53 protein-coding genes (1 of these 53 running past the window's edge) are annotated in these 57,671 nt (G+C 71.8%); 24 read left to right on the top strand and 29 right to left on the bottom strand.

Going from position 1 to position 57,671, the window contains the following annotated elements:
* Positions 1-272: 272 nt before the first annotated feature.
* The 3 genes from OG598_RS30000 to OG598_RS29990 all read right to left on the bottom strand — a co-directional run bounded on the left by OG598_RS30000 (position 273) and on the right by OG598_RS29990 (position 1,907).
* Positions 273-527, bottom strand: a complete 255-nt coding sequence (locus OG598_RS30000; RefSeq protein WP_007465523.1) for a Smr/MutS family protein — start codon at positions 525-527, stop codon at positions 273-275.
* A 121-nt stretch (positions 528-648) separates the two neighbouring features.
* On the bottom strand, positions 649-1,017 hold the full coding sequence (locus tag OG598_RS29995; protein WP_112584722.1) for a tetratricopeptide repeat protein: 369 nt from the start codon (positions 1,015-1,017) through the stop codon (positions 649-651).
* Positions 1,018-1,136: 119 nt separating this feature from the next.
* On the bottom strand, positions 1,137-1,907 hold the full coding sequence (locus OG598_RS29990) for an ROK family protein (RefSeq protein WP_266304372.1): 771 nt from the start codon (positions 1,905-1,907) through the stop codon (positions 1,137-1,139).
* Positions 1,908-1,969: 62 nt separating this feature from the next.
* Here OG598_RS29990 and OG598_RS29985 point away from each other — a divergent pair, with 62 nt between their 5' ends.
* From OG598_RS29985 to OG598_RS29975, 3 genes are all read left to right on the top strand, one after another.
* On the top strand, positions 1,970-3,607 hold the full coding sequence (locus OG598_RS29985; RefSeq protein ID WP_210785526.1) for an ABC-F family ATP-binding cassette domain-containing protein: 1,638 nt from the start codon (positions 1,970-1,972) through the stop codon (positions 3,605-3,607).
* 38 nt (positions 3,608-3,645) lie between these two features.
* On the top strand, positions 3,646-3,954 hold the full coding sequence (locus tag OG598_RS29980) for a hypothetical protein (protein ID WP_124822832.1): 309 nt from the start codon (positions 3,646-3,648) through the stop codon (positions 3,952-3,954).
* Between the two features lie 262 nt (positions 3,955-4,216).
* On the top strand, positions 4,217-4,942 hold the full coding sequence (locus OG598_RS29975; protein ID WP_328652047.1) for a methyltransferase domain-containing protein: 726 nt from the start codon (positions 4,217-4,219) through the stop codon (positions 4,940-4,942).
* Positions 4,943-4,956: 14 nt separating this feature from the next.
* Here OG598_RS29975 and OG598_RS29970 read toward each other — a convergent pair whose 3' ends face one another.
* The gene (locus tag OG598_RS29970) at positions 4,957-5,988 is read right to left on the bottom strand and encodes a LacI family DNA-binding transcriptional regulator (protein ID WP_328652046.1); all 1,032 of its coding nucleotides are present in this window, start codon (positions 5,986-5,988) and stop codon (positions 4,957-4,959) included.
* Between the two features lie 146 nt (positions 5,989-6,134).
* Between OG598_RS29970 and arfA the strand changes: the two genes are divergently transcribed.
* The 5 genes from arfA (at position 6,135) to OG598_RS29945 (ending at position 11,907) form a co-directional block, all read left to right on the top strand.
* Complete coding sequence (gene arfA, locus OG598_RS29965) at positions 6,135-7,649, top strand: arabinosylfuranosidase ArfA (protein ID WP_328652045.1); 1,515 nt, start codon at positions 6,135-6,137, stop codon at positions 7,647-7,649.
* Between the two features lie 61 nt (positions 7,650-7,710).
* Entirely contained in the window at positions 7,711-9,042 is a 1,332-nt protein-coding gene (locus OG598_RS29960) for an ABC transporter substrate-binding protein (protein WP_328652044.1), read from the top strand.
* Between the two features lie 6 nt (positions 9,043-9,048).
* Positions 9,049-10,014, top strand: a complete 966-nt coding sequence (locus OG598_RS29955) for a carbohydrate ABC transporter permease (RefSeq protein ID WP_328652043.1) — start codon at positions 9,049-9,051, stop codon at positions 10,012-10,014.
* A 10-nt stretch (positions 10,015-10,024) separates the two neighbouring features.
* A complete protein-coding gene (locus OG598_RS29950) occupies positions 10,025-10,882 on the top strand; it encodes a carbohydrate ABC transporter permease (protein WP_328652042.1) in 858 nt (285 codons plus the stop codon).
* A complete protein-coding gene (locus OG598_RS29945; protein WP_328652041.1) occupies positions 10,879-11,907 on the top strand; it encodes a glycoside hydrolase family 43 protein in 1,029 nt (342 codons plus the stop codon). The genes OG598_RS29950 and OG598_RS29945 overlap by 4 nt, the downstream gene beginning before the upstream one ends.
* A gap of 49 nt (positions 11,908-11,956) precedes the next feature.
* On the opposite strand, the gene OG598_RS29940 is transcribed toward OG598_RS29945, so the two are convergent.
* Positions 11,957-13,420, bottom strand: a complete 1,464-nt coding sequence (locus OG598_RS29940) for an amino acid permease (RefSeq protein ID WP_442931409.1) — start codon at positions 13,418-13,420, stop codon at positions 11,957-11,959.
* A 235-nt stretch (positions 13,421-13,655) separates the two neighbouring features.
* Between OG598_RS29940 and OG598_RS29935 the strand changes: the two genes are divergently transcribed.
* Positions 13,656-15,311 (top strand): glycoside hydrolase family 10 protein, encoded by a 1,656-nt coding sequence (locus OG598_RS29935; protein ID WP_328652040.1) that lies wholly within the window; start codon positions 13,656-13,658, stop codon positions 15,309-15,311.
* A gap of 180 nt (positions 15,312-15,491) precedes the next feature.
* Positions 15,492-16,028 carry a phospholipase gene (locus OG598_RS29930; protein ID WP_328652039.1) on the top strand — a complete coding sequence of 179 codons (537 nt, stop codon included), beginning with the start codon at positions 15,492-15,494 and terminating at the stop codon, positions 16,026-16,028.
* Positions 16,029-16,187: 159 nt separating this feature from the next.
* On the opposite strand, the gene OG598_RS29925 is transcribed toward OG598_RS29930, so the two are convergent.
* Together OG598_RS29925 and OG598_RS29920 are read right to left on the bottom strand one after the other, a co-directional pair.
* The gene (locus OG598_RS29925) at positions 16,188-19,028 is read right to left on the bottom strand and encodes an ATP-binding protein (protein WP_328652038.1); all 2,841 of its coding nucleotides are present in this window, start codon (positions 19,026-19,028) and stop codon (positions 16,188-16,190) included.
* Positions 19,029-19,180: 152 nt separating this feature from the next.
* A complete protein-coding gene (locus OG598_RS29920; protein ID WP_238666924.1) occupies positions 19,181-19,396 on the bottom strand; it encodes an FmdB family zinc ribbon protein in 216 nt (71 codons plus the stop codon).
* Positions 19,397-19,433: 37 nt separating this feature from the next.
* Between OG598_RS29920 and OG598_RS29915 the strand changes: the two genes are divergently transcribed.
* The 5 genes from OG598_RS29915 to OG598_RS29895 all read left to right on the top strand — a co-directional run bounded on the left by OG598_RS29915 (position 19,434) and on the right by OG598_RS29895 (position 27,133).
* Complete coding sequence (locus OG598_RS29915) at positions 19,434-20,987, top strand: lytic murein transglycosylase (RefSeq protein ID WP_328652037.1); 1,554 nt, start codon at positions 19,434-19,436, stop codon at positions 20,985-20,987.
* A gap of 72 nt (positions 20,988-21,059) precedes the next feature.
* Complete coding sequence (locus tag OG598_RS29910; RefSeq protein WP_328655478.1) at positions 21,060-22,076, top strand: GNAT family N-acetyltransferase; 1,017 nt, start codon at positions 21,060-21,062, stop codon at positions 22,074-22,076.
* A 92-nt stretch (positions 22,077-22,168) separates the two neighbouring features.
* Positions 22,169-25,447, top strand: a complete 3,279-nt coding sequence (locus OG598_RS29905) for a lamin tail domain-containing protein (protein ID WP_328652036.1) — start codon at positions 22,169-22,171, stop codon at positions 25,445-25,447.
* A 169-nt stretch (positions 25,448-25,616) separates the two neighbouring features.
* The gene (locus OG598_RS29900) at positions 25,617-26,186 is read left to right on the top strand and encodes an RNA polymerase sigma factor (protein ID WP_328652035.1); all 570 of its coding nucleotides are present in this window, start codon (positions 25,617-25,619) and stop codon (positions 26,184-26,186) included.
* 17 nt (positions 26,187-26,203) lie between these two features.
* Positions 26,204-27,133 carry a CU044_5270 family protein gene (locus OG598_RS29895; protein WP_328652034.1) on the top strand — a complete coding sequence of 310 codons (930 nt, stop codon included), beginning with the start codon at positions 26,204-26,206 and terminating at the stop codon, positions 27,131-27,133.
* 17 nt (positions 27,134-27,150) lie between these two features.
* On the opposite strand, the gene hemB is transcribed toward OG598_RS29895, so the two are convergent.
* From hemB to OG598_RS29870, 5 genes are read right to left on the bottom strand one after another with little or no spacing between them, the layout of a single operon-like run.
* Positions 27,151-28,134, bottom strand: coding sequence for a porphobilinogen synthase (hemB, locus tag OG598_RS29890; protein WP_328652033.1), 984 nt, complete (start codon positions 28,132-28,134; stop codon positions 27,151-27,153).
* 20 nt (positions 28,135-28,154) lie between these two features.
* Complete coding sequence (locus OG598_RS29885) at positions 28,155-29,735, bottom strand: uroporphyrinogen-III synthase (RefSeq protein WP_112584249.1); 1,581 nt, start codon at positions 29,733-29,735, stop codon at positions 28,155-28,157.
* Positions 29,732-30,700 (bottom strand): hydroxymethylbilane synthase, encoded by a 969-nt coding sequence (gene hemC / locus OG598_RS29880; RefSeq protein WP_328652032.1) that lies wholly within the window; start codon positions 30,698-30,700, stop codon positions 29,732-29,734. Before hemC ends, OG598_RS29885 begins: the two co-directional genes overlap by 4 nt.
* A complete protein-coding gene (locus tag OG598_RS29875; RefSeq protein WP_328652031.1) occupies positions 30,697-32,094 on the bottom strand; it encodes a glutamyl-tRNA reductase in 1,398 nt (465 codons plus the stop codon). Before OG598_RS29875 ends, hemC begins: the two co-directional genes overlap by 4 nt.
* Complete coding sequence (locus OG598_RS29870; protein WP_091402715.1) at positions 32,091-32,861, bottom strand: redox-sensing transcriptional repressor Rex; 771 nt, start codon at positions 32,859-32,861, stop codon at positions 32,091-32,093. Before OG598_RS29870 ends, OG598_RS29875 begins: the two co-directional genes overlap by 4 nt.
* A 474-nt stretch (positions 32,862-33,335) precedes the next feature.
* Between OG598_RS29870 and OG598_RS29865 the strand changes: the two genes are divergently transcribed.
* Positions 33,336-34,640 carry a sensor histidine kinase gene (locus tag OG598_RS29865; RefSeq protein ID WP_328652030.1) on the top strand — a complete coding sequence of 435 codons (1,305 nt, stop codon included), beginning with the start codon at positions 33,336-33,338 and terminating at the stop codon, positions 34,638-34,640.
* A 117-nt stretch (positions 34,641-34,757) separates the two neighbouring features.
* On the top strand, positions 34,758-35,411 hold the full coding sequence (locus OG598_RS29860) for a response regulator transcription factor (RefSeq protein ID WP_030329744.1): 654 nt from the start codon (positions 34,758-34,760) through the stop codon (positions 35,409-35,411).
* Here OG598_RS29860 and OG598_RS29855 read toward each other — a convergent pair.
* Genes OG598_RS29855 through OG598_RS29845 form a run of 3 tightly spaced genes read right to left on the bottom strand, consistent with a single transcriptional unit; the run spans position 35,392 to position 37,926 of the window.
* Complete coding sequence (locus OG598_RS29855; RefSeq protein ID WP_328652029.1) at positions 35,392-36,054, bottom strand: HAD family hydrolase; 663 nt, start codon at positions 36,052-36,054, stop codon at positions 35,392-35,394. The two genes, OG598_RS29860 and OG598_RS29855, sit on opposite strands and share 20 nt — an antisense overlap.
* Before the next feature lie 20 nt (positions 36,055-36,074).
* Complete coding sequence (locus tag OG598_RS29850; RefSeq protein WP_030490173.1) at positions 36,075-36,329, bottom strand: glutaredoxin family protein; 255 nt, start codon at positions 36,327-36,329, stop codon at positions 36,075-36,077.
* On the bottom strand, positions 36,319-37,926 hold the full coding sequence (locus OG598_RS29845; RefSeq protein WP_328652028.1) for an AMP-binding protein: 1,608 nt from the start codon (positions 37,924-37,926) through the stop codon (positions 36,319-36,321). The genes OG598_RS29850 and OG598_RS29845 overlap by 11 nt, the downstream gene beginning before the upstream one ends.
* Before the next feature lie 586 nt (positions 37,927-38,512).
* On the opposite strand from OG598_RS29845, the gene OG598_RS29840 reads away from it, so the two are divergent.
* From OG598_RS29840 to OG598_RS29830, 3 genes are all read left to right on the top strand, one after another.
* Positions 38,513-39,469: an ECF subfamily RNA polymerase sigma factor, BldN family gene (locus OG598_RS29840; protein ID WP_328652027.1), complete on the top strand. Its 957-nt coding sequence runs from the start codon at positions 38,513-38,515 to the stop codon at positions 39,467-39,469.
* A 289-nt stretch (positions 39,470-39,758) separates the two neighbouring features.
* Complete coding sequence (locus OG598_RS29835; RefSeq protein WP_328652026.1) at positions 39,759-40,628, top strand: DUF5667 domain-containing protein; 870 nt, start codon at positions 39,759-39,761, stop codon at positions 40,626-40,628.
* A 126-nt stretch (positions 40,629-40,754) separates the two neighbouring features.
* Complete coding sequence (locus OG598_RS29830; RefSeq protein WP_328652025.1) at positions 40,755-41,624, top strand: HAD family hydrolase; 870 nt, start codon at positions 40,755-40,757, stop codon at positions 41,622-41,624.
* A gap of 48 nt (positions 41,625-41,672) precedes the next feature.
* Here the strand turns inward: OG598_RS29830 and OG598_RS29825 are convergent, their stop codons facing one another.
* The 11 genes from OG598_RS29825 to OG598_RS29775 form a co-directional block, all read right to left on the bottom strand.
* A complete protein-coding gene (locus tag OG598_RS29825) occupies positions 41,673-42,740 on the bottom strand; it encodes a lysophospholipid acyltransferase family protein (RefSeq protein ID WP_328652024.1) in 1,068 nt (355 codons plus the stop codon).
* Positions 42,737-43,813, bottom strand: a complete 1,077-nt coding sequence (locus OG598_RS29820; protein ID WP_328652023.1) for an NAD-dependent epimerase/dehydratase family protein — start codon at positions 43,811-43,813, stop codon at positions 42,737-42,739. Before OG598_RS29820 ends, OG598_RS29825 begins: the two co-directional genes overlap by 4 nt.
* 122 nt (positions 43,814-43,935) lie before the next feature.
* Entirely contained in the window at positions 43,936-44,037 is a 102-nt protein-coding gene (locus tag OG598_RS29815; RefSeq protein ID WP_007465623.1) for a 30S ribosomal protein bS22, read from the bottom strand.
* A 270-nt stretch (positions 44,038-44,307) separates the two neighbouring features.
* Positions 44,308-44,517, bottom strand: coding sequence for a helix-turn-helix domain-containing protein (locus OG598_RS29810; protein WP_007465625.1), 210 nt, complete (start codon positions 44,515-44,517; stop codon positions 44,308-44,310).
* 212 nt (positions 44,518-44,729) lie between these two features.
* Positions 44,730-45,914, bottom strand: a complete 1,185-nt coding sequence (locus OG598_RS29805; protein WP_328652022.1) for an ABC transporter permease — start codon at positions 45,912-45,914, stop codon at positions 44,730-44,732.
* The gene (locus tag OG598_RS29800) at positions 45,911-46,906 is read right to left on the bottom strand and encodes an ABC transporter ATP-binding protein (RefSeq protein ID WP_328652021.1); all 996 of its coding nucleotides are present in this window, start codon (positions 46,904-46,906) and stop codon (positions 45,911-45,913) included. The genes OG598_RS29805 and OG598_RS29800 overlap by 4 nt, the downstream gene beginning before the upstream one ends.
* A complete protein-coding gene (locus OG598_RS29795) occupies positions 46,903-48,249 on the bottom strand; it encodes an efflux RND transporter periplasmic adaptor subunit (RefSeq protein ID WP_328655477.1) in 1,347 nt (448 codons plus the stop codon). The genes OG598_RS29800 and OG598_RS29795 overlap by 4 nt, the downstream gene beginning before the upstream one ends.
* Positions 48,250-48,328: 79 nt before the next feature.
* Positions 48,329-49,618 carry a hypothetical protein gene (locus OG598_RS29790; RefSeq protein ID WP_328652020.1) on the bottom strand — a complete coding sequence of 430 codons (1,290 nt, stop codon included), beginning with the start codon at positions 49,616-49,618 and terminating at the stop codon, positions 48,329-48,331.
* A gap of 69 nt (positions 49,619-49,687) precedes the next feature.
* A complete protein-coding gene (locus OG598_RS29785; RefSeq protein WP_328652019.1) occupies positions 49,688-50,263 on the bottom strand; it encodes a TetR/AcrR family transcriptional regulator in 576 nt (191 codons plus the stop codon).
* On the bottom strand, positions 50,256-51,056 hold the full coding sequence (locus tag OG598_RS29780; RefSeq protein ID WP_328652018.1) for an alpha/beta fold hydrolase: 801 nt from the start codon (positions 51,054-51,056) through the stop codon (positions 50,256-50,258). Before OG598_RS29780 ends, OG598_RS29785 begins: the two co-directional genes overlap by 8 nt.
* Before the next feature lie 106 nt (positions 51,057-51,162).
* On the bottom strand, positions 51,163-52,083 hold the full coding sequence (locus tag OG598_RS29775; protein WP_238684524.1) for a proline dehydrogenase family protein: 921 nt from the start codon (positions 52,081-52,083) through the stop codon (positions 51,163-51,165).
* Between the two features lie 106 nt (positions 52,084-52,189).
* Here OG598_RS29775 and OG598_RS29770 point away from each other — a divergent pair, with 106 nt between their 5' ends.
* Genes OG598_RS29770 through OG598_RS29760 form a run of 3 tightly spaced genes read left to right on the top strand, consistent with a single transcriptional unit; the run spans position 52,190 to position 54,236 of the window.
* Positions 52,190-52,462 (top strand): hypothetical protein, encoded by a 273-nt coding sequence (locus OG598_RS29770; RefSeq protein WP_328652017.1) that lies wholly within the window; start codon positions 52,190-52,192, stop codon positions 52,460-52,462.
* A 1-nt stretch (position 52,463) separates the two neighbouring features.
* Positions 52,464-53,630 (top strand): glutathionylspermidine synthase family protein, encoded by a 1,167-nt coding sequence (locus OG598_RS29765; RefSeq protein WP_328652016.1) that lies wholly within the window; start codon positions 52,464-52,466, stop codon positions 53,628-53,630.
* Positions 53,631-53,648: 18 nt separating this feature from the next.
* Complete coding sequence (locus OG598_RS29760) at positions 53,649-54,236, top strand: CGNR zinc finger domain-containing protein (protein ID WP_328652015.1); 588 nt, start codon at positions 53,649-53,651, stop codon at positions 54,234-54,236.
* 31 nt (positions 54,237-54,267) lie between these two features.
* On the opposite strand, the gene OG598_RS29755 is transcribed toward OG598_RS29760, so the two are convergent.
* Together OG598_RS29755 and OG598_RS29750 are read right to left on the bottom strand one after the other, a co-directional pair.
* A complete protein-coding gene (locus OG598_RS29755; protein ID WP_328652014.1) occupies positions 54,268-55,074 on the bottom strand; it encodes a sugar phosphate isomerase/epimerase family protein in 807 nt (268 codons plus the stop codon).
* A 75-nt stretch (positions 55,075-55,149) separates the two neighbouring features.
* Positions 55,150-56,094, bottom strand: coding sequence for a Ppx/GppA phosphatase family protein (locus tag OG598_RS29750; RefSeq protein WP_328652013.1), 945 nt, complete (start codon positions 56,092-56,094; stop codon positions 55,150-55,152).
* A gap of 80 nt (positions 56,095-56,174) precedes the next feature.
* On the opposite strand from OG598_RS29750, the gene OG598_RS29745 reads away from it, so the two are divergent.
* Positions 56,175-56,972, top strand: a complete 798-nt coding sequence (locus tag OG598_RS29745; protein WP_328655476.1) for a hypothetical protein — start codon at positions 56,175-56,177, stop codon at positions 56,970-56,972.
* A gap of 465 nt (positions 56,973-57,437) precedes the next feature.
* Here OG598_RS29745 and OG598_RS29740 read toward each other — a convergent pair whose 3' ends face one another.
* A protein-coding gene (locus OG598_RS29740) for a response regulator transcription factor (RefSeq protein ID WP_030329696.1) crosses the window boundary here: on the bottom strand, positions 57,438-57,671 show its final stretch. It continues 450 nt past the right edge of the window; only the last 234 of its 684 coding nucleotides appear in the window; its start codon lies off the right edge, out of view — the gene reads right to left on this strand; its stop codon occupies positions 57,438-57,440.

Genomic DNA, 57,671 nt, shown 5'->3' with positions numbered 1-57,671 from the left:
GCACTGCTCGTGTCTCGACCAAATCGATGCCCCGGAACCGCCATCGACCACGGCGGTTCCGGGGCTTCTTCGTACGTCGCGCCGCCGGCGGGCTATCAACGACGCGCTGGCGGCCGAAGGCCAAAGGCGCGGCGGCGGGCCATCGGCCCGGCCCAGGTTCGGCGGCGCGAGCGGCCTGCGAAGCGGGCCGCCTTGACGGCCTGAACACGGCATGATCATGGATTACCGGCCCTGCCAGCGACCTGCTACGCAGCTCAGAGGCCGTGTGGACTCTACTTCCAGCGGAAGTGGACGAAGAGGCGGCCGAAGTTCTTCGAGTCCTTCTCCACGCGGTGGTAGAGCTGCTTGACGTCCTTCTGGTCGAGGAACCGCAGCACCCGCTTCTTGAGCTGGCCGGACCCCTTGCCGGGAATGATCTCGACGAGGGTGGCCTTCTTCGCCACCGCCTCGTCCATGATCCCGCGCAACGCCCGGTCGATGTCCTGGCCCTTGTTGAAGATCTCGTGCAGGTCCAGCTTGAGCTTCATGCCGCAGCCCCCGGCCGGTCAGGTCCCATGTCCGCCATCCTAGGCACGTCCGGCAGGTCGCCCGCCAGACGACGAAGGGGCGGCCCCGAAGGGCCGCCCCGCACGCGTCACCGGGTCAGGCTCAGCGCCTGCCGCCGAGGCGGGTCTCCACCCGCTCCAGCGCGGTCCGGTAGTCGTCGTTGGCCGCGTACATCGCGGCGGCGATCCGCAGGTGCCGCAGCGCGTCGGTGTGTCGGTTCAGCCGCTCAAGCGTCCGGCCGAGCACGTGGTGCGCGTAGTGGTCGCTCGGGTCCCGCTCGACCAGCTCGCGCAGATGCTCCTCGGCCCGGTTGAGCTGGGCCGACTGGAAGTACGCCCGGGCCAGCAGTTGCCGGACCGCCGCGTTGCCGGGTTCGGCGTCGATGATCGGCTCCAGCAGTCGTGCTGCCCCGCTGGGGTCACCGGTTTCGAAGAACATGGTCGCCCGCCGGTAGTCCGCCAGAAGATCCATCTGCCACCTCCTCGGGTCGCACCGTCACCTGTTCCGACGCTGGCACAACACCGGGAGTTTGGCGACTGTTCCCGGGGTCGAGATCAGGTCAGTTCGGGCCGCTGACGGCCGCCGAAGGGTCAGGTGCGGGCGTCCCGGCGTCCGGCGGAAAGTTCCCAGGCGCGGACACCGCCGACGATTCCGGCGGTGTTCGGCACCACCACCACGTCGTCGCCCATCCGGGCCAGTTGCTCGGGGCGGATCAGCCGGGAGTTGCCCCCGCCCAGGTAGAGCCGGTCCCAGCGGAACACCGGGCGCAGCCCGTCCACCACCTGGCGGATCCGGCGGGACCAGAAGGCGTCGCCGAGCCGCCGCCGTTCCGGCTCGCCGACGTACGTGTCGTAGGTGGTGCCCCAGCGCACCGGCGCGTGCGACAGCTCCAGGTGCGGTGCGAGCACCCCGCCGTCGAAGAGTGCGCTGCCCAGCCCCGTCCCCAGGGTCAGCACCAGCTCGCAGCCGGTGCCGGCGACCACTCCGGCGCCGTGCACCTCGGCGTCGTTGAGCACCAGCGCCGGCACCCCGAACGCGTCGGCCAGCGCGCCGCGCGCGTCCCAGCCGGACCACTCGGCGAGCAGGTCCGGGTCGACCCGCGTGCGGGGGCCGTTGCGGGTCACGTAGTGCGGGGTGCTCACCACCACTCCGTGCCGGATCATCCCGGGTACGCCGACAGTGATCCGGTCCGCCGTCGGCAGGCGCCCGCCGAGATCCAGCAGGGTCCGGACGAACAGCGCGGGCGGCAACGGGTACGGGGTGGGCACCCGCAACGGCCGGGCCCGCATCGTTCCCGCCTCGTCGAGCACGGACGCCTTGATGCCCCCGCCGCCACAGTCGATCGCCAGTGTGGTCACCACGTCGTTGAGTCTGCCCGCTGCCGGCCGGTCGTATGCGGGCGGCCGGATAGGCTGCCGTCCTGATGAGCGCCACGATGATCGTCAAGGACCTGGCCGCCGGGCACGGCGACCGCCCGCTCTTCGCCGGATTGGACCTGGTGGTCGCCCCCGGCGACGTGGTCGGGCTGGTCGGGCCGAACGGGGCCGGCAAGTCGACGCTGCTGCGTACCCTCGCCGGGTTGTTGCCGGTCGAGGCAGGCAGTGTGCGGCTCAGCCCGCCCACCGCGAGCGTCGGACACCTGCCGCAGGAGCCGGAACGGCGGCCGGGCGAGACGGTACGGGACTTCCTGGCCCGCCGGACCGGGGTGACCGCCGCGCAGGCGGCGTTGGACGCGGCGACCGAGGCGCTGACCGCCGGGGCGGCCGGGGCCGACGACGCGTACGGCGACGCGCTGGAGCGCTGGCTCGCCCTCGGCGGCGCGGACCTGGACGAACGCGCCGAGCAGGTGAGCGCCGACCTGGGGCTCGCTGTCGACCTGGACCACCCGACGACAGGGCTCTCCGGCGGTCAGGCGGCCCGGGCCGGGCTCGCGTCGCTGCTGCTCAGCCGGTACGACGTGTTCCTGCTCGACGAGCCGACGAACGACCTGGACCTGGCCGGGTTGGAGCGGCTGGAGGAGTTCGTCACCGGTCTGCGGGCCGGCACGGTGCTGGTCAGCCACGATCGGGAGTTCCTCACCCGCACTGTGACCCGGGTCGTGGAGCTGGACCTGGCGCAGCAGCAGGTGAACCACTACGGCGGCGGCTACGCGGCCTACCTGGAGGAGCGCGAGGTGGCCCGGCGGCACGCCCGCGCGGACTTCGAGGAGTACGCCGACACCAAGGCTGGGCTGGAGGCTCGGGCCCGCACCCAGCGTGGGTGGATGGAGAAGGGCGTGCGGAACGCCCGCCGCAAGGCCACCGACAACGACAAGATCGGCCGCAAGTTCCGCAGCGAGTCGAGCGAGAAGCAGGCCGCGAAGGCCAAGCAGACCGAACGGCTGATCGAACGGCTCGACGTGGTCGAGGAGCCCCGCAAGGAGTGGGAGCTGCGGATGGAGATCGCCGCCGCGCCCCGCGCCGGCGCCGTCGTGGCCACGCTGCGCGGAGCCGTGGTACGCCGTGGTGGCTTCACCCTCGGCCCGGTCGACCTTCAGATCGACTGGGCGGACCGGGTCGCGGTGACCGGGGCGAACGGCTCGGGCAAGTCCACCCTGTTGGCAGCGCTGCTGGGCCGGCTACCGCTGGACGCCGGCACCGCCTCGCTCGGGCCCGGCGTGGTGGTCGGCGAGGTGGACCAGGCCCGTGGGCTGTTCCTCGGCGACGTGCCGCTGATCGACGCGTTCGAGGCGGCCGTACCCCACCTGTCGCCTGCGGACGCGCGGACCCTGCTGGCCAAGTTCGGCCTGCGGGCGGCGCACGTGCCCCGACCGGCGGCCACCCTCTCACCCGGTGAGCGGACCCGCGCCGCGCTGGCCCTGCTCCAGGGCCGTGGGGTCAACCTGCTGGTGCTGGACGAGCCCACCAACCACCTGGATCTGCCCGCCATCGAGCAGCTCGAATCGGCGCTGGCCAGCTACCCTGGGACGCTGTTGCTGGTCACCCACGACCGGCGGATGCTGGCCGCCATCGAGACCAACAGGCGACTGCGGGTCGACGCCGGGCGGATCGCCGAGGATTGATCCGTGCCCGCGGGTCGGCGCGGGGTGAGAATGACGCCATGCTGAAGTGGGAGTACGCCCTGCTGGTCCGCCGCCGTCAGGCTGCGACGAACGACCTCGGCTGGGAGGTCGTCTTCGTCTGGTACGGGCCGGACGGCTCGATGGTCGACGTGACGCCGTACGGCGACACCTCGCTGGCCCACCTGAACCGGGCCGGCGACCAGGGCTGGGAGTTGGTCGCGATGAGCGAGGACCCGTCCCTGCCCGGCAACCACGAACTGCACCGCTACCACCTCAAGCGGCCGAAGCCTGCCGACCCGCCGCCTCGCCAGCGGATGCGCGGCGGCCGCCGCACCCTTTCCGGCTGACCCGACCGCGCCGGGCCGACTGCTGTGGCAGGGGCCGAGTTGGTCGTTGGCGGCTCGCACCGTGCCCGGGCGGAGCCGATGTCTCCGTTGAGGGTGATGCCCCAGAGTCATCGTGATGCCTGTGTGGCATCAAAGTGACTGTGGTCCTGCCCCGCATCCTGCGACACGCCCACCGCACGGTTGCGCGGGCCACGCCGACCAGGCGGACGAGCGGGGCATACCGGGCGCGATTGCGGGTATCGCGCGGCGGGAGGTGGCCCGAATGGTCGCTTTGGCACAGACTCCGCCCTCGGCCGACCGGCTGCGGGCGATAGACGATTTCCTCGCACAGGCGTGGGCGGACCAGGTCCGCCACGATGATCGGTTGCGGGACCTGGCGGTCGAGGTGCGGTTCGACCGGGGGGTGGCCCATCTGAGCGGCGACGTGGCCGATCCCGCCCAGTTACGGCTGGTGCGGGGCCTGGTGGGGCGGCTGGCCGGTGTCTACGGCGTCTGGTGCCGGGTCGGCATCGGCGGGCGGGCGCCGGTGGTGGTGGACCTCGGTTGTGGGCCGACCAAGCAGTGGTCGAGCAACCTGGGGCTGGACATCTACCCGGCGCCCGGCGTGGATGCCGTGGCGGACCTGTCCGGCTCGCTCCCGCTCGCCGACAACTCGGTGGACGTCCTCTTCGCGGTGCACATCCTGGAGCACCTGATCGACTTCCTGCCGCTGGTCGACGAGTGTCATAGGGTGCTCCGCCCCGGTGGGGTGCTGCACGTGATGAGCCCCTGGTGGGGGCATGTGAACGCGGTGGCCGACCCGACCCACGTCCGGCTGATGGACGTGCAGACGTTCAAGGGGATCTGCCAGCTCCGGCCACCGGGCACGCCGCGCTGGTACCCACTGCACGCGGGCTGCGACGGCGCCTCGATCTTCGCCGACCTGACGCCCCTCCCCCCGGACGCCGACCCGGCACCCCAGTCCCACCTGGCCCGCTTCTTCGACTGACCGCCGAGCCACCCTTACTGCTGACTGGCGGACCGGAGGGGTCGGGGTTGGGATGATTCGCGAAGTTCCAGGTGGTACGGGGCTTTGAGTTCCTTGGCAGGGGCGGCACGATCGCCGTCCAGACGGTTGGCCAGGAGTTCGACGGCCAGGCGGGCGATCTGCTCCTTGTCGGGGGCGACGGTGGTCAGGGTCGGAATCGAGAAGCGGCCGTCCTCGATGTCGTCGAAGCCGACCACCGCAACGTCCTCCGGCACCCGCAGGCCGGCCTCGTGCAGAGCGCGCAGGGCACCCAGGGCAAGCGTGTCGTTGAAGCAGAAGACGGCGTCGAGGCGTACGCCGGAGGTGAGCAGGCCGCGCATCGCGGCCGCGCCGTCGGCGCGGTGCCAGGCCGACGCGGGCGCCACCATCGTCTCGTCGTAGGCGAGCCCGGCGGCGAGCAGCGCGTCGCGGTAACCGGCCAGGCGCAGCCGGGCGCTGGCACCCTCGTCGGTGCGCTGCGAGCCGATGGCCGCGATCCGGCGATGGCCGAGCTGAATCAGTTGACTGGTGATCTCCCGGGCCGCTGTCACGTTGTCGATCACCACTCGATCCGCCGGGCCGTGATCGACCCGCTCGCCGAGCAGCACCATGGGAGTGCCGTCCAGGCCGGCCAGATCCTCTGCGGTGAGCGCCAACGGGCTGAAGATGAGCCCGTCGATCAGGTGGTCGGTGATGCCGGAGGCGACCACCCGCTCCTGCTCACGCCGACCGCCGGTCTGGTCGATCAGCACCGTCCAGCCGTACTGGGCGGCGGCGGTGACCACATGGCGGGCCAGCTCGGCGAAGTACGGGATGTCCAGTTCCGGAACGGCCAGCGCGATCACGCCCGTGCGGCCCTTGCGGAGGTGACGGGCGGAGAGGTTGGGCCGGTAGTTGAGCTCCGCGATCGCCTCTTCGACTCGGGCGCGGGTGTCCGGCCGAACGTGCACGTAACCGTTGACCACGTTGGAGACGGTCTTCACCGACACCCCGGCCCGTTCGGCCACGTCTTTGAGCCTTTGCCGCACTCCGAAACCTCCCCGATGTAACACTCCGCACCCTACCGCCTCAGCAGCCCTTTACAACGTTGCCTACAACGTTGTAAAACGGTGGACACCAGGTGAACGGTGACCGCGCTCACCTGAGCATCGGCACGAGGAAAGGTGGCACCCCCTTGCGGACCGCGCAGCTGACGATCGACCCGGCCTTCTCCATCGGCCCGGCCGACCGACGCCTCTTCGGCTCCTTCGTCGAGCACATGGGGCGGTGCGTCTACGGCGGCATCTACGAGCCCGGCCACCCCACCGCCGACTTCCGCGGCCTACGCCGTGACGTGCTCGATCTGACCCGCGAGTTGGGCGTCTCGGTCGTCCGCTACCCGGGCGGCAACTTCGTCTCCGGCTACCGCTGGGAGGACGGGGTCGGCCCGGTCGGTGACCGGCCGCGTCGGCTCGACCTGGCCTGGAAGACGATCGAGACCAACGCCTTCGGGCTCGACGAGTTCATGACGTGGGCCGCCGAGGCCGGCGTCGAGCCGATGATGGCGGTCAACCTCGGCACGCGGGGCGTCCAGGAGGCGCTGGACCTGTTGGAGTACGCCAACCACCCGGGCGGCACCGAACTCTCCGACCTGCGGCGCAAGCACGGCGCCGAGAACCCTTACGGCGTGCGGCTGTGGTGCCTGGGCAACGAGATGGACGGCCCGTGGCAGGTCGGCCACAAGACCGCCGACGAGTACGGCCGCGTCGCCGCCGAGGCCGCCCGCGCGATGAAGATGATCGACCCGTCGATCAGCCTGATCGCCTGCGGCAGCTCCAACCGGCGGATGCCCACCTTCGCCTCCTGGGAGGCGACGGTGCTGGAGCACACCTACGAGCACGTCGACTACATCTCGGCGCACACCTACTACGACCCGTCCGACGGCGACCAGGCCAGCATCCTGGCCTCGGCCGTCGACATGGACAACTTCATCACCGAGGTCGTCGCGACCGCCGACCACGTGGCCGCCAAGCAGCGGCACAAGCGCAAGCTGAAGATCTCCTTCGACGAGTGGAACGTCTGGTACGAGTCCCGCCTCCAGGCCGACCTGGACCGGCGCGGCTGGGTCGAGGCCCCGGCGCTGATCGAGGACGACTTCACCGCCGTCGACGCGGTGGTCGTCGGCGACCTGCTGATCACCCTGCTCCGGCACGCGGACCGGGTCGGCGTGGCGGCGCAGGCCCAGCTGGCCAACGTGATCGCGCCGATCCGCACCCGCAACGGCGGCCCGGCCTGGCGGCAGAGCATCTTCCACCCGTTCGCGCTGACCGCCCGGTACGCCCGGGGCACCGTGCTGCGCACCGACCCGGTGTCGCCGCGCTACGACACCAAGAAGTACGGGGACGTGCCGGTGCTCGACACCGTCGCCGTGCACGACGAGGAGACCGGCGAGCTGACCGTCTTCGCGGTCAACCGGGACTCCACCGATCTCCCGCTGGAGATCGATCTGCGCGGCCTGCCGGGTATGTCCGGCCTGTCGTTCCAGAGCATCGCTGCCGGGTCCGACCCGACGGCGACGAACACCGAGGCCGAGCCCGACCGGGTGACGCCTCGGGACCTGCCCACCCCCACCCCCGACGGCGGCCGGTGCACAGTGCGCCTGCCCGCCGTGTCCTGGAGCGTGCTCCGCTTCGGCCCGGCCAACGCGTAGGTGTCACACCGGTTCTGAGCAGGCACAATTCATTCCGTTCCCCCTCAAGGAGAGATAAAGCATGATCCAGAACGACATGAGCCGGCGTCGCCTGCTCGGCCTCGGTCTCGGACTCGGCGCCGCAGCCTCGCTGACCCTCGCGGGCTGCGGCGGCGGCAATGACAGCGCCTCCGGGCCTGCCGCCGGCAACGGGGGCAAGGAGTACACCGGCCCCAAGGTGGACCTGAAGCTGTGGAACGGCTTCACCGGCGGCGACGGCGAGATCTTCAAGACGCTGGTGAACCAGTTCAACACCGAGCACAAGAACATCGCCGTGTCGGTGGCCACGTACCAGTGGGAGGACTACTACAACAAGCTCCCCGGCGCGGCCTCCAGCGGCAACGGCCCGGACATCGCCGTCATGCACATGGACCAGCTCGCCACCTTCGCGGCCCGCGGCGTGATCACCGAGCTGGACGACGTGGCCAAGAACCTGGAGCTCGCCGAGGGCGACTTCGCCCCCACCGTGTGGAAGGGCGGGCTCTACAACAACAAGCGGTACGGCATCCCGCTCGACATGCACCCGCTGGGCTTCTACTACAACAAGAGCGTCATGCAGAAGGCCGGCCTGGACCCGAACAAGCCGCCGACGACAAAGGACGACTACGTCGCCGCGCTGACCGAACTGAAGAAGGCCGGCATCCAGGGCTTCTGGGTCAGCCCGTTCCAGTTCACCGGCGGCATGACCTTCTACTCGCTGCTCAACCAGTGGGGCGCCACCCTGTTCGACGCGGACGTGGCCAAGGCCACCTTCAACTCGGACCCGGCGGTCGAGGCGTGCACCTGGCTGGTCGACATGATCAAGCAGGGCTTCTCGCCGGCCAACGTCGGCCAGGACGCCGACTACCTGTCGTTCAAGAGCGGCAAGAACGCCTTCACCTGGAACGGCATCTGGCAGATCAACGATCTGAAGAAGAGCCCCGAGGTGCAGTGGGGCGTCGCTCCGCTCCCGCAGATCGGCAGCAAGCCGGCCGCGTGGGCCAACTCGCACAACTTCACCATCGTCAAGCAGCGGGCCAACGACGCCAACAAGGTGTCCGGCGCCAAGGTCTTCATCAACTGGCTCAGCGAGCACTCGCTGGACTGGGCGAAGGGCGGCCAGGTGCCGGCCCGTAAGGCCGTCCGCGAGGGCGCCGAGTTCAAGGCGCTGCCGGAGATCTCGTCGCTCGCCCCCGAGCTGGAGTACGCGGCGTTCCCGCCGGCGGCCCCGGGTCTCGGCGAGGTCATGACCACCTTCTACAACTCCTTCAACGAGGCCGCGCTGGGCAAGAAGTCGCCCAAGCAGGCGCTGGACGACGGTGTGGCGAAGGCCAACAAGCAGCTCGAGGACAACCGCAAGAAGTACGGGAGCTGATACCCCGTGGCGGACGTGATCGAGGTCGGGGCGGCGCGCGGTGACGCGCCGCCCCCGGCGGCCAACGCAGCCCGCCGGGCCGCCTCGGCGGGTCGGACCAGACGGGCGACGCCATATCTGTTCCTCGCCCCCTACCTGGTCCTGTTCGGGGTGTTCGGCCTGCTGCCGATCGTCCTCGGCCTCTGGCTGAGCGTGCACCAGTGGGACTTCCAGCTGCCCAACCGTCCGTTCGTCGGGTTGGACAACTACAAGCAGCTCTTCTCCAGCGACTCCGCCGTCTACGGCGACTGGTGGCAGAGCATCCGGGCCACCGCGATCTTCACGGTGCTGTCGGTGCCGCTGCTGGTGGTCGTACCGCTCGGGTTGGCGCTGCTACTCAACCGCTCCTTCCCGGGCCGGACGTTCTTCCGGGCGATCTACTTCGCGCCGTACGTGCTGGGTGTCGCGGTGATCGGCCTGCTCTGGCGGTTCCTGCTCGACGCCAACCTGGGCCTGGTCAACCGGCTCCTCGGAGCGGTCGGGTTGCCGTCGGACACCCCCTGGGTGACGAACATGCCGTGGGCGTGGATCTCGCTGGTCGGGGTGACCGTCTGGTGGACGTCCGGCTTCAACGCGGTGATCTACCTGGCCGGTCTCCAGGACATCTCGCCGGAGCTGTACGAGGCGGCCCGGATGGACGGCGCGAACGCGTGGCAGCGGTTCCGCAACGTCACGCTGCCCGGGCTGCGGCCGGTGCTGCTCTTCGTGATCACGACGACCGTGCTCGCCTCGGCGAACATGTTCGGCCAGTCGTTCCTGATCACTCAGGGGACGCCCGGCACGGAGACCCGCACCGTGGTGTGGTTCATCGTCGAGGAGGGCCTGCGGAACAACAACGCCGGTCGCGCCGCCGCGATGAGCATCGTGTTCGCCCTGCTGCTGGCGGTCGTGAGCATCGCCAACTTCCGCCTCTTCCGCTACAAGGAAGACTGAGGGGACCGCCATGACGACGCCCACGCCGACCACCGACGGCTCCGCACCGGGGCTGCGCCGGGTCGGGCTCTACGCCACCCTGGTCGCCCTGGCCCTGATCTTCCTGGTCCCGCTGGTGTGGATGGTCATCACCTCGCTGAAGACCTACACCGCCGCCCAGCAGATCCCACCGAGCTGGCTGCCGAACCCGCTCGCCGGTTACGGCTACGAGCAGATCCTCAACAACTCGGCGAACCCGGTGCTGCGTTGGTTCCTCAACAGCATGCTGGCCGCCACGCTGCACTCGGCGTTGGTGCTGGTGACCGCCTCGATGGCCGCGTACTCCCTGGCCCGGTTGAAGTTCCGGGGGCGCGGGGTGACCTTCGCACTGATCGTCGGGACGCTGTTCATCCCGCCGACCTCGCTGATCATCCCGAACTTCCTGATCGTCGACCAGCTCAACTGGATCGACACCCTCGCCGTGGTCGTGGTGCCCGGCGCGGCCAGCGCGTTCGGCGTGTTCTTCCTGCGGCAGTTCTTCCTGTCCCTGCCGAACGAGCTGGAGGAGGCAGCCACGCTCGACGGCGCCAACCAGTGGCAGATCTTCTACAAGGTGGTGCTGCCGCTGTCCAGGCCGGCGCTGGCCACCCTGGCCGTGCTGTCGTTCCTCACCAACTGGAACGACTTCCTCTGGCCGATCTTCGTGCTGTTCAGCCCGGAGAAGCTCACCCTGCCGCCGGGCCTGGGCCTGCTCCAGGGCTCGTACGTCACCGACTACCCGGTGATCATGGCGGGCGCGGTGCTGGCCAGCCTGCCGGTACTGATCCTCTTCGTGCTGGCTCAGCGGCACATCATCCAGGGTGTCTCCCGCAGCGGTTTGAAGGGATGACGCGTACGACCGCCCGGCGACGTGGCGCGGCGGCGATCGTTCTCGCCGCCGCGTTGCTCGTTGCGGGCTGCTCCGACGACACCGAACCCACCCCCACCACGAGCAGCGGGAGCGACTCGAGCGTGTTCACCAACCCGGTCGTGAAGACCGACGCCCCGGACCCCCAGGCGATCCAGGTGGGCGACACCTGGTACCTGTTCCACACCAACTCCGGCGGCCGCAACGTCCCGGTGCTCACCTCGACCGACCTGGTCGACTGGGCCGAGGCCGGGGACGCCCTGCCGACGCTGCCGGACTGGGCGGACGCCGGCAAGACCTGGGCGCCCGAGGCGATCCAGCTCGCACCGGACAGGTTCCTGCTCTACTACACGGTCGCCGGCCGGGAGTCGGGGCGGCAGTGCGTCGGGCGGGCGGTGGCCAGCGCGCCGCAGGGGCCGTACTCCGACGATGCGGCCGGCCCGCTGATCTGCCAGGCCGACCTGGGCGGGGCGATCGACGCCAGCCCGTACCGGGACACCGACGGCAGCCTGTGGTTGCTGTGGAAGAACGACGGCAACGCGATCGGGGTGGACACCTGGCTCTGGTCGCAGCGCCTTGCCGACGACGGCCTGACCCTCATCGGCGAGCCGACGAAGCTGCTGAGGCAGACCGAGCCGTGGGAGGGCACCCTGATCGAGGGGCCGTTCTTCCACCGTCAGGACGGTCGGCTGCTGCTCTTCTTCGCCGCCAACGCGTACGACCGGGCGGAGTACGCCGAGGGCTACGCGGTCTGCGAGAGCCCGACCGGCCCGTGTGTGAAGGCAGGCGAGAACCCGATCCTGAAGGGCAACGAGGCCGCCTCGGGCCCCGGCCACGCGTCGATGGTGGTCAAGGACGGACGGACCTGGCTGCTGTACCACGCCTGGCCGCCCGGCCAGGAGGGCAGCACCGACCCGGGTCGGCAGGTGTGGCTCGACGAGGTGACCTGGGTCGACGGCAAGCCGGTCGTCAAGGGCCCGACGGCCGCACCGCAGCCGCGGCCCTGAGCTGGTCGTGCGGAAGGGCCCCTAGGTTGGGCCCTTCCGCACGCGTCGTTCAGGCGGTCGGCTCGCGGGGCGCCGGGGCGACCGCGGGCTCGTGCTGGGCCAGCCGGTTGCGGCGGTGGCCGTAGCCGAAGTAGATCACCGCGCCGAGCAGCATCCAGGCCAGGAACCGCAGCCAGGTCTCCACCGACAGGTTGAGCATCAGGTAGAAGCAGGCCAACGCCGAGACGATCGGCAGCACCGGTGAGAACGGCACCCGGAACGGCCGCTCCAGGTCGGGCCGCTTGCGGCGCAGGATCGGCACCGCCACCGACACGAGGACGAACGCGCAGAGCGCGCCGATGCTGACCAGGTCGGCCAGCGCGGACAGCGGCAGGAAGCCGGCCAGCAGCGCGACCGCCACCGTCATGATCGCCGAGATCCGGTACGGGGTGCCCCAGCGCGGGTGCACCTTGGCGATCGAGGGCGGGATCAACCCGTCCCGGGCGATGGCGAAGCCGATCCGGCCCATCGCCACCAGGTCGACCAGGATGACGCTGGTCAGGCCCGCAACCGCGGCGATGGAGACCAGCACTGCCGCCCAGCCCGCGCCGACCGACTCGAAGGCCGACGCGATCGGGGCGCCCCTGTCGATCTCGGTGTACGGCACCATCCCGACCACCACCAGCGAGACGCCGATGTAGAGCACCGTGGAGATCAGCAGCGTGCCGAGCAGACCCAGGGTGAGGTCCCGCTTGGGCTTCCTCGTCTCCTCGCCCAGGTTGGCCACGGCCTCGAAGCCGGTGTACGCGAAGAAGACCACGGCGGCGGCGCTGAGCACCCCGACGAAGCCGAAGACCGACGGCTCCAGCCCGAAGAGCGCCTGCGTGACCGGCTGCTTGATGCCGTCGTCGCCGCTTCCGGCGGGCTCGGCCGGCGGGATGAACGGGGTGAGGTTGGCGGCCTTGACGAAGAACAGCCCGGCTACCACCACGAAGACGCAGATGGCCACCTTGACCAGCACCAGCAGGTTGGTGATCCGGGCGGACTCCCGGATGCCGACGATCGCCACGATGCCGAGGATCAGCACGATGGCGATGGCGCCCACGTTGACGGTGCTGCCCTCCTCGCCGAACCAGCGGGTCGGCAGGTCGAGCAGTTCGGCGAGGTAGCCGGACCAGCCTCGGGCCACCACTGCGGCGCCGAGCGCGAACTCCAGCAGCAGGTCCCAGCCGATGATCCAGGCGACGATCTCGCCCATCGTGGCGTACGCGTAGGTGTAGGCGCTGCCGGCGGTCGGCACGCTGGAGGCCAACTCGGCGTAGCAGAGGGCGGCGAGCAGGGCCACCACGCCGGCGATGGCGAAGGAGATCACCACGCCCGGCCCGGCGCTGTCCCGGGCCTCGATCCCGGTGAGCGTGAAGATGCCGGTGCCGATCACGATGCCGATGCCGAAGCCGGTGAGGTCGACCGCGCCGAGCCGTCGCTTCAGCCCCAACTGGCCGTCGCTGCCGTCCGCCTCACCTTGGGCTATCACGTCCTTGATTGGTTTTGTGCGCAGCACGGACACCCGGTCACCCCTCCCACCGTGCGACCACCTCCGTGGCGGCCGGTGACCGCCGTTGCTACCCACCGGCGCGATTGGTCAACCACGAACTCTTGCGGCGGTGGCCAGATTGTGAAAATTTCCTACCAGCAACGCGGACATCAACGGCGAATCTTGCCGCGCACCGCGCGAAACATCCGGGAGCCCCAACGAAGGGACACACCGCATGAAAGCCACCCGACTCGGAGTCGCCGGGCTGGTCGCAGCCCTGCTCGGCACGTTCGTCACCGCCACCCCCGTGAGCGCCGCACCCAACGCGGCCGACACCACCACCACCTGCGCCACCGACCCGGCCACCCCGAAACGGCAGTTCCGGGCCATGTGGATCTCCTCGGTGGTCAACATCGACTGGCCCAGCAAGGCGTCCCAGACCAACCCGGACCGGATCGCGGCCCAGCAGGCCGAGTACCGCGAGCTGCTCGACCTGGCCGGGCGACTGCACCACAACGCCGTAGTGGTGCAGGTCCGGCCCACCGCCGACGCGCTCTGGCCCTCGCCGTACGAGCCCTGGTCGGAGTACCTGACCGGGGTACGCGGCCAGGACCCGGGCTGGGACCCGCTGGCCTTCCTGGTCGACGAGTCGCACAAGCGGAACCTGGAGTTCCACGCCTGGTTCAACCCGTACCGCGTCTCCATGCCCGCCCCCGGTGGCGCCGGCGCCGACCTGAGCCAGCTCGCCCCCGGCCACCCGGCCCAACAGCACCCCGACTGGACCTTCGCCTACCCACCGGCCGGCGTGGCCGGTAGCCGGCTCTACTACAACCCCGGAGTCCCCGAGGTCCGCGAGTTCGTCCAGACCGCCATGATGGACGCCGTCAAGCGGTACGACATCGACGGCGTCCACTTCGACGACTACTTCTACCCCTACCCCAGCGGCACCTACCAGGTGCCGGACGAGGCGACCTTCGCGGCCCACAACCGGGGCTTCACCGACCGGGCCGACTGGCGGCGGGACAACATCAACCTGCTGATCCAGGAGATGAACGGCAAGATCAAGGCGGCGAAGCCGTGGGTGAAGTTCGGCGTCAGCCCGTTCGGCATCTGGCGCAACAAGACCGCCGACCCGCTCGGTTCGGACACCACCGGCAGCCAGTCGTACGACATCATCTCCGCCGACACCCGCAAGTGGATCAAGCAGGAATGGATCGACTATGTGGTGCCGCAGCTCTACTGGTACATCGGCCAGTACCCGGCCGCCGACTACGCGCGCCTCGTGCCGTGGTGGGCCGAGACGGTGCGCGGCACCCGCGTGCAGCTCTACATCGGCCAGGCCGACTACAAGAGCGGCGACCCGGCGTACGGGCCGTACTGGCAGAACCCGCGTGAGCTGTCCGACCACCTGACGCTCAACCGGTCGTACCCGGAGGTGCAGGGCAACGTGCACTTCTCCGCGGTGCAGGTGCGGGCCAACCGCCTCGGCGCCACCGACATCTACGCGGCCGAGCACTACTCCCGCCCGGCGCTGGTGCCGGCCATGCCCCACCTGCCGGCCCGGCCGCTGCTCTTCCCGGTGGTCAGCAAGGCGACCCGGCAGGCCGACGGGGTCCGGCTCACCTGGCGGCAGCCCGCCGACGGCGTCGGCCCGCTCGGCACCGCCACCTCGTACGCGATCTACCGGTTCGACGGCACCACACTGCCCGGCCGGTGCGCCACCGCCGACGCCGCGCACCTGGTCGACACCGTCCGGGCCACGCCCGGCAACGTCCAGTCCTGGGTGGACGTCTCGGCCGAGCCCGGTCGGCGCTACACCTACCAGCTGACAGCGTTGGACCGGTCGGCCAACGAGAGCCCCGTCAGCCCGCCGGCATTCGTCCTGCGCTGACCCGCCTTTCTGAATGCCCCGGACGCCTCGCGCGTCCGGGGCATTCGTCTGTTTCAACGTATGTCACCAATAGTTGGCGACGCGCATACCGCCTAGTTGATCAGCTGATCGACACTCATCGACATCCGGTAACCCGCCGGTAACATCCGTCCCACCCGCTCACCCCCGCGGAGGTAACCCGTGCCCCGACGTCTCGCCACCCTGCTCGCCTCGGGCGCGTTAGCGCTGCTCGCCACCCTCACCATCGCCTCCCCCGCCGCCGCCGTCACCCCCGCCCAACGACTCTCCGTGCTGTCCAGCTGGACCCAGACCAGCGCGTCCAGCTACAACTCGTGGAACAGCGCCCGGGTCAACCGGGCACCCTGGGCCGACTACAACTTCAACTGGTCCACCGACTACTGCTCGTCCAGCCCGGACAACCCGCTCGGCTTCACCTTCAACCTGGGCTGCTACCGGCACGACTTCGGCTACCGCAACTACAAGGCGGTCGGCCAGTTCTCCGCCAACAAGTCCCGCCTCGACAGCGCCTTCTACGAGGACCTGAAGCGCGTCTGCGCCACGTACAACTCGGTCGTCCGGCCGGCCTGCTACAGCCTGGCCTGGACCTACTACCAGGCGGTCAGCATCTTCGGTTCGGTAGCGGCCGTCCAGCAGGCCGACATCGACCGCGCCGCCCGAATGAAGGCCCAAGCCGAAGCCAACGCCGCACTCCGCTAACCCCCACCCCCACCCACCCCACCCCCACCCCCCACCCACCCGCACCCGCACCACCCGCGTTGATCAAGAGGTTTCGGTCATCGGAAGCGCGTTTCCTGACGCAAACCTCTTGATCAACAAGGGTGGGGGGTGGGGGTGGGGGGAGGGCGGGGTGGAGGGTTAGGCGCGTTCGGTTCGGGTGGCTGGGTGGCGGTCGGGGTTGGCGGGACGGCGGGGAGTTGGTTGGGACAGGCCGGTGCTGAAGCGGGTCGAGTCCGCCGCCAGGTCCGGGTGTTCCACGTCGAGTGCCAGCGCTGCGGCCTCGTCCAGCCCCAGCTCCGCACCCTCGCCGTACGCGTCGTCGAAGGCCGCGTCGCCCAGCACCGCGCGCAACTCCCCCTGCTGCTCGGCCCAGTAACCGCCGAAGATGCCGGGGGTGGCGCGCATGCTCGCCCGGGTGGCCTGCGCGGCCCCGAACAGGCGGGCGGCGGTCAACCGCTCCCCGCCGATCGCGCAGCGCACCGCTACCGCGTTCAAGGTGTCGCACGCCCGCCCGTGGTAGCCGTGGCCCATCCGGGAGCGCAGCGCCACCAGCAGATGCTCGTGTGCGGCGATCACGTCGCCGCGGGCCAGCGCGACCATGCCGAGCAGCATGTCCACCGAACGCCGGCCCCGCTCCACGGGCCGGGCCGCCTCCACCGGACGCACCGCGCCCAGCAGCTCCGCAGCCTCCTCCAGGGCGCCCCGCCGCCAGAGCAGCTCGGCCAGGCTGAAGACGGCGAACAGCGCCTCGCCGACCACGTCCTGCCCGTGCGCCCAGTCGATGACCTCCCGGCACACCCGCTCGGCCTCGACGAACTGCCCCATGTCGACAAGCGGCGCGGCCCTGCCGGCGAGCACCCGAGCCAGCAACCCGGCGTCGCCGGCCTGCCGGGCCGCCGCCTCCGCCCGCTGGGAGTAGCGCAGCTCCTCGGCGAACTCGCCGTCGGCGCTGGCATGCAACGAATGCATGTGGTACGCCGCCGCCAGCTCCGCCTCCGGGATCCGCTCCCCCGTCTCCGCGATCCGTCCGTACAGCCGGAACAGCCACAGCCGCCCCTCGCGGGCCAGGCCCCGCTCCAGCCACCACTGGTCCAGCCCACCCGCCAGACCGAGACCGGCACGGGCGCTGCCTCCGGTGGCACACCATCGCAGCGCGGCGCGCAGCTCACCGGCCAGCGGATCGAGGGCATACAACGACAGCGTCACCGGCCGGCCGTCCTGGCCCAGGTGGGCCCGGTCCAACGCGTGCGCCGACCAGGCCACGTGCCGGTCCCGAGCGGCCTGCTCCTCGCCCGCCTCGCCCAACCGTCGCGCCGCGTACGCCCGGATGGGGTCGAGCATCCGGTAGGTGCTGCCGGCGGCACGCGGCTCGGCCAACACCATCGACTTGTCCACCAGGACCGAGAGCGGGTCCAGTGGATCGTCACCCAGCAGCCACTCCACCGTTTCCAGATCCACCGGGCCGGCGAAGACGGCCAGCCACCGGAGCAGGCGGGCGGCCCGGGGCCCCAACGTCCGGTAGGACCAGGTGACTGTGGCCTGCATGGTCAGATGCCGTTCGGTGGCCGAGCGTTGCACGGCCCGGCTCGCCGGGGTGGGCGGTGACGCTCCGGCCGCCGCGGCGACCAGGTCCACGGTGTCCTGCTGGTTGCCGGACCAGCCCCGCTCCACCGGCGGCGGATCCGGGTCCTCCCGGCCGGCGTCAAGGGTGCCGAGGACGTCGTCCAGCCGCTCGGCGAGCTGGCCGACGGAGAGCACCCGCAGCCGGGCGGCGGCCAACTCGATGGCGAGCGGCAGGCCGTCCAACCGCTGCACCACCCGACGCAGGTCGGCGGACTCGGCCGGGTCGGGCTGCCGACCACCACGCGCCGCCGCCGTACGGTCCAACAGCAACGCCACCGCATCGCTCTCCGCGCCGTCCGCGCGCGGGTCCACCGAGAGCGGCGGAATCCGCCACACCACCTCGCCGGGCAGGCTGAACGACTCGCGACTGGTCGCCAGCACCCGTACGCCGCCCCCGCCGGACAGCAGCCGCGCGATCACCTCGGCGCAGGCGGCCGGTTGGGTGTCGCAGGTGTCCAGTACGACAAGCATCCGGCGGCCGGCCGCGTACTCGACGAGGGTGTCCAGCATCGGCCGGCCTGGCTCGGGACGCAGGCCGAGCACGGCGGCGATGGCGAACGCCACCAGCCCCGGGTCGGTCACCGAGGCGATGTCGACGAACCAGACCCCGTCCGGGTACGCCTCGACGACTCCGCTGGCCAACTCCACAGCGAGTCGGGTCTTGCCCGCGCCGCCGGCACCCAGCACGGTGACCAGGCGGTGCTGACGCACCAGCAGGCCCAGCTCGATGCGCTCGGCCTGCCGGCCGACGAACGAGGTCACCTGGGTGGGCAGGTTGTGCGCCACCGCGTCGGCGGTGCGGGGCCGGGGGAACTGCCGCTCCAGACCCGGGGCGACCAGTTGGAACAGTCGTTCCCGGTCGTCGAAGCCGCGCAGTCGGTGCAGGCCCAGGTCGAGCAGGGTCGCACCCGGCGGCATCGGCTCGGCCCGACGTGCGGTGGACGCCGTGCAGAGCACCTGCCCGCCGTGCGCGGCGGCGGCCACCCGGGCGGCCCGGTGCACCTCGGGGCTGGCGTACTCGCCGTCGCGTGGCTCGGCATAGCCGGTGTGCAGGCCCATCCGCACCCGGGGCGCGGCCTCGGCGGTGGGCCAGTCGTGGCTGGACAGTGCGCGCTGGGCGGTCAGGCACGCGGTCATCGCCGCTGTCGCTTCCTCGAAGGCCAGGAAGAACGAGTCGCCCTCGGTCAGCAGCTCCGCGCCACCCGTGCTGGCCAGCGTGCGGCGCAGCAGCCGTCGATGTTCGGCGAGCACCGGGCGGTAGTCCGGGCCGAGCAGTTGAGCCAGCCGGGTCGAGCCCTCGATATCGGTAAATACGAAGGTCACCCAACCGCTCGGGAGCTGGATCCGTGGCGACATGCGAGGAACCTCCGCCCGTGACGTCGGGTTCATGCTGCCTGAGTCCGAACGATCACACATCGTGAGAACGGCCGGGCAAGTGCCGCCTCAACGTGCCACTCGGACCCGCTCCCGGCAAGGCTGGCCCACCAGGCGGCGGCGAATTGGCCCGATCAGCAGCCGCAGGCGCCGCCGCAGCAACCGCCAGCGGCAGGTGCCGGGGCGCCACCGGCACCGCCACTGCGACCGGTGACCGCGACCGCGGAAAGAAGCTTGACGGTGTCGGCGTGTCCCTGAGGGCAGCTGGCAGGCTCACCGGCCGCCGCCATCGAACGGTTGACCTCGAAGGTGTCGCCGCAGGCGCGGCAGCGGAACTCGTACCGGGGCATGCCACCCAGGGTACGTGGATCTGACGGTTCGCGGAGCATGGGTGATACTCGACAGGTGGTGGACGGCGAGGACGACACGCGTGTGCAACCGTTACGACCGGCCGCGCCGCTGGACGGGCCGCTCGAAGGCTCCGGGGCCGCGCCCGACCTGGTGCGCAAGGTGCCCCGCCCCCGCCGCCCCTGGCTGAGCGGGCGTTCCGCGGGCGCGCCTGCCACGCCACCGGCCACCACAGCACCAGCCACCGCGCCGACCACGCCAGCGGTCAAGCCCACCGCGGCCGACTCCGCCGGGTCCGAACCGGACGCGAGCGCCACCGGCACGAAGGTTCCGGCCGAATCCGTCCCGACCGCCAGCCCAGCGACCGCCGCCCAGACCGAGGCACCCAAGGCCGAGGACCTGAAGGCTGACGCTGCGAAGATCGAAGACCAGAAAACCGACACCCCCAAGACCGACGGCGCGAAGGCCGACGACGCGAAGGCCGAGGACGCGAAAGCCGACGGTGCCAAGGCCGAGGACGCGAAAGCCGAGGACGCGAAGGGGGCCGGCGCGTCGAGCGGCGACACGCCCGCTGACGACGCGAAGACCGGTGCCGCGGATCCGGCGAAGACCACTGTGGATGAGATCCCGGTCGTGCCGGCGTCCGACCCGGCCCGTCGGCGACGGGTGCAGTTCGCCCACGCGGTACGTATGCCGCCCCGCCGGGCAGCGGCCGCCGCGGCCCAGGCGACCCGCGCCTGGGCACGCCGGCCGAGTGGTCGGCTGACCCTGCCCGGCGTCTTCCTGCTGGCGTTGGTGGCCGCGACCGCCGCGGCGGGAGCGCTGCTCGTACCTGCCGCGATCCGCTCACCCCGCCCGGTCGCTGTCGACGCCTCGGCGACGCCGAGCGGGGTCGCGGCGCCGGGGATGCCGTCCGGCCTGCCGACCAGCCCGCTGCCCACCGGGCCGCTGCCGACCCTTCCGCTGCCCTCCGGCGGGTTGCCCGGCAACGGGCTGCCGACCGGGTCGGTGATCGGTGGCCGACCGTCGGACGCCCTGGCCGGCTGGGCGCAGCAGGTCGGCGCCAAGGTCGGCGTCCCGGCGGTCGCCATGCAGGCGTACGGCTACGCCGAGCTGGTGCTCGCCCAGTCCAACCGCAGCTGTGCGCTGAGCTGGACCACGTTGGCCGCGATCGGGCAGGTCGAATCGGGACACGGTTCGGCCAACGGCGCGCGGTTGGGGCAGGACGGCAAGGCGGTACCCAACATCATCGGGCTGCCGCTGGACGGGAAGGAGGGTCGGATGCGGATCATCGACACCGACCGTGGGGCGCTCGACGGGGACGCGACCCTCGACCGCGCCATCGGCCCGATGCAGTTCATCCCGACCACCTGGCAGGAGATCGGCGCGGACGCGGACAACGACGGCCGCAAGGACCCGCACGACCTGGACGACGCCGCCCTGGCAGCTGGCAATTACCTCTGCAAGGGTGGTCGAAACCTGAGCATCGCGGGCGACTGGTGGAACGCGATCCTCTCCTACAACGACGTACGGCGGTACGCCCAGGACGTCTACGACACCGCGAACCGGTACGGACGGGCCAGTCGGTCGTGAAGTGATCGTCTCGATACGTTGGAGAACTGGACACTTCCCCCGGGCCTCTGTTAGCGGCAAGCTAGACGGGTGATGGTGCGCGAGTGGGACCCCAGGACCGCGTCGTCCGCCGAGATCGCGTCGCTGTTGGCCACGCTGAACGCGGTCCTGGCGGCCGATCTTCCGCAGGATCCGCCCTGGCGGGAGGCTTCGCTGCGGGAGTACCTCGCCGAGGTGATGCCCGGCGAGCGGCGGATCTCCTGGATCGCCCAGGCCGAGCCGACCGCTCCGGGCGACACGGGCGCGGTGCTCGGCCAGGTGCACGTACTCCTTCTGGGTGACATCGGCGTGCTCGAGGTGCTGGTGCACCCGTCCGCGCGGCGCACCGGCCTCGGTCGTGACCTGGTGTTACGTGCCGCGCGCCGGGTCTACCAGGAGGGCTTCCGGTCGATCGGGGTCGAGGTTGTCGGCGACACGCCGGCGGTCGGGTTCTACGAGTCGCTCGGCTTCACCCGGGAGTACGTGGAGACGCGCAGCGTGCTCGACCTGACCGCTGTGGACTGGGCCGAGCTGGCCGAGATGGCCACCGGCATCGGGGCGGGCTACCAGTTGGAGTTCTTCCCGGGCGGGCCGCCGGACGACCTGATCGAGGCGTACGCGCGGGCCAAGGCCGAGGTGCGCGACGTCGACGACGGTGAGCTGCGCCCCAGCTCGTACGACCCGGAGCGGCTGCGGGACAGCCTCGACACGCTGCACCGGCGGGGCATGAAGCCGTACATCGTGCTCGCCCGGCACGAGCAGAGCGGAGAGGTTGCCGGTCTGACCGAGGTGGTGGTGCCGGCGCAGCACCCGACCCGCGCCGACCAGTACGACACGATCGTCGCGCAGGATCACCGGGGCTACGGCATCGATCGGGCGATCAAGGCCCGGATGCTGCTGGAGTTGCGCTCCGCCGAGCCGGAGCTGATCGAGGTGCAGACCTGGAACGCGCAGGCCAACGAGGCGATGTTGAAGGTCAACGCGGAGTTGGGCTACCGCCCCGACCGGGACTGGTGCGAATACAGCGTCGACGTCGCTGAGCTGGTGCACCGCCTCGACCCGCCGCGCTGAGGAATTCACGAAACTGTCCATTAGGGGATGGACGGTGGACAGTCGCGCACCTTAACGTGCGTTGACCCCCATCCACCCATCGTGGAGGCCCTATGCGCCCGCGCCGCTCAATCGCCGCGCTCGCGACCGCCACCGCCGCCGTGACAGTCACGGCGCTCGGCGTCGCACCCACCGCGGCCAGCGCCGCGCCCACCGACCTGTTCATCTCGGAGTACGTCGAGGGTTCGTCGAACAACAAGGCGATCGAGCTGTTCAACGGCACGGGCGCCGCCGTCGACCTGGCGGCCGGTGGCTACCAGTTGCAGCTCTACTTCAACGGCGCCACCACGGCCACCACCATCGCCCTGACCGGCAGCGTGGCGGCCGGCGACGCGTTCGTGTTCGCCAGCGCCTCGGCCGGGGCCGCCATCCTCGCCCAGGCCGACCAGACCACCGGGGCGAGCCTCTTCAACGGTGACGACGCGATAGTGCTGCGCCGGGGCACCACGGTGCTCGACTCGATCGGCCAGGTGGGCGTCGACCCGGGCACCGAGTGGGGTGCCGGCGTCACCAGCACGGCCGACAACACGGTGCGCCGACTGCCGAGCGTGGCCGCCGGTGACACCGACCCGTCGGACGCGTTCGACCCCGCCGCACAGTGGGCCGGTTTCCCCGTCGACACGTTCGACGGGCTGGGCGCGCACACGGTGGACGGCGGTGGCCCGGTCGACGTGCCGGCCACGCTGACCTGCGGCGGGCCGCTGGTCACCGCCGCGGGCACGGCTGCGAGCCGCGAGGTGACCGCCGCCGACGCCGACGACACGATCGTCGACCTGGCGGTGACCGCTGTCAGCCCGAGCCCGACGTCCGGCTCGATCACCCGTACCGCGTTCACCCCCGCCGACGGGGTGGGCGGCACCGCCCGCGCCACTGTCGGTGTGAGCGCCGACCTCGCCGCCGGGGCGTACACCGCCACCCTCACCACCACCGACGCGGGCGGTGGCACCGCGAGCTGCGCGCTGGCCGTGCAGGTGACCCGGGAGCTGACAGTCGGCGAGGTGCAGGGTCCGACCACCGACGCCGAGTCCGGTCCGAGCGACAGGTCACCGCTCGCACCGGCGAGCGGCAACGGCACGAGCAGCACCATGTACGACGTACGCGGCGTGATCACCCAGTTGACCCTGGCCCGCACCTCGGCCGGGGCGGAGCAGCACGGCTTCTTCCTGCAGAGCCGTGTCGGTGACACCGACGGCGACCCGACCAGCTCCGACGGCATCTTCGTCTTCATGGGCACGTTCACGTCGCTGATCGGCGGTTACGTGCCGACTGTCGGCGACGAGGTGGTGCTGCGGGCCCGGGTGTCGGAGTACTACAACTTCACCCAGCTCTCCGGTGCGTCGCTGGTCCGCCGGATCGGTGGCGGCCTGGCAGTGGACACCGCTGTCGCGGTGGCCGACGCGGTGCCGCCGGCAGTGCTGACCGACGCGCAGCGCTTCTGGGAGCGGCACGAGGGTTCCCGGATGCGGGTACGCGCGGGCAGCGGCGCGGTGAGCGGCCGGGACGTCTTCTCCTCCACCGCCGACGCGGAGCTGTGGGTGGTCGACCGCGACGACCCGCTGCTGGACCGCGCCGACCCGTACTCCCGGCGGGTCTTCCGTGATTCGCACCCGCTGGACAACGACCCGACCCGCCTCTTCGACGACGGCAACGGCCAGCGGACGCTGCTCGGCAGCATGGGCGTGAAGGCCACCGCCGGGGACAGCGCCACGCTGCTCCCGCCGGCGCACACCTTCGACACGCTGCGGGCGGACGCGGTGGGCGGGGTCTACTACTCGTTCGAGAAGTACGGCGTCCAGGTCGAGCGGGCGGAGTTCGCCGCCGGGGCCGACCCGTCGAAGAACAACCCGCCCAAGCCGGCCGACAGGTCGCAGGAGGTGGCAGTGGCCACCTACAACGTGGAGAACCTGTACGACTACCGCGACGACCCGTTCGACGGCTGCGACTTCGCCGGTAACGCCGGCTGCGTGGGCGTCGCCCCGCCGTTCGACTACGTCCCGGGCAGCGAGGCGGAGTACCGCGAGCAGTTGGCCGCGCTCGCCGACCAGATCGTCACCGACCTGCACGCACCGGATTTGATCCTGGTGCAGGAGGCCGAGGACCAGGACATCTGCACGGTCTCCGGGGCGGCGCTGAGCTGCGGCGACACCAACGACGCCGATGGCGCTCCGGACAGCATCCAGGAGTTGGCGCTCACTGTCGCGGCGGCCGGTGGGCCCGCGTACGCGGCCGCCTATGACCGGACCGGCGCGGACGCCCGCGGTATCACCGCAGCCTTCCTGTACCGCACGGACCGGGTGTCGCTGGCGGCCGCGACGGCGGCGGACCCGCTGTTGGGGTCGGCACCGACCGTTCAGTACCGGGCTGCGGGGCTGCCGCCCAACGCCGACGTGCAGAACCCGAAGGCCCTCAACGCGGTGTTGCCGGCGGATGTGGACACCTCGACCGGTCGGGACGGGAGCAACGTCTTCACCCGCGCCCCGCAGTTGGGCAAGTTCAGCGTGGCCGCGGCGCCCGGCTCGGCCGAGCGGTTCACCCTGTACGCCCTCAGCAACCACTACTCCTCCGGCCCGGACAGCCGGGTCGGGCAGCGGCGAGAGCAGGCGCGTTACGGCGCGGCGATCGTCACCGCGATCGAGGCGGCCGACCAGACCGCACGGGTGGTCTACGGCGGGGACCTGAACGTGTTCCCCCGTCCGGACGATCCGATCGCCACCGGTGACCAGCCCACGCCGTCGGACCAGCTCGCACCGCTCTACGAGGCGGGCCTGCACAACCTGTGGGACAACCTGGTCGCGGACGTGCCGGCGTCGGCCTACTCGTACAGCTTCGAGGGGCATGCGCAGACTCTCGACCACCTGTTCGTCAACGACGCGTTCTACGGCGACCTGGTGCAGGTGCGGGCGGCGCACATCAACGCCGACTGGCCGGCGGAGTTCGCCGGTGACGGGTCGCGGGGTTCCAGTGACCACGACCCGCAGGTGGCCCGGTTCCGGTCGCGGGCGTCGTTGACGGTGGCCGACACGGCGGTGGCCGAGGGTGACCAGGGCGTCCGGCAGCTCACCTTCACCGCCACCGTGTCTCGGCCGCTGTCCCAGTCGGTGCTGCTCTGCGCCGCCACCGTGGGCCTCACGGCGCAGGTGGGCTCGGACTTCGACCCGTACGCCGGCTGCAAGGTGTTGGCCGCCGGGCAGACGTCGGTGGCGTTCCCGGTGTCGGTGCGCGGTGACCGCAAGCGGGAGGCCGACGAGAAGTTGACGCTGCTGGTGGCCGGGGTGCCCGGCCTGCGGCTGGCCGATCCACTCGCTACCGGAACGATCACCAACGACGACTGACGGTTCGCGCTCAGCCGCGCGTGATCGCGCTCGATCCAGGATGTAGTGGCCTCCGCCGACCAGGAGGCCACTACATCCGCTTTTCAGCATGACCTTGCCCCGGGACGTAACACAGTGCCGCCGCCGAGCCAATGAAGGGGTGTAAGGACGGCCAACGAGAGGACGGCCTGTGACTATCCCGAGCCCAGGCGGGGACGGCCTGGCGGCCATCGGCGCGGACCCCGAGGCGTTCGAGCGGTTCTACCGGCGGCACGTCGAGACGATCAGCCGGTTCGTCGCCCGTCGTGTTGACGACCCCCACACTGCCGCCGATCTCACGGCAGAGGTGTTCCTCGCGGTGATCGACAGCGCGACCAGTTACCGGCCGGAGCGGGGCAGCGAGGTGGGCTGGCTCTTCGGCGTGGCTCGCAACGTCATCGCGGCCGAACATCGGCGGGCGACCCGACTCCTGCGAGCCAGCGGTCGCATAGCGGGACGACGGCTGCTCGACGCCGACGACATCGCCCGGATCGAGGAACGCATCGACGCCGAGGCGCTGGCCCGCCGCACCTACCAGGCGCTGCGCGGCCTGCCGGAGCGCACCCGCGCCCTGTTGGAACTCGTCGCCGTCGACGGCCTGTCCGTGGCGGACGCCGCCGACGCGCTCGGCATCTCCCCGGTCGCCGCCCGGGTCCGCGTGCACCGGGCTCGCCGCGCGGTACGCCTCGCGCTCGCACAGTCCGAATCCGCACTCGTCTGATCGGAGGGATGATCACCATGACCCACACCCCACTGGGCAACTTCGAGGAACGACTCCTCGGCGAGTTGCGGGACCACGTCACGAACCAGACCTCCGACCCGGCACCGACCGCGCCTCCCGTTCGTGCAGCCCGCCGGGGCCAGCGGTGGCGTACGCCGGGCTGGCGCCTGGCCGGGGTCGCTGGGCTGGTCGCCCTGCTGACCATCGGCGGGTTGGTGGTGCAGACGGTGGACGACGCGCCACCGACGGCGAGCGCGGCCGAGATCCTGACCGAGGCCGCGGATACGGCCCGGCAGCAGCCCGACCTGGTGGCACGCCCCGGCCAGTTCCTCTTCGTCGAACTGCGACTCACCTGGCGGGACCGGCCGGATGCCGGCCCGTACACCGAGGAGCGGCTCCAGCGCTGGGTGCCGGTCGGCGACGACCCCACCTGGCAGCAGCGGCGGAGGTTGGAGAGCCGCCCCGACGAGTGGCGGACCGACAGCGTCTCGCACCTGGCGCCGCCGCCCGGCTACTTCCAGGGCCTGCCCACCGAGCCGGAGCAGATGGTGCAGTACCTGCGGGATCACCCGATCGACTTCGGCCTGCCCGCCGGCGCGGACCTGGAGGCCATCCGGAACGACCCTACGACGATCTTCGGCGACGGAATGTGGATGCTCGAGGGGTACGTGCCGCCGCAGTCGCTCGGTGCGCTGTTCCAGGCCATGGCCCAGGTGCCCGGGGCCACCGTGTTGCCCGACGAGATTCGGGACGCGGCCGGCCGGCGGGGGGTGGCACTGCGGACGCCTGGCGTGTTCGGTGCCCACATCGACCTGATCTTCGACCGGGAGACACACGCCTACCTCGGCACCCGCCGTCTCATCGTGCGGGATGGCAAGGAGTCGCCCTACACGAGCACCGCCGTCACCCGACTGGCGATCGTCGACCGTGCCGGGCAGCTGCCCTGATCGTCAGGGCGGGCCGCTCAGTAGCGCTGACGGAGCAGGTTGGCGGCCTCGACGGCCCAGTAGGTCAGGATGACCTGCGCGCCGGCCCGCTTGATCGAGGTGAGCGTCTCCAGCATCACCCGCTCGCGGTCGATCCAGCCGTTCGCGGCGGCCGCCTCGACCATCGCGTACTCCCCGGAGACCTGGTAGGCGGCGACCGGGACGTCCACAGCGGCCCGCACCGCCGACACCACGTCGAGGTAGGGCAGCGCCGGCTTGACCATCACCAGATCGGCGCCCTCGGCCACGTCCAACGCGACCTCGCGCAGCGACTCACGCAGATTGGCCGGGTCCTGCTGGTAGGTGCGCCGGTCGCCCTCCAGCGCCGACTCCACCGCCTCCCGGAACGGGCCGTAGAAGGCGGAGGCGTACTTCACCGCGTACGCCAGCACGGAGACGTCCTGGTAGCCGGCGGCGTCGAGAGCCTTGCGTACCACGCCGACCTGGCCGTCCATCATCCCGGACGGCCCGACCATGCCGACCCCGGCGGCGGCCTGGGCCACCGCCATCTCGGCGTACGCGGCCAGGGTCGAGTCGTTGTCGACCTCACCGTCGGGGGTGAGCAGCCCACAGTGCCCGTGCGAGGTGAACTCGTCGAGGCACAGGTCGCTCATCACCACTGTGGCGTCGCCCACCTCGGCCACCACGTCGCGGATGGCGACGTTGAGGATGCCGTTCGGGTCGATGCCGCCGGAGCCGGTCGGGTCCCGCTTCTCCGGCACGCCGAAGAGCATGATCCCACCGACACCGGCCTGGACCGCCTCGGCCGCCGCCTTGCGCAGCGAGTCCCGGGAGTGCTGGAGCACCCCCGGGAGCGACCCGATGGCGCGGGGCTCGGTCAGCCCCTCCTTGACGAACATCGGCACGACCAGCTCGGCCGGGTCGACCCGGGTCTCGGACACCAGCCGGCGCACCGCCGGGTTGCGGCGCAGCCGGCGGGGCCGGATCTCGGGGTACGACATGGAAGGCCCTCCTCGAACGACTACCGGAAGCGCAGAGCGGTCGGGCCCTGCACCTTCGAGCCACGGCGCTGCTTGGCCGGCATGGCGGCCAGCTTCTCCCGCAGCTCGACGGCGTAGGCGGCGAGCGCCTCCACCAGGTCGGGCACCGAGGCGTGCGGCGGCTGGACGTCGACGCGCAGGCCGAACTCCGTCGCGGTCTCCGCCGTCTTGGGCCCAATGACGGCAACAACCGTCCGGGCGTGCGGCTTCCCGGCGATGCCGACCAGGTTGCGCACGGTGGAGGACGAGGTGAAGAGCACCGCGTCGAACCCGCCCGACTTGATCGCGTCGCGGATCTCGGCGGGCGGCGGAGCAGCCCGCACCGTCCGGTACGCGGTCACGTCGTCGACCTCCCAGCCGCGCTCGGTGAGCCCGGCGGCGAGCGTCTCGGTGGCGATGTCGGCGCGCGGCAGCAGCACCCGGCCCACGGGGTCGAGGATCTCGTCGTGCGGCGAGAACTCGGCCAGCAGGCCCTCCGAGGACTGCTCCCCGGCGGGGATCAGCTCCGGCTGGATGCCGAACGCGCGGACCGCGTCCGCGGTCGCCTCACCGATGCAGGCGATCTTGACGCCGCCGAAGTGCCGGGCGTCGAGACCGTGCTCGGCGAACTTCTCCCAGACCGCGCGGACCGCGTTCACCGACGTGAAGATCACCCAGGCGTACCGGCCGTCGACCAGACCCTTGACGGCCCGCTCCATCTGCGCCGGGGTGCGCGGCGGCTCGACCGCGATGGTCGGCACCTCGCAGGGGATCGCCCCGTACGCGCGCAGCCGGGCGCTCATCGCGCCGGCCTGCTCCTTGGTGCGGGGTACGAGCACCTTCCAGCCGTACAGCGGGCGGTTCTCCCACCAGCTCAGCTTGTCGCGCTGCCCCACGCCGACGCCGACGGTGAGCACCACCCGGCCGGTGAAGCCGAGCGCGGCGGCCACGAAGCTGTCCACCGTCGACGTGGTCGTGTACTGGGTCTCGCCGGTGCCGTCGCCGGTCACCCCGACGCCGGTGGTGCCGTCGACCCCGGCGGCGAGCAGCCCGTCGCGGACGGCGGCGAGGTCACCGGCGTCCACGGCGAGCGCGAGCGAACCCCGGCCGACGGCCGTGGCCAGCGCCTCGAAGTCCAGCGCGCTGACGTCCTCGACGTCGGCGGCCGTACGCACACCCGGCAGCGGGACCCCGGCGTAGGTGGCAACACCCTCGGCCTGGCCGACGCCGGGCACCACCTCGAAGTGGGCGGCGGTGCGGGCCACCGCCTGCACCTCCTTGACCACCGAGTCGTGCCCGAACGGGTCACCGGCGACCAGGTGCACCGCGTTGAGCCCGGAGCGGGCCGCGGAGATCAGCACCTTCGCCACGTCCCCCGGCGCGCCCTCGGCCGGGGTGAACTCGGCATCGTCCCTGGCCTCGGCGCGAACGACGGTGAGCAACGACTCCGGGACTCCCCGGTCGTAGATCACCTGGTCGGCGTCGACCAGGGCGTCGTGGGCCCGACGGGTCAGCAGGCCCGGGTCACCGGGGCCAGCCCCGACGAACGCGATACGGCCGACGGGCTTACGGGTGCGGGTCATTCTGTGCTCCCAAATTGCTGGGTCCCCGGGCCGGTGTGTCCTTCGTGGCCGAGGATCGAGTCGGCGCCGAGCTCGAGGAGTTCGGCGGCGAGTGCCTTACCGATCTCCGCCGCGTCGGCGGGCGTTCCGGTGCGGGACAGCCGGAGGTCACGAGTGCCATCCGGGCTGATCACCGCCCCGCGCAGGTAGATCTCATCGCCGGTCTCGCCTTCGGCGAGCTCGGCATAGGCGGCGACGGGTGCGCTGCACCCGGCCTCCAGGGTTGCCAGAAACGCACGTTCCGCGGTGACCGCGGCACGCGACGGTGCGTGGTCGAGCACGGCGAGCAGCTCGACCAGGTCCTGGTCGTCGACCCGGCACTCCACTGCCAACGCACCCTGAGCGGGAGCGGGCAGCATGAGCATCGGGTCCAGCGACTCGGTGATCACGTCGAGCCGGCCGAGTCGGGCCAGACCGGCCCGGGCCAGGACGACGGCGTCGAGGTCGGCCTCGGGGCCGAGCACCCGGCCCAGGCGGGTGTCGACGTTGCCGCGGATCGGGGTGACCTCCAGTTGCAGGCCGAGGGCGTGCAACTGGGCGATCCGACGCAGCGCGCCGGTGCCCACTGTGGCCCCGGGCGGCAGCTCGGCGAGCGTCCGGCCCTCGCGGGCCACCAACGCGTCGCGCGGGTCCTGCCGGGCCGGCACCGCCGCGATGTGCAGCCCACCGGCGGCAGCCGTGGGCAGATCCTTGTACGAGTGCACCGCGAAGTCGATGGTGCCGGCGGTCAGCGCGTCGCGCAGGGCGGAGACGAACACCCCGACGCCCAGCCGGTGCACCGGAGCGTTGGAGCGGTCGCCCGCGGTGACCACCTCGACCAGCTCGACGGGACGGCCGGTGGCGGCGGTCACCGCCTCGGCGACCTGGCCGGACTGGGCCATCGCCAGGGCGCTGCCCCGGGTGCCGAGGCGCAGGGGGGCGGTCATCGCGCACCTCCGGTGGGTGAGGTGGGCTCGGCGGCGTCGGCTCCGGACACCGGATCGGTGCCGGGGAACGCCATGCCGAGGTCGGGAGTCAGCACGTCCGGGACGGTGTCCACCGGCGAGGTCTGCGGCACCTCGAGGTCGAACAGCTCGCGCAGCAGTGCCGCGTACTGGTCGCCGCCGGGCTCCGCGGCCAACTGGCGGACCTTGACTGTGGGCTGGTGCAGCAGCCGCTGCACGACCCGGTGCACGGTGCGGGCCACCTCGGCCCGCAGGTCGTCGCCGAGGTCGGGGCGACGCTGGGCCAGTCGGCGCAGCTCGGCGGTGACCACGTCGTCGGCCCGGCCGCGCAGCGCGGCCACCGTCGGTGCCACGTCGGCGCCGCGCAGCCAGGTGAGGAAGCCCTCCACCTCGCCGAGGACGATGCGTTCGACGGCTGCGGCGTCGGCAGCCGCCGGACCGTCGGCGAGCAGCGCCGCCATCCGGTCGATGTCGATCACCTCGACGCCGGGCAGTTCGGCGACGCCCTCCTCGACGTCGCGCGGAACGGCCAGGTCGAGCAGGACCAGCGGGCCCCGGGACGGGTCGCGTTCGGCCAGCGCCGCGGTGACCACCGACCGGGTGAGGACCGGTTCGGTGGACGCGGTGGCGGCCACTACGATGTCCACTGTGGAGAGGGTGTCGGCCAGCTCGGTCATCGGCGCGGCACTCGCCCCGTACGACTCGGCGAGCCGGACGGCCCGGTCGGCGCCCCGGTTGCTGACGGCGAGTGGCCCGGCGCCCAGCCGGGACAGCGTGGCCACCCCGAGCGAACCCATCGCACCGGCGCCGACCACCAGGGCCGGGTGGCCGACGAGGTCGCCGTCGAGGTGCCCGGCGGCCAGCTCCAGGGCGGCGGTGACGACGCTCTGGCCGGCCCGGTCGATGCCGGTCTCGGCGTGGGCCCGCTTGCCGACCCGCAACGCCTGCTGCATCAGCTCGTGCAGCAGCCGCCCGGCCGAGTCGGCGCCGGTGGCCCAGTGGTACGCGTCACGCAACTGGCCGAGGATCTGCGCCTCGCCCACCACCATCGAGTCCAGACCGGTGGCGACCCGGAAGACGTGGTCAACGGCCGCGGTGTCGTAGTGCACGTACAGGTGGCTGGCGAGCGCGGTCGGCGAGCTGCCGGCCTGCTCGGCCAGCACGGCGCAGACGTCGCCGAGCCCACCGTGGAAACCGGACACGGCGGCGTAGACCTCCACCCGGTTGCAGGTGGAGACGATCACCGCCTCGGCCACGTACGGCTGGGCGACCAGGCGGTCAAGTGTGCGGGTCAGGTCGGCGGGGGGCACTGCCAGCTGCTCCAGCGTGGCGACCGGGGCGGTCCGGTAGGACGCGCCGACGACGAGCAGTTTCACGTGCCTATCGCCTCCTGGGTGTCGGTGGCCGCGAACCCGCCCGGCAGGGCGGTGAGAGCGGTCCCGCCGGTGGCGGGCAGCGCGGTCAGCGACGCCTTGCGGTGCTCGTGGAAGGACAGAATCTGCAGCTCGATGGCGAGGTCGACCTTGCGCACGTCGACCCCCTCCGGAACCGAGAGTACGCACGGCGCGAAGTTGAGGATGCTCGTCACGCCGACGGCGACCAGTTGGTCGGCGACCTGCTGGGCGGCGGCGGCCGGGGTGGCGATCACGCCGATCGCGAGGGATTCCTCCGCGGCGACCGTCGGTAGGTCGTCGACATGCCGGACCACCAGGCCGTTGATCTCCTCACCGACCCGGGAGGGATCGGCGTCGAGCAGTGCGGCGATCCGGAAGCCCCGGCTGGCGAAGCCGTCGTAGCCGGCCAGAGCGTGACCGAGATTACCCACGCCGACCAGGGCGACCGCCCGGCGTTGGGTGAGCCCGAGCACATACTCGATCTGCTCGATCAGCAGCGCGACGTCGTAGCCGACGCCCCGGGTGCCGTACGAGCCGAGGTGGGAGAGGTCCTTGCGCAGCTTGGCGGAGTTGACCCCGGCGGCGGCGGAGAGGCCCTCGCTGGAGACCGTCTCGTGCCCGGCGTCGGCGAGGTTGTGCAGCGCGCGCAGGTACTCCGGGAGCCGAGCGACGGTCGCCTCGGGCAGATCCGGGAGCGCCGGTACGGCACCGGCGCGGCCGGGCGCGCCTGGGTGACGGTGCTGACTCATGAGACTCCGTGCGGTGCGATCCTCGGCCAACTCCGCTGGTCGGCCGTTTGTGGACTCCCGCTGGCGACCGAGATTGCCGGCTGTGCTAGCAGGGCGCGTCGGAGTCACAGCGTAGGCGCTTGTGAAGACGTGCACAAATCGCGATCTTGTCGCTGCGTGGCGCGACCTCACCAGCCCCTCCATTCCACAAGATCGATTGAACGGCCTGGTCCGCTCACCGCCCCGGGCGATTATTGCTCAATCCCGACTTCTCTGACCAATCCCGCGCCGGCCCGGCGCGCGCCCGCCGCCGGGTCCCGCGATCTTGCACTTGCTGTCCCCGCCTTCCGCCCGTACCCGGGCAAATCACCAACAGCAAGTGCAAGATCGACGCGGTCGGGGGCGGCGGCGGGGTGGCGGGGTAGGGGCAGCACTACGGAGGAGAGGCGGGGTTTCGGGATGGGGACGCCGAGCCCAGATGCCTAGCCTTTGAGCATGACCGCCGTTGCCGCCACCAGCGACAGACCGACGCTGGCACCGAGCATCCCCCGCCAGCTCTTCGTCGACTCCGGGTACGTGCTGCTCGGCCTGCCCCTGGCGCTGGCCAGCTTCGTCGTCCTCATCGTCGGCCTCGCGGTCGGCATCGGCCTGGTGGTCACGGTGATCGGCCTGCCGATCCTCAGCGGCACCCTGTACACCGCCCGTGGGCTGGCCGACGTCGAGCGGCTGCGGCTGCCCGCGGTGCTCCACCAGCCCCGGATCCGGCCGCACTACCGGCTGCCCGAGGCCGGCGCGAACGCCTGGCGGCGGATCTTCGTGCCGATGCGGGACGCCCAGTCCTGGCTCGACCTGGCGCACGGCATCCTGCGGCTGATCGCGGCGGCGGGCACCTTCGTGGTGACGCTGTCCTGGTGGGCCGCGGCGATCGCCGGCTCGCTGTACTGGGCGTACGACTGGGCCCTGCCCCGGGCCGACGGCGAGGGTGACCAGGACCTGGCGCAGCTGCTCGGCCTGGGCGACTCGACCACCGCCCGGATCGGCCTGTACACCGCGCTCGGGGTGTTCTTCCTGATCACCCTGCCGATCGTGGTGCGGGGGTGCGCGCTGCTCCAGGCCAGCTTCGCCAAGGCGATGCTGACCGGGGTGGCCGAGATGCGCGACCGGATCACGGTGCTGGAGGAGCAGAAGCGGGCCGCCGTGTCCGCCGAGGCCTCCGCGCTACGCCGGTTGGAACGTGACATCCACGACGGCCCCCAGCAGCGCCTGGTCCGGCTGGCGATGGACCTCAGCCGGGCCCGGATGCAGCTCGCCTCGGACCCGGAGGCCGCCGGCCGCACCATCGACGAGGCGGTCACCCAGACCCGGGACACCCTGGCCGAGCTGCGGGCGCTGTCCCGGGGCATCGCGCCGCCGATCCTGGTCGACAGGGGCCTGCCCAGCGCTCTGGCCGCGATCGCCGGCCGTGGGCTGATCCCGATCGAGCTCCAGGTGGACCCGCAGCTCGGCACCCCGGCCGGGCGGCTCGACCCGGCGGTGGAGAACACCGCGTACTTCGTGGTGTCCGAGGCGCTGACGAACGTCGCCAAGCACAGCCGGGCCACCGAGGCCACGGTCGCCGTGGCCCGGCGGGACACCCACCTGCAGGTGCGGGTGGGCGACGACGGGCAGGGCGGCGCGCACCTGGCCAAGGGGCACGGGCTGGCAGGCATCGCCGACCGGGTCCGGGCCGCCGGTGGCGAACTGGTGGTGGTCAGCCCGACCGGCGGCCCCACCGAGATCCGCGCCGAGCTGCCGCTGTGAGCGCGAGGAGTGAGCCGGGTTTGCGAGCCCCGCAGTCGCGACCAACGGAGATGCTGTGACCGGTCCGGCACCGCGCCGAGCCCGCACGACGGGCCTGACGTGGTAGACAACACAGCCATGCGCATCGTGATCGCCGACGACGCCGTACTGCTCCGGGAGGGGCTGGTCCGGCTGCTGACCGAGAGTGGGCACCAGGTGGTGGCCGCTGTCGGGGACGGTGACGCCCTGGTCGAGGCGGTGGTCGAGCACCGGCCCGACGTGTCGATCGTCGACGTCCGGATGCCGCCGTCGCACACCGACGAGGGGCTGCGGGCTGCGGTGGAGGCCCGCCGGCTGGTGCCGCGTACGCCGATCCTGGTGCTCTCCCAGTACGTCGAGGTGTCGTACGCCGATGATCTGCTCGCCACCACCGGCGGCGCCGGCGGCGGGATCGGTTACCTGCTCAAGGACCGGGTGGCGGCGATCGACGAGTTCCTGGACGCGCTGCGGCGGGTGGCGGGCGGCGGCACGGTGCTCGACCCGGAGGTGGTCGGTCAGCTCTTCGCCCGGCGTCGCCGGGACGACCCGCTGCGCGAGCTGACCCCCCGCGAGCGCGAGGTGCTCGCGCTGATGGCCGAGGGGCGTTCGAACACCGCCATCGCGCGCGCCCTGGTGGTCAGCGACGGCGCCGTGGAGAAGCACGTGCGCAACATCTTCACCAAGCTCACCCTCCCGCCGGACACCGAACAGCACCGGCGGGTGCTGGCCGTCCTCACCTATCTGCGGAACTGACCTCCCGGGCCAGGGCCACCGCGTCGGTGAGGGTGTCGGCCACCGGGTGACCGGAGGCGCGCAGCCGGCCCGGGTCGGTGAACCCGCCGGTGTAGAGCACGGCACGGCCACCCACGGCGAGCGCCGCGTCCGCGTCGTCGATGGAGTCGCCGATCAGCACCACCGAGGGGCCGTCCACTCCCAGTTCGGCCAGGTGCAGCTGGAGCGACTCGGCCTTGTGGCCGCCGCCGACAGTGGCCCGCAGCCCGTCCACGCGGGTGAAGTGGCCGGTCAACCCGTACGTGTGCACGGTCGGGACCAGCTCCTCGTGGAACCACATGGAGAGCAGGCTCTGGCTGCCCGGCCAGGCCGCCATCGCGGCGCGCGCGTCGGCGGCCAGCTCGCAGGTCGTCAGCCCGGTGCGGTACGCGTCGTGGAAGATCTTGTCCAGTCGACCGAACTCGTCGTCGTCCACTGCCTGCCCGAGCACCTCGGCGTAGTACTCGGCGATCGGCCTGCGGAACCGCACACGGTGCTCGTCAGAGGTGACCGTCGGCCCACCCAGGCTCGCGAACACGACGTTGGTGGCGGACACCACCAGGCTGAGGTCGTTGAGCAGGGTGCCGTTCCAGTCCCAGACGAGGTGCGGGTGCGCAGGGGTCATCAGAGCACCATAGGCACCCGTCAGAGCTGCGGCGTGGTCAGGTCCCGCAGCAAACGGTCCTCCTCGACGCGCCAGTAGCCGTGCTCCTTGCCGTCGAGCATCACCACCGGCAGCCGGTCCCCGTACTCCCGCTCCAGCCCCTCGTCGCCGGTGACGTCCCACTCGACCCACTTGTCGCCGGTGACAGCGACCACCCGGTCGAGCGCCGCCTTGGCGTCGTCGCACAGGTGGCAGCCGGGTCGGGTGATCAGGGCGAGTCGGGCGTCACTGGCCATCGGTTACCTCCGTGCGGTCGGTCGGCGTCGCCGACCGGAGTTGGGTCTTGCGTACCTTGCCGATCGCCGAGTGCGGCAGGGCGTCGACGAACTCGACAGCGGTCGGGCACTTGAACCGGGCCAGGTTCCGTGCGCAGTGGGCGAGCAGCTCCTCGCTGGTCACCGGTCGGCCCTGCACCGGCACCACGTACGCCCGCACAGTCTCGCCGGTCCGCGGGTGCGGCACACCCAGTACCGCCGACTCGACCACCCCGGGGTGCCCGGCGAGCACCAGCTCGACCTCGTGCGGATAGACGTTGAAACCGTTGACCAGGATCAACTCGCCGAGCCGGTCGACAAGGAAGAGGTCACCGTCCTCGTCGGCGTACGCGATGTCACCGGTGCCCCACCAACCCTCGGCGTTCGGGCCGCCCCGACCGTCGGGCCAGTAGCCGGTGAAGAGGTTGGGGCCGGACACCACGATCTGCCCCGGGTCGGTGCCCGGCGCCACGTCGGAGATGTCCAGCTCGTCCGGGTCGTCGTCGGGAACGGCCAGCCCCTCGCGCCACAGGTCCGTCCCGTCGGCGCCGACCAGGCGTAGGCGCACCCCGGGCAGCGGTCGGCCTATCGAACCCGGCTTGGCCACGCCGCCGACCAGGGTGGAGGTGAGCACCGGCGCGGTTTCGGTGAGGCCGTAGCCGATGTGCACCTGATGCCCGGTGACCTCCGTGAAGCGCGCCGCGACAGCGGGTTCGAGCGGTGCCGCGCCGCAGACCGCCACCCGCACCGACGCGGTCGCCGCGCGGGCCGTGGCCGCGCCGGCCCAGGTCAGGAACATCGACGGTACGCCGACCAGCACGCTGACCCGGTGCCGCGCGACCTCGTCCAGCCCTGCCGTCGGGCCCGGCTCGTCGAGCAGCACACCGGTCGCCCCGTGGTGCACCACCGCGCCGAGCCCGGAGTTGAGCCCGTACGCGTGGAACAGCGGCAACGCCAGGAGAACAGTGTCGGTCGGCCCGACCACCGGCGGCGAGATCTCCGCGACTTGTTCGTGGTTGGCGAGCAGCGCCTGGTGCGAGAGCATCGCCCCCTTGGGTCGCCCCTCGGTGCCGGACGTATAGAGCAGTACAGCCAGGTCGGCGCCGCCGCGTCGAGGGCGGGGTGCCGGTCCGGGCGCCTGGGCGGTCGGTGGCGTGCCGTGCACCGAGGCGAGGGCGGGCAGCTCGGCGGCCACGTCGGCGACCAGACCTCGGACGTGGTCGGTGGCGATGAGCATCGACGCGCCGGAGTCGGCCAGCACGTGCCGCAGCTCCGGGGCGGTGAGGCCGGGGTTGACCGGCACGGTGACCAGCCCGGCGCGGAGGGCGCCGAGCCAGGCGATCACGAAGTCCGGCGTGTTGGGCAGCGCGATGGCGACGCGTGGCGGCGTACCGCCGGGGTCGGTGGGCGGCGCGGCGGCGGACAGGCCGCGGGCGGCGGCGTCCACTGCGGCGTCCAGTTCGGACCAGCTCACCGTGTGCTCACGCCAGTGCAGCGCGGGCCGGTCGGCGCGGTCGAGAGCCGCCCGGCGGACCCGGTCGGCAAGGTTCGGCGCGGGGCTTTCCGAGGCGTCCTGCACGGTGATCGAGTCTGGCACAGCGGACGGCGACGGGCCACGCCCGACGGTCGGGGCCACGCCCGGAGGGCGACACCGCGACAGTCCCATGTACGGGACTGTCCGGTGTGCCACCGGCGATCCGATCAGGTCCTGTCGATGGGACGTGCGACGCTGCCCACGGGCAGTTCGGCCGCCCTCGTACGCCCGGCGGGCGCGGCGGGTCAGCCGAACGGGTGGTAAGCCTCCGACCTGGGGATCCATCCTGGAACACCCGGTCGACGGAAAGTCAATCGCACACGACGGACAACCGGTCCGCCACTGGTGCGACGGAGCGGGAAATACTTCCGCCTTGTGTAACGGACTTGCCACGCGCGGGTGACGTTGGCCCTATCATCACTCGGGTCGGCTCACCCCATTTGCCGTGAGTCGACACCCCTCAGCCCGAGGAGGCCCCCGTGCCTGTGAGCGCATTGGACCAGCACCTCCAGGGGAATTGCCGCCAGTCGGCAACTCCCGTGACCGTCCTGCCCGACCGGTCACCCGGTCGGTCCGCCCCGACGAGACCTAGACCGGCCCGCCCGGCGACCGACGGGACGGGGGCAACACGGTGACCGCCTTCGGTTACGCGGAACGCCCGGTCGGCCTGACCGGTCAACCCGCCCGCTCCCACGTCAACGAGCGGCCAGCGGCCCGTGCCCCATCGGACGAACAGCACGGCGGCGGAGTGCGGGGTGACGGCGCGTCGCACCGGATCCGCAGCCGGCCACACCACAACGAGCCACCGCCGCGACCCGCGGTGCCCGGTGGAAACGCGAAGCCGGCCGGCGGCCGGGTCGCCGTACCGTCGCGGCCCGCAATGCCCGTGCAGGGTCGTCGGGTAGCCGACACACCGGCGGTCACCACCGACCCGGCGGCGGGTGAGACAGCGGTGATCCCGGCGGTGCCGGCCACCACCGCCACCACCCCGACCGGTTTCCCGAGCCGCCCGGACCCGTCCGACCCGGCAACCGAGGTCTGGACGCTGATCGAGCGGGCCCAGGCCGGCGAGTCCGAGGCGTTCGGTCTGATCTACGACCGCTACGTGGACACCGTCTTCCGGTTCGTCTACTTCCGGGTCGGCAACCGGCAACTCGCCGAGGACCTCACCTCGGACACCTTCCTGCGCGCGCTCAAGCGGATCGGCAGCTTCACCTGGCAGGGCCGTGACCTCGGCGCCTGGCTGGTGACCATCGCCCGCAACCTCGTCGCGGACCACTTCAAGTCGGGCCGGTACCGGCTGGAGGTCACCACCGGCGACGTGCTCGACGCCGACCGGGAGGACCGGGGCCCGGAGGGCAGCCCGGAGGCGGCGGTGGTGGAGCACATCACCAACGTCGCGCTCCTCACCGCCGTGAAGCAGCTCAACCCGGAGCAGCAGGAGTGCATAGTGCTCCGATTCCTCCAGGGCTTCTCGGTCGCCGAGACGGCCCGCGCGATGGGCAAGAACGAGGGAGCCATCAAGGCCCTCCAGTACCGCGCCGTCCGCGCCCTGGCCCGGCTGCTGCCCGACGGCTTCCAGCCGTAGTTTGTTACGGCGGGACCGACGGGCGTCGATCAGCGTCCGCGCAGCTCAAAGTCGGTCCCGCCCGGTGATGACCATCACTTTCTGTAATTTCCGCCCCGCCAGGCCCGTAACCCGTGCCCGGTCCGCCGCGTTTCTCCGGGTGCGACCGGTGGATGTCCCGGCAGGCCCGGGTCACCGAGGTCCGACCGGCATGCCGGCGGCACCTCACCTCCGTGGTGTCACACTGCCGCCCGGTCGCTGGCAACGACGGCGGCCGACCGGCCGTGACCAGCGAGAGGAGGTGCCTGCGGTGGACAACACCCTCTTCTCCCGCCGGCGCGCGGAGCGCTTCGCGCAGCTTCTCGACGAGGCCAACGGCGCTCGACGACACCACGTGCGATCCCGGGTGGACGGCCAACTGGCGCCGCTCGTCGCAGTGGGTCAGCGACTCAGCGTCGACCCCCCGGCTGTCGAGGTGGACCAGGAATTCCGTACCGGCCTGCGGGCGATGCTGCTCGCAACCGCCGAGCGGGAAGGGCTGGGCAGCACGCCAGCGGCGGTCAGTGAACCGGCCGCCACTACCACCCGCGGACGGCTACTGCCGGCGGTCACCGCACGGCGGGCCCGAGCCCGGGGCGCGATCCTGGTCGGCATCGCCGCCGGGGCCATCGCCGTCTCCGGGATCTCCGCCGCCAGCGAGAACGCGGTGCCCGGTGACGCGCTGTACGGCATGAAGCGCTCCACCGAACGGGCACAGCTCGCCCTGGCCAGCTCCGACATCAGCCGAGGCCAACTCTTCCTGGACTTTGCCCGGACCAGAGTCGGCGAAGCCGCCAAGCTGCGCGGTGACCGGATCGGCTACAGCGCGGTCCTCGACGACATGGATGCCGACAGCCGGCAGGGAGTTCGCCTGCTGACCTCGGCCGCCGTCCAGCGGGGCGAGCCCGGCAGCCTGGACACTCTCAACACCTTCGTGGCGAGCCAGCGCCGGGTGGTACGCGGTCTGCTCGACGGGAGCACCCGGGTCGACCGGGAACGGACCCAGCGGTCGCTGGTGTTGCTGGACAGCATCCGGGAACGCTCGGACGACCTGCGCGCGGCGATCGCCTGCGGCCTGCCGGCACCGACCGCCAGCGACGCCCTCGGGCCGAACCCGAGCACCTGCCCCGGGGCCCGCTGACCCGCGTCCCTATACCGCACGTCCGACCGGCCGCGCCACAGTTCGCTGTGTGCCCGGCCGGTCGCCCGTCTACGGCGGATACCCTCGCGGGGGAGCATCCGTCGTACCGGTGAGGAAGGGATTCGCGTGGCGCGTAGCCGTAAGGTGACGGTCAGCACCGACGCCGAGGGGCACACCGCAGCCTGGGCGGAGACCGACCTGGCCCCGGTCAGCGCACCCGACCCGACCGCCGCGGCGTTCTTCGACGTGGACAACACGATGATGCAGGGCGCGTCGATCTACTGGTTCGCCCGTGGTCTCGCCTCCCGAAACTACGTGACCACCGCCGACCTGGCCCGATTCGCCTGGCAGCAGCTCCGCTTCCGGCTGCTGGCCCGGGAGCACGCCGGTGACATGTCACTGGCCAAGGAGGCGGCGCTGGCCTTCGTCCAGGGCTGGCGGGTCGACGAGGTCGAACACCTCGCCGAGGAGATCTTCGACGAGATGATGGCCCCCCGGATCTGGGCTGGCACCCACCAACTCGCTCAGCGTCACCTGGACGCCGGTCAGCGGGTCTGGCTGGTCAGTGCCGCCCCCGTCGAGATCGGCCGGGTGATCGCCGCCCGGCTCGGCCTGACCGGTGCCATCGGCACTGTGGCCGAGGTGCTGGACGGGGCGTACACCGGGCGGTTGGTGGGTGACCTGATGCACGGGCCGGCGAAGGCTGAGGCGGTCACCCAGCTCGCCACAGTGGAAGGGCTCGACCTGTCCCGCTGCGCGGCCTACAGCGACTCGGCGAACGACCTGCCGCTGCTCTGCGCGGTGGGCCGGGCGGTGGCCGTCAACCCGGACGGCTCCCTGCTGCGGCAGGCCCGCCAGCACGGCTGGGAGGTGCGGGACTTCCGCACCGGCCGCCGAGCGGTCAAGATCGCCGTACCGTCGACCGCTGCCGCCGGGCTGGTCGCGGGCGCGGTCACCGCCGGCCTGGCCCTGCAACGCCGCCGCCGCGCCGGCTGAGCCGCCCGTTCCGGACGTATGTCGAAGCCTTGGCTCCGACCTCGCGCCCTAGGGGCCGAACGGGTCGGGTCGTCGCTCCAGCAACGTGTGCAGAGTCTGCTGGATGGTCTCCCGCACCTGATCGGCGAGGTTGAAGACCACCAGCGGGTCGTCCGCCGAGTCGGTCAGGTGGGCGGTGGGGATCGGCGGGCAGAACTCGATCAGCCACTTGCTGGGTAGCGGCACCATGCCCAGCGGGCCGAGCAGCGGAAACGTCGGCGTGACCGGGAAGTAGGGCAGCTTCAGCAGCCGCGCCAGGGGCTTGATGTCGGCGAGCATCGGGTAGATCTCCTCGCCGCCGACGATGGCGACGGGCACGATCGGGGTGCCGGTGCGCAGCGCCGCCGAGACGAACCCGCCCCGCCCGAAGCGTTGCAGTTTGTAACGGTCGGCGTAGAGCTTGCCGATGCCCTTGAAGCCCTCGGGGAACACACCGACCAGATCGCCGCCGCCGAGCAGCCGCTCGGCATCCGGGTTGCAGGCCACGGTGCCGCCGGTCTTGCGGGCCAACTCGGACACCACCGGCATCCGGAAGACCAGGTCGGCGCCGAGCAGCCGCAGGTAGCGGTGGGCGGGATGCTTGTCGTGCAGCGCCGCCGAGAGGATCAGGGCGTCCAGTGCCACAGTCCCTGAGTGGTTGCCGACCACCAGGGCGGGCCCGTCCACCGGGACGTGCTCCACCCCACTGACCTCGGTGCGGAACCAGTCCCGGTAGAGCAGCCGCAGCAGCGGGTGGAAGACCGCGTCGGTCAACTCCGAGTCGAAACCGAACTCGTCGACCTCGTAGTCACCGGACAGCCGCCGGCGCAGGAACGCCAACCCGTTCGCGACCTTGCGGTCCCAGTGGTCCCCGGGGCGGTCCGACACCGCAGGCTCGGTGCCGCCGGGCAACCCGGCGTCGACCGGGACCGGCGCCGGGGTCGAGGCCGGCGGTGCAGTCGGGGTCGGCGCGGCCTGCGCGGCCGGCCGATGTCCGTTGCGCCGCGCCGGCTCCGCGTCCGGCGCGGGCACCTGCTGCGGTACGTCGAAACGCCCGACCGACTGCGGGTCGCGCCCCTCCTCCGGCCGACCAGTCATGACGACCGCTCCCGTACCGCTGAGCGGACCTGCCGGATGCCGTCCAGGACGAGTTGCTCGGCGGCGGCGAGCTGATCCCGCGTGACCACCACTCCACCGTGATGGGCGCGGATGAAGTCCTCGAACGCCTCAGCGGTCGACCGGGGCGTGAAGCCGTACTCCTGCTCGAGCCGGCTGGTGTCGACCACCCGGCCGTGCACGAAGAGGTCTACCTGGTCCAGGCCGTAGCGGCCGAAGCCCATGGTGCGGGCCAGCGCGGCGGCCCCGGAGAGACCCGGCTCCAGCACCGGGACGGCGACCCGTCCGGCGCGCCGGATCGCCTGGGACAGCGACAGCACGCCGGGGCCGGCGACGTTGTACGTGCCGGGATGGTCCTCCACGATCGACCGGTGCAGCACCTCCAACGCGTCGTCGAAGTGCAGGAACTGCAGGCGGGGGTCACGGCCGAAGACTGTCGGCACGAACGGCTGCGAGAAGTAGCGGGTCAACGTGGTGTCGGCGGTCGAACCGATGAACGGGGCGAAGCGCAGCACTGTGGCGGTGACGTCGGACCGGCGGCGGCGGAAGCCGCGCACGTACCCCTCAAGGTCGAGGATGTCGCGGCCGAAACCGCCGCGCGGCACCTCGCGGGGTTCGGTCTCCTCGGTGAAGACCGCCGGATCCCGGAACGACACACCGTACGCGGCGGTCGACGAGCGGACCACGAGCTTGCGCAGTCGGGGTGCCCGCTGGCAGGCGGCGAGCATCTGCATGCTGCCGATGACGTTCTGGTCCTTCATCCCGGACCGGCCGCCGTGCTGCGGGTCGGGTGAGGTGACCAGCGCGAGGTGCACCACCGCGTCGACGTCCAGGTCGGCGAGGAGGCCACCGAGGGAACCGCTGTCGACGCGGATGCGTTCGACCCGGTCCAGCAGGTCGGTGAACTCGGTGCCGGAGTCCGGTGCGTCGACCCCGATGACCCGTTCGATGCGCGGGTCGGCGGCCAGTCGGGCCGCCACGTGGGCGCCGAGGTAACGGCCCACTCCGGTGACGACGACGACCCCCGGAGCACCTGAGGTGCCACCGGGGGTCATCTGACGCACCTACGCCGGCAGGATGGACCGAGCCGGGACGACCACGGCCTGATCACCTGAGCCTCCGGAGGTCGACAGTTTGGCAAGTGACGCCGAACGCCGGGCCGACAGCCCGGCGGCGATCACTTGCCGAGACGGCGACGCTGGACGCGGGTCTTGCGCAGCAGCTTGCGGTGCTTCTTCTTAGCCATGCGCTTACGGCGCTTCTTGACCACCGAGCCCATACGACAGCCTTTCGATACAACGTGCGGGGCGGACCGGATGACACCACGCAGGTGGCGACGGCGACCGCTTGCGGACAACGGACCGGACCAGTCTGGGCGGCGGGGCGCACCGGTGGGGTCTCGGTCGGGCTCCAGGGTAGCCGCAGGGCGTCAGCCGGACCAACGCGCCCCCGTCCCGGCCGCCTCTGGTTCGCGACCGCGGGGCCCGCGAGCTCACTCCTCACGCCGACCGATGCCGGTCAGCCGGCGATCGGAGGGCGGGGCGGTGGCTCAGGCGGTCTCCTGAAAGGCACCCCGGAGATATTCGTGCACCGCATGCTCGGGCACCCGGAATGACCGGCCGACCCGGACGGCGGTGAGCTCACCGCTGTGCACCAGGCGATAGACAGTCATCTTTGACACCCGCATGACCGTCGCCACCTCCGCGACGGTCAGGAACTTGACCTCCGACAGCCGTCCGTCGGACTGTGACCCGGCCATGGCTCACCGACCCATCCCATGCCCGGCGCGTGCCAACCCGACGGATGCTCCGGGCCGGGCCGACGACGCGCGTGTTACCAGTACGGTAGCGGGGCGGTTGTGACCGGCGCGATCCCTTCCTGCAACTGATCATGCTTCGGTGGCCGGTTCACCCGATCCGCGCTCCCGGTATCCGCCCGTCCGCGCCTGTCGTCCGGTTGTTCCGGCACTGCTCATTCGGTGCGCAGCGCGACCACCGGGTCGAGACGGCCGGCGCGCTGCGCGGGAACCACTCCGAAGACGATGCCCACCACCGCCGAAACCCCGAAGGCGAGCGCCAACGACCACCAGGTGATCGCCGCCGGAATCGGCGACAGCGCGTCGACCAGCAGGGCGCTTCCCACTCCCAGCGCCATCCCGGTGAGCCCTCCGATCGTGGTGAGCAGCACCGCCTCCAACAGGAACTGCACGCCGATGTCGCGGGGACGCGCGCCGACGGCCTTGCGCAGCCCGATCTCCCGGGTCCGCTCCCGGACGCTGACCAGCATGATGTTGGAGACGCCGACGCCGCCGACGAGCAGCGAGATGCCGGCGATGGCCGCCAGCACGCCGGTGAGGACACCGAGGATGTCGCCGAGCACGCCGAGGATCTGCTGCTGGGTGACGGCGCTGAACTCGGTGTCCGGGTGGCGGCGGTTCAGCTCGGCGACGATCCGTTCGCCCAGCTCGTCGATCCGCTCCCGGTCCGGCGCCTTCACCGCGATGCCGTCGACCCGCTGGGTGCCCCAGAGTCGTTGCGCGGCGGTCACCGGCACGTGCACCTCGTCGTCCCGGTCGACGCCGAGGCTCTGCCCGAGGGGCGCGAAGACACCGATCACCCGGAACCGCACCCCGGCCAACGCCACCTGCTGACCGAGCGGGTCCCGGTCGGGGAAGAGCGCACGGGCGACCGAGTCACCAAGCACCGCCACCCGTCGGCTGGTGTCCACGTCGGTGCCGGTGAGGTAGCGTCCCCGCGCCAGCGAGCGCGTGAACACCGCCGGGGTCGTCTCCAGGACGCCCTGCACGGTGGTGAAGTCGGAACGGGCGCCGGCCCGCGCGGTCGCCCCGGACGCGACGGTGACCGCCACCCGATCGGGGTCGCCGACAACCCGGGTGACGGCGTCCACGTCCTTGAGGGTCAGCGGCGAGACGACAGGCGCGTTGCCCACCTCGATCCGGCCGGGGACGACCAGCAGCAGGTTGGAGCCGAGGCCCTCGACCTGTTGCTCGACCTTCTGCTTGGTGCCGGTGCCGATGGCCACCAACAGCACCACCGAGGCCACCCCGATGATCACCCCGAGCATGGTCAGCGCGCTACGCAGCCGATTGGCCCGCAGGGCGTCCAGCGCCACCCGCCACGCCTCGGCGACTCTCACGCCGTACCCCCGGGTCGGTCGGCTTCGCGCGCACCCGCAGCCGCGTCGCGCGCCTCGCCCGGGGCGGCGTCGCGGGTTTCGGGCCGCTCGACCTCGCGCGGAAGGCGTCCGGTGGCTCCGGCGGCGCCACCGGAGCCACCGGACGGGTGCCCCGGACCGCTTCCGGACGCGGACCGGGGCTCCGCGCTGGGAGCGGGGACCAGTGTCGCAGGTCGACCGTGATCAACGGACGGCGGTCGATCATGAGCGGAGCGCGGGTCGGCGCTGTCCGCGACGACCACCCCGTCGCGCATGGTGATCCGGCGGTGAGCGCGGGCCGCCACCTCCTGGTCGTGGGTCACCATCACCAGGGCAACCCCCGACTCCGCGTTGAGTTGTTCCAACAGCTCCAGCACTGCGGCGCCGGTGACGCTGTCCAGGTTGCCGGTGGGTTCGTCGGCCAGCAGCACAGTCGGCTCGGTGACCAGAGCGCGGGCGATCGCCACCCGCTGCTGCTCGCCGCCGGACATCTGGTTGGGCCGGTGGTCCAGCCGGTGCCCGAGGCCGACCCGGCCCAGCATCGCCGCCGCCCGCTCCCGCCGCTGCCGGGCCGACACTCCCCGGTAGACCAGGGGCAACGCCACGTTCTCCACCGCCGAGGTACGCGGCAACAGGTGGAACGCCTGGAAGACGAAACCGATGGTCTCGTTGCGCAGGGTCGCCATCTCCGGCGGGGCGAGGGCGTTGACGTCCCGCCCGCCGATCACCAGACGGCCACCGGTGGGCCGGTCCAGCCCACCGAGAAGGTGCATGAGGGTGGACTTGCCCGAGCCGGACGGGCCGACCAGGGCCACGTAGTCCCCCGGCTGCACGGTGAGCGACACCCCGCGCAGCGCCTCCACCGACACCCCGTCGAGCTGGTACGTCCGGGACACGTCCACCGCCTCGATGGCCGGAACACGCTCCCCTGCCGGCGGATCGCCGCGCGGATCTGCGACGGCGGGTTCGGTCACCGGACTTCCTGGCCGTCGCGCACCTGGTCGGCGCCGCGCACCACGATCCGGTCGCCGGGCTGCACGCCGTTGAGGATCTGCACCAGGTCGGACCCCTGGACGCCCACTGTCACCGACGCCCGGCCCGCCTTGCCGTCACGGACCACCCAGACCGCGTCCCGGCCGTCGGCGGAGAACACCGCCGACGCGGGGACGGTCACCGCGTCGACGGCCTCGCGTACCCGCAGGTGCACTATCGCGTTCATTCCGGGGCGGGGCGTCGGGGCCGGCTCATCCTCGGCCAGCTTCCCGGCACCCAGCGCGAGGCGGACCCGGTAGGTGACCCCGCCCTGCGCGGAGTTGGTGGGCAGCACGTCGACCGAGCGGACTGTGGCGTCGTAGCTGGCGCCGGTGACGGCGTCCAACTCGACGGTGGCGGTCACGCCGGCCTTGACCAGCAGCACGTCGGTCTCGTCCACCTCGGCGAGCAGTCCGAGCTGTCCGGTGTCCACCACCGTCAGCACCGGTGCTCCGGCGGAAACCAGCCCGCCGACCACTACCGCGTCGTCCACCCCGGCCGGTGGACCACCCTGGCTGGGGGCCAGCACGGACGGGTCGAGGCCGGCGCCACCGGCCTGCTCCAACAGACCAGCCAGACCGGCATTCGCGCCACCGCCGGCCCGGGTCCCGCCAGGCTGCACCACCCCGGCGATCGGGGCGCGCAGGGTCAGCGCGTCGACTGTCGCCTTCGCCAGGTCGTACGCCTGCTGGGCCTGGAGCCGCTGCGCCGCGGAGAGCGCGCCGACGGCGGAACTCAACCCGTTGATCCCCCGCTGCACAGCGCGGACCGCCTGGTCGGCGCTGCGCGCGGCAGCCGCGTACTGGTGTTGCGCGGACGTCACCTGGGTGAGCAGCGCATCGCGCAGTTGCGGGTCGGCAATCTTCTCGGCGGCCTTCCGGGCCGCGTCGAACGCCTCGTCGGCGGCCTTGTCGGTGCCGCGCCGGCTGCTGGTCAGACTGCCCGCTCCGACGCCCCTGCCGGCGCGCTTCGCGGCGGCCAGCGCCTCCTTGGCCTGACGGAGACGCTGTTGCGCGCTCGGAGAATCGACCACCGCCAGCACCTGACCGCGCTTGACCCGCTGTCCAGGTTGGACGCGCAGGCTGGCCAGGGTGCCGTCGGCGGGAGCGGTGAGGGTGGCGGCGGCGCGGGCGGTCACCGTGGCGGGTGCGTCGATCACCTCGGTGACCGGGTTGCGGGCGGCCGACGCCAACGCGAGATCGGGGCCTTCATCGCCGCAGGAGGCGGCGGTGGTGACGGTGAGGACGACGACGGCGGTCAGGGCGATGAGCAGGCGGGGCCGCATTGTGCTGGCGGGCCGTGACGACTGAGGACGGCGCACCCATCGATGGTACGGCGCACCGCCGCACCGCCTCCGAGCTGCGTCAGGCGGCGGTGGCGCGGACGTACGCCACGCACTCGTCGTGCAGCGTCGACCACTGCTCACCGAACGCCTTCTCGGAGGCCGCGTCGATGGTCCTGCCGTCGTGCACCACCGTCTTGAAGAAGGTGAGCAGCCGCAGCGGCCCGTAGCGGTCGACGAGGTGCCGAACGGCCAGGTAGCCGATGCCGTAGCTGGCGGCGACCCGTTCGGCGGAGGCATCGTCGGCGGGGTTGACGCCCTCCAACTTGCCGTCCCAGCCGCCCCGGACCATCTTGCGCACGTCGGCGATCCCCTCGTACCGGTCGACCGCCTGGCCGCCGGCACCGGCGAACTCGGCCAGGCCCTCGACCAACCACCAGGTGAGCTTGCCCGGGTATCCGCGCTCCGGCAACGACGCCGCGTGGGTCAGCTCGTGCCGGAGCAGGTCGTCGGTGCCGCTGTTGGAGAGCCCTTCGGCGTTGAGCACCACCTCGTGGTGACCGCCGCCCACTGTGACCGCGTAACCGCCGGTCCATTCTGGGCGTTCCCCGCCGTACCAGCGCTGCCACTCGGTGCGCCCGGCGTAGAAGATCCGGTATCGGTCCGGCGGTGAGCCGGTCACCGCGTACCCGTCGGCGACCTTCGCCGCCGCCTCGGCCTGCGCGAGCAGGCCGGGCAGCTTGCCGCGCAGCGCCGGGGTGGTGGCGACGATGGTCCGCGCGCCGACGGCGACCGCCAGGTCGCTGATCTCCCATGGTCGGGTGCCCGTCTCCACCGACTTGGATTCCTCCATGGCGACCATCCGGGGCTGGTCGCCGTTCTCCCGCCACCGGGTGCCGATCAGCACCGGGCTGGGCCGGCAGTTCGGCGTGACGAAGCAGTACTGGAAGCGCACCAGCAGCCGCCACTCGCCGGGCTTGCCGATGATCGGCACGGGCAGGCCACTCGGCTCGGCGCGCCAGCCGGTCACCTTGAGCTCGCGTAGCGCGGCGAAGCGTCGGCGCAGGTCGTTGTGGGCGGCGGGATCGGCGACGGCGAGGAAGCCGGCGCGGTCGCCGCCGAGGAGTGCCGTGGACTGCCGGTGGAGCTGGGCGGTGATCCGGTCGGACAGCCCACGGGCCACGGCGGTGGCCGGGTCGTCGGCCGCCGAGGAGCCGACCCGGCTGACAGTGGGGCGCGAGCCTGTCTCCCGGATCACTCCGACGACGAGCGCCGCCGGCAGGCCGCAGCCCAGCAGCAGGACGACCACCACGAGCACCGTCCACAGCGGCCAGAGCCGCCGTGGTGCTGGCTGCTGCACCTCGTCAGTCACCCGCCGAAGGGTACGACCACTACCTGGATGCGACGAGGCCGCCCCGGGCCGATCGGCCCGGCCGCTCGTTCACCCGCCGGTGCGCGGCCAGGAGCGGAACGCGATGTCCATGCTCGCGACCAACTGGTGGTACGAGCGGTCGACGTCACGGGGCAGACCGAAGCCGCCCGCGGCCTCCAGGCTCACGAAGCCGTGCAGGGCGCTGCGCAGCGCGCGGGTCGCGTCCACCGCGTCGTCACCGGTGAGCCCGTACCCGCCCAGCACCGCGAAGATGGCACCGACTGCGCGTTCGCCGGCCTCGACGTGTTCCGGGTCGGCCGGGTCGGGCACCCGCTGCGTCGCCGGGTAGCGGCCGGGGTGCCGGAGGGCGTAGTCACGGTAGGCGTCCGCCATGGCCCGCAGCGCGTCGCCACCGGAGCGGCCGACGGCGGCGGTGGTCATCTCGGTGGCCAGCTCGGCGGTGGCCAGGGCGGCCAGCTTCTGGGCCAACGCGTCCGCCCCTCGCACGTGCTTGTAGAGGCTGGGCAGCGCCACCCCGAGCCGGCTGGCGAGCGCGGCGAGGGTGAGCTGCTGGAAGCCGACCTCGTCGGCCAGCCGGGCCGCCTCCCGTACGACGGTCTGCTGGTTGAGGCCGACCCTAGGCACCGGCGCACACCGCCAGGAAGCCGAGCAGTTCCTCGGCGGTGCGTTGCGGCCGGTCGGCGTGCGGGTAGTGGCCGGACTCCTCGATCATCCGGGCTTCGGCGGTGCCGAAGAGCCGCCGGGCTGCCCGCGCCTCGGCTCCCGGGTCGGGGAAGTCCGGGTCCTTGGATCCCATCAGCACCAGCACCGGTTGCCGCACCTGCGGGGCGCGGGCGGTCCAGTGCGGCTCGGCCGGTGCGACCACGCCGCGCGTCGCGGCCATCCGACCGGGCTCGCGCAGGTTGGCCACCATCGCGCGGCGGTAGGACGCGTCGTCGGCGGGTCGGTGCACCGGGAACAGGGTCTTGTGGAACATCCCGAACAGTCGAGGGCTGTGCAGCACTGACCACATCGCCATCCGCAGCAGCGGGTTGAGCTTGGGCTGACCGACGAACGCGCCGATCTGCACGAGGCCGGTGACCAGTTCGGGTGCGTCGGTGGCGGCGAAGACCACCGCCGCGGCGGCGGACGAGCTGCCGACCAGCACGGCCGGGCCGGCGTCGAGGTCGCGGACCACTGCCAGCAGGTCCGCGCCGACCTCCGCCGGGGCGTACGTGGGCCAGCCGGCGCTGGACTCGCCGTGCCCCCGGACGTCGACCGAGGCGACCCGGTGACCGGCGGCCACCAGCAGCGGCACGAGGTGCCGGAAGCTCGCCCTGTTCTCGCCCATGCCGTGCGCGAGGACCACCAACGGCCCCTCGCCCTGCGCCTCGTACGCGATGTGTCCGCCGTCCCGCCGCACCTGGCTAGTTGTCATAGCTTTAAAGCTAAGACACTTAGCCAACGTTGGCAAGCCGGATACCGGAAACGGGCCGGCGGTGACCCGAGGGGTCGCCGCCGGCCCGTCGGCCGAACCGGAGGAACTACTTCTTGGAGATCAGGGCACGGCCGAAGAAGACCAGGTTGGCGGGGCGCTCGGCGAGCCGGCGCATCAGGTAGCCGTACCACTCGTCGCCGTACGGGACGTAGGTGCGCACCGTGTAGCCCTCGCCGGCCAACCGGGCCTGCTCCTCGGGGCGGATGCCGTAGAGCATCTGGAACTCGAAGCGCTCGGGACCCCTGTCGAACCACCGGGCCCGGTCCTCACCGATGGCGATCATCCGCGGGTCGTGAGTGGCCAGCATCGGGTAACCGTCGCCGGACATCAGGATGTTCATGCAGCGCACGTACGACTTGTCCACCTCACGGGCCGACTGGTACGCCACCGACTCCGGCTCCTTGTAGGCGCCCTTGCACAGCCGCACCCGCGACCCGGCCGAGGAAAGCTCACGGCAGTCCGACTCGGTCCTCCGCAGGTACGCCTGGAGCACCGCGCCGGTCGACGGGAAGTCCTTGCGCAGCCGGCTCAGCACCTCCAACGTCGAGTCGGTGGTGGTGTGGTCCTCCATGTCCAGGGTGACAGTGGTGCCCGCCGCGTCGGCCGCCGCGCAGATCGCCCGCGCGTTGTCGTACGCCAACTGCTCGTCGAACATCTGGCCGAGGGCGGAGAGCTTCACGCTCACCTCGGCGGCCGGGGTGAGCCCCGCGTCGCCGAGCATCTTCAGCAGTTTCAGGTATTCGTCCCGGGTGGCAGTGGCCTGCTCAGGACGGACGGTGTCCTCACCGAGGTGGTCGAGGGTGACCGCGAGGCCGTCGTCGACGAGCCCGCGGGTCGCGCGCAACGCGTCGTCGGTGGCGGCGCCGGCGACGAACCGGCGGACGACGTCCCGGGTGTACGGGGCAGTCGCGACGAGCCGCTCGACCTGGGATGACCGGGAGGCGGCGAGGATGACGGAACGGAGCATGAGCCGAGCGTAACGCCCCTGCCAGGGGCCCCGCCGAGGGGCGGCCGGGCCACCTCGACATGGGGGCGGGGCGGCGGCGTTGGCGTCGATCGGCTACAACGATGCCGTGGACCAACGCCCCCGCCGCCGACTCCGCTCGGCCTCCGTGCAGCTCGGCGCGCTCACCGCTCTCGCGCTCGCCCTCTCCGGCTGCAACATGACCTCGGACGACGACGATGACGACGACTGCGCCCTCGGGCCGGTCGGCGGCGGCGGCACCGTCGCGCTGGCGATGCGGGTCACCGACCCGGCCGCCGGTCGCACCGCCCCGGAGCCGACCAGCGCGGCCCTGCCCGAACGCGGCGGATTCGGCACCCACCTCGCCGCCTGCGGCGGCTGACGTGCGCCGGGAGACGGTCACGCCTCGCACCGACTGGGACGCCACCATCAGGTCGCAGGGGCTGGTCTACGTCGACACCGAGCTGCCCGACGGCGGGATCATGTCGTACTGGGACGAGACCGCCGCGTACGCCTTCGACCTGGACGAGGTGCTGCGGCTGGAGGAGGCCACCGAGGAGCTGCACCGGATGTCGGTTGCCGCCGCCGAGCACGTGGTGGCGCAGCGCCGGTACGCCGAGTTCGGCATCCCGGAGTGGGCGGCCGAGGCGGTGGCCCGTTCGCTGCGGGAGGCGCCACCGACCCTGTACGGGCGCTTCGACCTGGCGTACGACGGCACCTGGCCGCCGAAGATGTTGGAGTACAACGCGGACACCCCCACCGCGCTGGTCGAGGCGAGCATCATCCAGTGGTACTGGCTGGAGCAGACCCGGCCGGAGCTGGACCAGTGGAACAGCCTGCACGAGCGGCTGGTCGGCGCCTGGGCCAAGATCGGGGCAGGGCTGCACGACCCCCGGGTGCACGTGCTCTGGTCGAACGAGGAGGAGTCCGGCGAGGACCACATGACCGCCGGCTACCTCGCCGAGACCGCCCGGCAGGCCGGCCTGAGCGTCGAGCTCCAACCCATCCAGGAGATCGGCTGGGACGGCCGACGCTTCGTCGACGCCGACGACAACCCGGTGACCACCTGCTTCAAGCTCTACCCGTGGGAGTGGATGCTGGCCGAGCCGTACGGGCCGGCAGCCCTGGCCCCGGGCACCCCGACCACCTGGATCGAGCCGGCCTGGAAACTGCTGCTCTCCAACAAGGCGCTGCTCGCGGTCCTCTGGGAGCTGTACCCCGGCCACGAGTACCTGCTCCCGGCGTACCTCGACTCGCCGCGCGGCATGCCGGAGTACGTCGCCAAGCCACTGCTCGGCCGCGAGGGCGGATCGGTACGCATCGTCACCGCCGATGAGGAGATCACCAACCCGGGGATCTACGGCGACGAGGGCTGGTGCTACCAGGAGTTCCGGGCGTTGCCGCAGTTCGATGGCAACAGGACGGTGCTGGGCAGCTGGATCGTCGACGGCGAGTCGGCCGGCGTGGGTGTGCGGGAGAGCGCGAGTCTGATCACCGACGGCTACGCGCGGTTCCTGCCGCACTACATCGACGCGCCGCGCACCCGCTGAGTCGTCTACCGTTGGGGCGTGAACTTCGACGCGTACGCCCGGACCGGCGTTGACCTGGTCAACGCCCGCCTGGACGACCTCGACGACCTGCGGGCCCTCTTCCCCGACGAGAACGCCTGGATGCGCGACGAGGTCGCGGACCGGGACGTGGCCATTTTCCGCCGGGCGCAGAAACGGTTGCGCGACGTCTTCGAGTACGGCACCTCGGGGCGGGACGGCCAGGCGGTCACCGAGCTGAACGCGCTGCTCGAGGCGTTCCCGGTGCAGCCGCGCATCTCCGGGCACGACTCCAGCGACTGGCACATGCACGTGACCAGTCGGGGCGCCTCGGTCAGTGCCGAGTACCTGGCCGGCGCGGTCTGGGGGCTGTCGGTCTGGCTCTGCGAGTACGGCAGCGCCCGGTTCGGGGTCTGCGCCGACGAGCGGTGCGGCAACGTCTACCTGGACACGTCGTCCAACTGCTGCCGGCGGTTCTGCTCGGAGCGCTGCGCCACCCGCTCGCACGTCGCCGCGCACCGGGCCCGTAAGCGGGCGGCGGTCGGCGAGCAGGTGACTGTCGCCCCGCAGCCGACGTCCGCCGCCGATTCCCTCTCAGCGGTCAGCTGACACCGCCACCGCCCGGTCTCGGGCGGACGGGTCAGGCGTCGACCGGTGACGACGCGGTCAGGTGCTGGCGGGCGAACTCCAGCGCGGCGCGCAGGTCCGCCTCGCGCACCGCGCGGCTCTTCGCGCCCCGGGTGGCGACCTCCACCGCCACCGCCCCGGTGAAACCCCGGCCGGCCAGCGAGGAGAGCAGTTCCCCGCAGGGCTGGGTGCCGCGCCCGGGCACCAGGTGCTCGTCGCGGCCCTCGCCGGTGCCGTCGCCGAGGTGCACGTGCGCCAGCCCGGCGCCCATCCGGTCGGCCATCTCCAGGGGGTCGCTGTGCGAGGCCGCGCAGTGCGACAGATCCAGGGTGTACGACGGGTAGCCGGCGTCGGTCGGGTCCCAACCGGGCACGTACGGGACGAACTGCCGGCCCGCCATCCGCACCGGGTACATGTTCTCCACAGCGAAGCGCAGCCCGCTGAACCGGTCCGCGACGGTGGCCAGACCCTCGGCGAAGTTGCGCGCGTAGTCGCGCTGCCAGGTGAACGGTGGGTGCACCACGACTGTCGGCGCGCCCAGCGTCTCGGCCAGCTCGGCGGCCTTGCGCAGGCGCTCCCACGGGTCCGGGCTCCACACCCGCTGGGTGACCAGCAGGCAGGGCGCGTGCACCGAGAGCACCGGCACGTCGTAGTGCGTGGAGAGGCCGCGCAGCGCGCCCGCGTCCTGGCTGACAACGTCGGTCCAGACCATCACCTCGACGCCGTCGTAGCCGAGCGCCGAGGCCAGTTGGAACGCCGCCGCGGTCGGCTCGGGAAAGACCGACGAGCTGGACAGGAGCACGGGAACGCGGGAAGTCACATCAGCCAGCGTAGCCCGGCAGTGCCGGGGGCATCGTGACGAGCGCCGGCAAATCGACCGAAAACGGCCGCCCGATCAGATCGGCTCCAGTTGATCGAGCCGGCGGAGGATGACACCCTCCCGCAGTGCCCACGGGCAGATGTCCAGCGAGTCCAGATCCAGGCGGCGCATCACCGCCTCGGCGACCACGGCACCGGCCAGCAACTGGTGGGCCCGACCCGTGCTGACCCCCTCCAGCTCCATCAACTGCGCCGGTGGGATGTGTCGGATGAAACCGATGACCTGCCGCAAGCCGGCCCGGGTCAGGCTGCGTCGCACCCACAGCCCGGAACCGGACGGGGCCGCCCCGGCCAGTCGGGCCAGGGTGCGGAACGTCTTCGAGGTGGCCACCGCCCGACCCCAGCCCACCTCCGTCATCTGGTCGACGACCTTGTCCAGCCGGCCGTCCACGTACTCCCGGAGCTTGTCGACGGCCTCCGCCGACGGCGGGGCCGCACTGGCCGGATCGACCCCCAGCCGCTCGCGGGTCAGCCGACCGGCCCCGAGCGGCAGGGAGACCGCGACGTCCGGGTCCTCGTCGATGCCGGCGGCGATCTCCAACGAGCCGCCACCGATGTCGAGCACCAGCAGCCGGCCCGCCGACCAGCCGAACCACCGCCGTACGGCCAGGAACGTCATCCGCGCCTCGTCCGCCCCGGAGAGCACCGCCAGACGTACGCCGGTCTCGTCCCGGACCCGGGCCAGCACCTCGGCCGCGTTTGTGGCGTCGCGCACCGCGGACGTGGCGAAAGCGATCAGGTCGTCGGCAGCCAACCCGGTGGCTGCCGCCTTGGCCATGCCCACCGCCTTGACCAGGCCGTCTGCGCCCGCCTCGGTCAGCGCGCCGTCGGGGCCGATCTGCTCGGCCAGCCGGAGCACCACCTTCTCGGAGTGCGCCGGCCACGGGTGCGCGCCGTGGTGCGCGTCCACCACGAGGAGATGCACCGTGTTGGATCCGACGTCGAGGACACCCAGTCGCATGGTGAAGACAGTAGGCGCAACACGTTTGCGCGGCTCACCGGCCTGCGGACGTCACCGCGCGTACGCTGGGCCGAGTGACGATGGAGCTCCGTGTGCTGGTGGACGACCCGGGTGACCCGCGCAGTCGCGAGGTGCCTTTGGACTTCCCTCGGGAGTGGATCGAGTTCACCGACCCGGCCGACGAGACGCACCTGATCCGGGCCGACCTGACCTGGCTGCTCTCCCGCTGGACCTGCATCTTCGGCAAGGGCTGCCACGGCATCATCGCCGGCCGGGCTGCCGACGGTTGCTGCTCGCACGGGGCGTTCTTCACCGACTCGGACGACGAGAAGCGGGTTCGCAACGCCGTCCGGCGACTCGCCCCGTCGACCTGGCAGCATTTCCGGCGCGGGTTCAAGAACTGGACCGACGAGGACACCATCGACGGCAAGACCCCGGCCCGCCGCACCGCCACGCAGGGCCCCGACGGTCCGTGTGTGTTCCTCAACGACGCCGACTTCGCCGGCGGTGGCGGTTGCGCCCTGCACGCCCAGGCGCTGCGCGACGGGGTGCACCCGTTGGAATACAAGCCGGACGTCTGTTGGCAGCTGCCGATCCGCCGCGATCAGGACTGGGTGAAACGACCGGACAACAGCAAGGTGCTGGTCTCCACCCTGTCCGAGTTCGACCGGCGGGGTTGGGGAGCGGGCGGGCACGACCTGGACTGGTGGTGCACCTCTTCGACGGACGCGCACGTCGGCACCGAGCCGATGTACCTGTCGTACTCCCCGGAGCTGACCGCCCTGATCGGCGCTGCCGCGTACGAGCGGCTGGCCGAGCTGTGCGCGACCAGAACGAAGCAGGGCATGATCGCCCCGCACCCCGCCGACGAGGTCTAGCGGTCTCGGCAGCGATTTGCTGGCGATGACGCATTCAGCCGACAACGACCCGGCCCAGCGAGACGCCGCGGACTTCGGCGGTTTCGCGACGAGATCATCGGGCGCCACGCCACACTGCTCGCTCTTCTGAAGAGCGACGCCACAACGGCCTAGGGCACAGAGTCGGTGCGTCGGGCGGGACGCCTTTGGAGCTGACTCGTTTACGGCATCGGCTCTACGACGCCAGCTCTACGACGTCAGCTCTACGACGCCAGCTCTACGACGCCAGCTCTACGACGCCAGCTCTACGACGCCAGCTCTACGACGTCGGCGGATGACTCGTTTGTGACATCAGCTCCAAAGGGCCGCAGCAACGGACTCGCCCCGCCGCGCAGGTGGCGCAACTCTCGGAGCTGGCCCGCCGCTCAAGGGCGGACAGGCCGAAGGGGGCCTGCGTCGAACGCAGACCCCCTTCGGGTACGCCGATCACGGCTCGAACTTGTAGCCCAGACCCCGCACGGTCACGATGAAGCGCGGCGCGGACGGCTCCGGCTCGATCTTGGAGCGCAGCCGCTTGACGTGCACGTCCAGCGTCTTGGTGTCACCGACGTAGTCGGCACCCCAGACCCGGTCGATGAGCTGGCCGCGGGTCAGCACCCGGCCCGCGTTGCGCAGCAGCAGCTCCAGCAGTTCGAATTCCTTCAGCGGCAGCTGCACGGC

Origin of the sequence: Micromonospora sp. NBC_00330, assembly GCF_036136635.1 — a bacterium.
GTDB classification, from domain to species: domain Bacteria; phylum Actinomycetota; class Actinomycetes; order Mycobacteriales; family Micromonosporaceae; genus Micromonospora; species Micromonospora salmantinae.
Note: the sequence above shows the minus strand (reverse complement) of the source record. Positions and strands in the feature narration are given on the sequence as shown.

Coding starts and splice junctions, on each gene's coding strand:
- OG598_RS29795 (WP_328655477.1), bottom strand. CDS start 48,249: ATGCGGCCCCGCCTGCTCATCGCCCTGACCGCCGTCGTCGTCCTCACC.
- OG598_RS29950 (WP_328652042.1), top strand. CDS start 10,025: ATGACGACGCCCACGCCGACCACCGACGGCTCCGCACCGGGGCTGCGC.
- OG598_RS29860 (WP_030329744.1), top strand. CDS start 34,758: ATGCGCATCGTGATCGCCGACGACGCCGTACTGCTCCGGGAGGGGCTG.
- OG598_RS30000 (WP_007465523.1), bottom strand. CDS start 527: ATGAAGCTCAAGCTGGACCTGCACGAGATCTTCAACAAGGGCCAGGAC.
- OG598_RS29870 (WP_091402715.1), bottom strand. CDS start 32,861: ATGAGTCAGCACCGTCACCCAGGCGCGCCCGGCCGCGCCGGTGCCGTA.
- OG598_RS29920 (WP_238666924.1), bottom strand. CDS start 19,396: ATGCCCCGGTACGAGTTCCGCTGCCGCGCCTGCGGCGACACCTTCGAG.
- OG598_RS29745 (WP_328655476.1), top strand. CDS start 56,175: ATGGAGCTCCGTGTGCTGGTGGACGACCCGGGTGACCCGCGCAGTCGC.
- OG598_RS29820 (WP_328652023.1), bottom strand. CDS start 43,813: ATGACCCCCGGTGGCACCTCAGGTGCTCCGGGGGTCGTCGTCGTCACC.
- OG598_RS29960 (WP_328652044.1), top strand. CDS start 7,711: ATGATCCAGAACGACATGAGCCGGCGTCGCCTGCTCGGCCTCGGTCTC.
- OG598_RS29980 (WP_124822832.1), top strand. CDS start 3,646: ATGCTGAAGTGGGAGTACGCCCTGCTGGTCCGCCGCCGTCAGGCTGCG.
- OG598_RS29985 (WP_210785526.1), top strand. CDS start 1,970: ATGAGCGCCACGATGATCGTCAAGGACCTGGCCGCCGGGCACGGCGAC.
- OG598_RS29995 (WP_112584722.1), bottom strand. CDS start 1,017: ATGGATCTTCTGGCGGACTACCGGCGGGCGACCATGTTCTTCGAAACC.
- OG598_RS29975 (WP_328652047.1), top strand. CDS start 4,217: ATGGTCGCTTTGGCACAGACTCCGCCCTCGGCCGACCGGCTGCGGGCG.
- OG598_RS29885 (WP_112584249.1), bottom strand. CDS start 29,735: ATGACCCGCACCCGTAAGCCCGTCGGCCGTATCGCGTTCGTCGGGGCT.
- OG598_RS29825 (WP_328652024.1), bottom strand. CDS start 42,740: ATGACTGGTCGGCCGGAGGAGGGGCGCGACCCGCAGTCGGTCGGGCGT.
- OG598_RS29935 (WP_328652040.1), top strand. CDS start 13,656: ATGAAAGCCACCCGACTCGGAGTCGCCGGGCTGGTCGCAGCCCTGCTC.
- OG598_RS29775 (WP_238684524.1), bottom strand. CDS start 52,083: ATGCTCCGTTCCGTCATCCTCGCCGCCTCCCGGTCATCCCAGGTCGAG.
- OG598_RS29815 (WP_007465623.1), bottom strand. CDS start 44,037: ATGGGCTCGGTGGTCAAGAAGCGCCGTAAGCGCATGGCTAAGAAGAAG.
- hemB (WP_328652033.1), bottom strand. CDS start 28,134: ATGTCGTACCCCGAGATCCGGCCCCGCCGGCTGCGCCGCAACCCGGCG.
- OG598_RS29925 (WP_328652038.1), bottom strand. CDS start 19,028: ATGTCGCCACGGATCCAGCTCCCGAGCGGTTGGGTGACCTTCGTATTT.
- OG598_RS29895 (WP_328652034.1), top strand. CDS start 26,204: ATGACCCACACCCCACTGGGCAACTTCGAGGAACGACTCCTCGGCGAG.
- OG598_RS29810 (WP_007465625.1), bottom strand. CDS start 44,517: ATGGCCGGGTCACAGTCCGACGGACGGCTGTCGGAGGTCAAGTTCCTG.
- OG598_RS29945 (WP_328652041.1), top strand. CDS start 10,879: ATGACGCGTACGACCGCCCGGCGACGTGGCGCGGCGGCGATCGTTCTC.
- OG598_RS29750 (WP_328652013.1), bottom strand. CDS start 56,094: ATGCGACTGGGTGTCCTCGACGTCGGATCCAACACGGTGCATCTCCTC.
- OG598_RS29850 (WP_030490173.1), bottom strand. CDS start 36,329: ATGGCCAGTGACGCCCGACTCGCCCTGATCACCCGACCCGGCTGCCAC.
- hemC (WP_328652032.1), bottom strand. CDS start 30,700: ATGACCGCCCCCCTGCGCCTCGGCACCCGGGGCAGCGCCCTGGCGATG.
- OG598_RS29865 (WP_328652030.1), top strand. CDS start 33,336: ATGACCGCCGTTGCCGCCACCAGCGACAGACCGACGCTGGCACCGAGC.
- OG598_RS29915 (WP_328652037.1), top strand. CDS start 19,434: ATGGGTGATACTCGACAGGTGGTGGACGGCGAGGACGACACGCGTGTG.
- OG598_RS29910 (WP_328655478.1), top strand. CDS start 21,060: ATGGTGCGCGAGTGGGACCCCAGGACCGCGTCGTCCGCCGAGATCGCG.
- OG598_RS29855 (WP_328652029.1), bottom strand. CDS start 36,054: ATGACCCCTGCGCACCCGCACCTCGTCTGGGACTGGAACGGCACCCTG.
- OG598_RS29905 (WP_328652036.1), top strand. CDS start 22,169: ATGCGCCCGCGCCGCTCAATCGCCGCGCTCGCGACCGCCACCGCCGCC.
- OG598_RS29780 (WP_328652018.1), bottom strand. CDS start 51,056: ATGACAACTAGCCAGGTGCGGCGGGACGGCGGACACATCGCGTACGAG.